Here is a 57,671-nt window from a genome sequence, read left to right as displayed (position 1 = left end):
ACTGTGATAATGTTTCTTTTTCTATCGCTTTGAAAATCCTATGAAAATGAAACTTTGAAAAACCTGCTATATTAGAGAGCTCTTCAAGAGAAAGAGAATCATACAAATGCTCTTCTATATAGTCCTGTACTTTGCAAATACTACGTAAGTATTCTTTTTTACTTTGGGAATCAGTCATAAGTATACCTCCTTATTACAAAAATATATATTTTAAATATCCTTATTTATAGTAAATAAAGCGTTGAGTATGTGAGATTTAAAGTAAACAAAATGTTAAATAGATTTTTTATTAGGAATTTTTCTTATATATAATAACAATTTATATTATAAGAGAATTAGTATCTTACTTTGTAACACTTAGTATAACATAATGATATATTTTTCGATTGTATATTTGGTTATATATTTATATAAAGTTAGAGACTATAACATGGACAAAAACTTAATATCTAGTATGGCTGTAAATTTTGATACTGAGAACTATATATCAATTTTAAGAAAATATTTATAAACCAAGAAAATATTTATATTAAAAAAATTATTAAATTTATTGTTTAAATAAAAAAGTTAAATCTCATCTATTAACATAATGCCTTTAAAACTTTAAAATGAAAAATATAGAAGAATGATTTTTAATAAAATATAATCATCTAATAAATTATTAAGAAATACAAAAATATTTACAAACAACTATTTATTTGAATTGGGGGAATAAGAATATGAACAATGGTTTTTATCAATTAAATTCAGCAGTATTATATTTTAACGAGCGAAGTGATGTAAATAAAATAAGGTTTAATCACTATATAATGAGAAAAGAAAATATACAAAGATTAAAGGGAACTTTACCAAGGGGACAGTTTCAGATGACCGTAAGAAAGGCTGCATCTGACCTTGATTTATCAATATCTACAATAAGTAGGCTTGTAAATGAGTTTATAGATTTAGGAATATTGAGACTAATAAGTCGAGGAGTGAAGGGAAATTGTTGCTCTGTATATAGTTATATATGTTCTGAAAGTAGTGATACAGGTGTAATAAAGAAACGTAGAAGTTTTTTTGAAGATATCTTGGAAAATATTAATGAAACAAATAATAGTAGCCAAAAGGTATCAAAATATGAATATAAGTATAAGAAAGATAAAGTCAGTGATATCAATATGTACAGTTATATGGATAAAGAGTATAGAACATGGGGTTATGACCCAGAACTTCATACTGTAGATGAAACAGAAGATGTAACAAAGAAAAAAGAATTATTAAAAAAAATTTAAAAAAAGAGTTATTAAAAAAGAATTCCAAGAAAAATACTGATGTGGAAGAGGATGACTATTATATAGAAAGTATTTATGAAAATATTATAAAAAAATTAAATAAAGAATCAGGGGAAAGTTTTAGGTTTGATTCAGAAACAGCCAACAAACTTATAGCTGAAAGAAGAAAAGAAGGTCACAGATTAGAAGATTTTTATAAAGTTATAGAATCAAGAGTTAAGAACTGGAAGGATACTCCTATGCTAGTGGATATAAAACCAGAGACTCTGTTTGGTCAAGAATTCAAGACTTATTTAAATGAAAAGTGATTATAATGGTGAAGAGATATACTAGAATAGATATTACAAAAAATCTAAAATTCAGATATAGTTTATGTTCAGATATGTTATATGTATAGAAAATAGGATTGTTAGTATTAAATAGAATTGTTAGTATTAAATAGAATTGTTAATATTAAATAGGATTCTTAGTGTTATTGATAATAAAAAATATTACTGGAATTTTTAAAATTCCAGTAATATAAAATAAGAAACTTTTTATAAACTGTATAATTAGAACCATATACTATATTGTATCAACTTCATATTCTAATATTTTTCCAGTGATTGCACTGATTGTTATATCATATTCGTTGCTTCCTTTTATTATTTCGCCTTCATATTCTTTATCATCTTCATCGTATTCAAATTTTACTATTTTACCACCAGGTACTTTATTTAGCATTATTGACTTAGCTTTTTCAATGCTAATTATAGATTTATTGTTATTAGCATTAGAATCACTATTATTTTGATTATTATCAGAATCATCATAATCATTATCATCAGAATCGTCATCCATATCAATATCTATAATTCTTCCATCAAATGCATTTATTTCTATTTCATATGTTTTATTATCTTTTACAACTTTAGCCTCATATTCATTATCGTCAGCATCATATTTACAGTACATTAAATTACCATTAGGAATAGCATCTAGGATTATAGATTTAGCTTTATCTAAAGATATATTTTTTACATTTAAGTTATCGTTATTTATATCATCATCTTTTTCAATTTCTATTATTTTACCAGAGTATGCATCTATTTCTACTTCATATACAATATTATCCTTTATAACCTTACTGTCGTATTTGTTATCATCTTGGTCGTAGTAACAAACTAAAACATTACTTCCTGGAACAGCTTGCTTTAATATTTCTTTAGCTTCAATTAAAGATATTTTTTTAGTTTTATTTCTTATATCGACATCTTTTAGTTTTAAGATATCCTCAAAGGCTTTTTGGTTATCACCTCCGCCAACTTGTGTTACTTCTTTTATGTCTTTATTTTTAATAAAATCTTTTTGGCTGTTTGCAAGAGTACCATTAGATATTATTACAGGAGAATTTTCTTTGGCTGCCAATACTCCTATTGATAATGCGTCTACTAGTGCATTTTCTTTGTTCATACCATCTTTAGTAACAAATACATTTTTTATGCTTTTGTTTTTATAAAATTGCTCAATAATTTTGGCATTAGTATTGTTTCTATCTGAACCACTGATTCTCTCTTTATTTGGATATTTTTTTACTGTATTGTCTGATAAAATCTTATTTCCTCCAACTATATAAGATTTTTTTATAGACCTATTATTTAAGAAATTTATACTGCTATTATTGCTGTTTTCCTCAGATACTAGTATTATAGGCATATTATGTATTGCTGATGGAGAAGCTATGCTAACTGCATCAGATAACCCCTTTAATCCATTTACAACTGCTACATTTTCTACTTTTTTTATCTTATCTATTTCTTTAAGTACATTTGTAGACATTTCATAGATATTATTTCCTACTATTTTATTTACTTTTATGTTAAGTGATTTTATTTCATTTTCTACTTTATTGGATATACTATTTCCACTGTCCACTATATATACATTATCTACTCCAAGTCTTTTAAGTTCAGTTTTAGTTGAACTTTCTATGCTATTATTATTTACTAAAAGTATAGGAGCATTTTTTAATTTAGCAAAAGGATTTGCACAAAGTGCGCTTTGAATAGAGTTACCATTGACTATAATTGCTGTTTTTGATTGAACCCACCCTACTTTACTCACTTCTACAGCCGTTTCATATCTTGTTTTACCTATTAATCTTTCTTGTTTTGTTAAGTTGTTTGCAAATATTACTGAAGAGCTAGAAAAAAACAGCATACCTGCCACTAATATAGCTAAGTTTTTCTTATTCATATTTTTTACCTCACAATCCTTATATTTTCTTATTTAGTATGAACTAGTAAAATATAATCTTAAAATCAAGTTACTATTAAATGTAACATTTTAAAAATAACAGATAAGATTATTCAATATAAAGTTTTTATTTTCTTATTTAACATTGTATCATAATTCACTGAGAAAATGTTTTTTGAAGAAGTTTATATTAGAATAATGTATGTGTTATAAAATAAATTATGTCTTGGAAATTTAGATTTTATGTATTTTCATTAGTTATTTTAGAGTGAATAGCCTTTCAAAATATTCATTGAAAAATAAAAAAGCTATTGAATTACAGTTAACTCTTGATACAGTAAAAACTGAGGTAATAGTTAGAGTTTATCCTCATATGTTATGTAATGAGGGTAACTATAAATTCAAAAACTATTTATGTTGATTGTAAATGATAATTATGGAGATAAGAGAGGAGGAATTTATAGACAGGTTAGCGACAAATATACCATGAAATGATTAACTCTGTTAAATAAAATGATAGGAGATATAGAAGATTATAGCACTTATTAGCTAAAAGAGTTATTAAATGAATATAATGTAAATATATGGTAGAATGGAATATATATAGAATTTAAATTAAAAAAATAGAAGTATTATAAGTTTGGCAACTTGTTTCTGGCTTTTTAATCAATACTCAATATAACACAAAATTCAAATTGGACATTTTTCACTATCAAAATAAATAATAGCATAACTATAATCGTATATTATTCTTTATTAAATATAGGGAATTTTTTTAGATTAGTAGGAATAAATAAAATTTATATTATTGTGATGGAGGTATTTATGCTTAATATAGTTATTTGTGAAGATGATTTTATATTTAGAGATAAGCTAAAGGTATATGTAGAAGTTATATTAAAAGATATCGATAAGCAATTTGAAATTATAACATTTAATTGTGGGGAAGATTTAATTGAAAATTATCCAGAAGATACACATATATTTTTTTTAGATATAGAAATGGATAAGCTTTCAGGTATGGATATAGCAAGAAAGATTAGAGAAGTTGATTGTAATTCAGAGATAATATTTACAACAGCAGTAGTAGATTATATACAAGATGGTTATGAGGTTAGAGCTTATAGGTACTTAATAAAACCAATTGAATTTAATGAATTAAAGAAGCATGTTCTTTCATGTGTAGAAGATCTCACTAAAAGAAACGAAAATAATTTAATTATTCAAAATAAAGGTACAGTGTATAAAATTTCAATAGATAGTATTACTTATATTGAAGTTAGAGATAAAGATATAACTATTCATACAATAGATCAAAGCTATGATATAAAAAAGAGTTTATCTAAAATTGAAAAAGAATTGAATGAACGTAATTGTAAATTTTATAGATGTCATAAAAGCTATTTAGTTAATATGAATCATATACAATACATAAAACAAAATGTAGTTTTAGTTAATAATGCAGAAATTCCAGTTAGTAGGAGTAAAATTAAGGATTTTAAAATTAAATTAGCCAATGTATTAGGAGATATTATATGTTAGATAAAGCTTTGTTTTGGAATATAGTTACAGTAATATCTACAATAATAGAATGGACGGTTTATAAGATCGTATTAGATGAATTTAGTGAACATAGAAAAAATAATACAATTATAAAGAGCTTAATTGCTACTCTTATTGTAATGACAACAGTATTAACTATTGCAGGTGTAAATTCAAATGTTAAATTGTTTATTGGAATGATTGGTGGATATGTATTTTATTTATATAACTATAAATCGACAGTATTAAAAAGTTTAGTGATAAGTTTAGTATACTGGATGATATTAATAGGTGTAGATTCTGTTAGTTCAAGTATAATATTAATGATAAATTCTATAGACAATCTAAATATATTGCTAAACAATAATGTGCTTAGATTAGAGTTTATTATCTTATCTAAAATACTATTAATATCAATTATACCTTTTATAAAGGGGTTAAAACTACAAATAGAATTTAAACAAAAAGAATTTATTTATATAATTATTCTAGTTGTAGATAATATTTTGAGTATAGTTATAATATTTGGATTAACAATGAACACTACTAAAAATAGCTTAACAATACTTATTGCATCAGGAATCTTATTTATGTCAAATATGTCATTAATACATATTATTGGCAATATAATAAAAAATAATAATATAATGATGGAAAATCAAATTGTAAAAGAAAAAATAAAGATGCAATATAAAAATTATCTAAATTTACAAGAAGCTCAAATAAAAGTTAGAAAGTTATATCATGATATGAAAAATCATATTACATGTATACAAAATATATACGGATACAATGAAGTTGCTGAAATATACATAGACCATATTAAAAGCGAACTTAATGAGTGGAAATCTATATTTACAACTGGAAATATGATTTTAGATATTATATTAAATGATAAAAAAAGTTTTTGTGACAACAATAATATAGAATTAATTGTAGATATAAAGTTTTCTAGATGCGATTTTATAGATATGATGGATATATGTAGTATATTTTCTAATATGCTAGACAATGCAATAGAAGCATGTATGAAGATAGATTCTATGGAAATAGAGCGATTTATTAAAATTAAAGGGACAATAGTTAATGGATTTTTTGTAGTTAAATGTGAAAATAGTAAAATAAATGAAATAAAAACTAAAAATAACAATATAAAAACAGATAAAGAAGATTCAGATTTACATGGAATAGGTATTAAAAGTATAAAAAGTTCAGTACAAAAATACAATGGAGAAGTATATATTGATTATCAAGATTGTAAGTTTGTAGTCAAAATATATATACCAATAATATAAAATCATGCAAGTTACACCTATAGAAGATCTAATTACGCCAATACTATTGAAAAAAAACAAACCTAATGTTATTTTAAGATAAAAAATGGAGCAAAAGAATGGTTAAGTTATGTGCTAAAAAGATAACATCATTTTTAATCTATAATGAGGCAATAGATTCTAAAGAGTCTGAAAATTATGAATATGGATTTGAGACATTAATAGCTTTTTTATTAAATATATTTGTTATTCTTACAATAAGTTGTATGTTAAATAAGTTTAAGTATACATTATTGTTTTTATGTTGTTATTGTCCAATAAGACAATATACAGGAGGATATCATGCAGATAATTATAAAAAATGCTTAGGTGTATTTATAACTATATACCTAATAAATTTAGTTTTATTAACTATTATAAACTTTTTTGATTTAAAAGAGATGTTAATAATACTAACGTTTATAAGTTATGTTGGAATTTGGATTTTATCACCTATAGAACATAGGGAAAAACCATTGAGTGATGAGGAAATAAATCATTATAAAAAAGTATCAAGAACTTTGATAAGTATCGTGCTAATATTTATATTTGTGGGTATTAACTCTGAAGTAATTTATGAATATTCGGCATATGCTGCATCAAGTATAATATGGATTTTTATAATGATTAATTTAGCAATTATAAAGAATAGAGGGGGAATACATATATGAAAAAAATTACAAGTAAATTATTACAGTATACTGGAAAATTATCTATTTGTATATTAACAATATCAGCTAATACAACATCAAACTGGTTGTCTCATCAGCCCAAAATTCCAGATGGAGTTAATAAATTTAAAAAGAGATAAATAAAAAGTATCATTTACATTTATAAAAAATCAGTTATAAAATATTATTAAGTATACAAAAAGGGTGTCATCTTTTAAGGTGATATCCTTTTTGCTTGATTAGACTTAAGTTTTTATCAAGTAACTTTAGTTGATTATAAGTTTTATCAGTGATATTAATATTTATTTTTATATCTATTGTAATACTATTTAAAATTTTATATGGATGTAAGAAATTATAGTTTGTATATTTAAAATCTATAAATTTTAATAAAGAAAAACTTTTAATAATTATATAATTGAACAAATAATATGCAAGATACGTCATTTAAAGTGCTACTTACGATAAAATATTGCAAAGAAAATCATGGAATGCTATATTTTTTTTAGAAGTTATCTAAATTAATATAAAAATCCTAAATAAATTTCTTTGATATATGCATGATCTGTATGTTTGATTACTTGATTAAAAGTATATGTTATATATTTTTTCGAGAAAAGCATAGATTAGTCTAGTAAAGTTATTCTAATGAATTTCTGTCAAATATTAAAAAAGTAGGAGGATGTTGTATGTTACAAGATATAGCTTTAAGTAAAGAAAAAATAAAATTTATAGATGAAGACTTAATTATATATGAAAAAAATAAATTAGTTCTAATGTATAGTAAAAAAAATAAAAAGCATATATTTCAAAGTAAAGAAGTTTATGATTATTTCATTGAAGCTTTCAAAGAAAATTTAACATATAAAGATTTTATAGAATTGTTTTCAGATAATGACAAAACGTATATAAAACAACTGATAAATAACATGATAAAAGCAGGTATTCTTTATATAAATAAAGATACTAGTAATCTTAAAAAAAATAGCACAGAAATGGAAGCTGTTTATTTAGCTACAACACATAGATGTAATTTAGAGTGTAGACATTGTTGTACAAGTTGTAATTATGATGAACAGGATATATTAACAATAAAAGAAATTTTATCAATAATTGATTTTGTAATTACTCTTAATCCGAGGGAAATAATTTTAACTGGTGGAGAGCCATTAATTAGGAAAGATTTTAAAGAAATGGTGGAATATATAAAAAGTTATTCTAACAACAATATTAATTTAGTTTTATCAACAAATGGAACTTTAATAAATGATAATAATATTGATTTTATAGTTGATAATTTTCATAGGATTGAGATAAGCATTGATGGTGTAGATGAAGAAACATGCAGTAAAGTAAGAGGAAAAGGTGTATTTGGAAAAATTATTTCTAATATACATAAGTTGCAAAAAAAGAATTTTCATAATATTAGGACATCTATGATATTTGGCGATAAAAATGAACATCTTATAGAAAGTTTTGAAAAATTAAATTCTAATTTAGGGACTCAAACTGTGACAAGATGTTTTGTACCATTGGGTAGAGGAAAGGATAATGTACTTGAATTTTTATCTGAAGATACTATTTTACCAATAATATTAACAAAACTTGATAAGGTTAAATATAGAGACAATGCTAATTCCTGTTCATGTGATTTATATAAAGATAAAGTTTTTATTGATTCTGATGGGAAAATATATCCTTGCCCATCACTTATGAAAGATAAATATTCTTTAGGAAATATTTTACTTGAAGAATCGAAAGAAAAATTATTAAATTTTAAATTTGAAAATTCTGAAGTAAAACAAAATGTACAAAAAATATATCCATATAATTATAAAAAATGTAAAGATTGTGATGTAAACATATTCTGTATGTATTGTCCAGCATTAATTGATAAAGTCTTAGATAATAATAAAGAATTTAATAAATGGTGTGGACTTATGAAGCCACAATTGAATAGAATAATTTGGAGTGAGGAGTGTTAATTTTGAACTTTACAATATTAGTTACTGAGGATTGCAATTTAAATTGTAATTATTGTTATGAAGGTAGTAATAAACAAAAAAATTATATGAATTTAGATACAGCAGATAGAGTAATAGAGTTTATATTGAATCAAATAAAAAAAGTTCCCAAAGATAAACGTCCATTATATATTGTCTTTCATGGAGGAGAACCACTTTTAAATTTTGATATAATAAAATATTTAAATAAATCATTAAATGAATTGGTCAAAGATAGAAAAATAATTTACGATATGACTTCAAATGGAACTATATTAAATGATGAAATTGAAGATTTTATAAAAGATAATATTGGCACATTTTCTATCAGTATAGATGGAACTAAGGAATCTCATGATAAAAATAGAGTGTTTAGTAATGGTTCAGGATCATATGATTTAGTGATTAAAAATACAAAAAAGCTTTTAGAGGAAGGAATAGAACTAAGAGCTAGGATGACTTTTAATGAATATAATGTAAATAATTTATTTGAAAGTGTTGTAAGTGTGAATAATCTTGGATTTAAATATATCGTTCCGGCTATTGATTTTTATGCAAATTGGGATGATGATAGTTTAGAAATATTAAGTAATGAAATTGATAAGTTGATAGAGTTTAAAAAAGAAAATAGACAAGCTGAAGTATCGCTGATTAATATAAACATGTTAAATAAGAAAAAAGGTGATTGTTTTGGAGGAATTTGTAGCTTCAATATCGATGCTGAAGGACTTATATATCCTTGTACCTTTGTTGTTAGTAAAGAAGATTATGTAATAGGTGACATAAAAAGAGGAAAAAATTGTTTAGATGAAAATAAAATAGATGAGTTTAAAAAGATAAATTTTTCCGAGAATAAAAATTGTTTAAAATGTACTAGGTATAATTACTGCACTGGAGTAAGATGTAAAATTTTAAATAAATTAGTTACAGGTAATTATAATTTACCACCTTATATAACATGTTTTGAAGAACATTTAAATGTCAGAACCACTAAAAAATTATTAGATTATTGCTATTCTTAATTTACATTTACACAAAGTCATGACTAATTGGGAATAGTTAATATATAAAATAATTCTAGAAACTAAAGGAGGAAATATTATGAAAAAAATAACTGAAATTAAAGAAAAGGTAGAATTAAAAGATTTAGAGGTTCAAGGTAATCCATGTCAAGGTGTTAGTAGTTCAAGTTGTGAATATGATTGTTGCGAAGATTGTTCAGGTGGTACTTCATGGCAAAGTAGTAAGTACTAGAATATAGGATGTGCTAAGTAAATGACTTAAAAGTTATTTACTTAGTACATTTCTTTTATTTAAAAATAATCTATATTATTGTTAGAAATGGGAGGTTTTAATGAACAAGTTCTTTTTGAATAAGATTGCAAATATATTAAAGCACAAAGGCTTAGTCATAATAGGTAATAAGTTTAATGGAAAATGGATTAAGATTCCTGAAGAATGTTATGAAGCAATAAATTACTCAATAACTCAAAAAATACCTATTTGTGATACCATAGATATGTTTTTAGATGATGATGATAAAATTTATTATAAAAAAATTATAGAAAAATTGGATATAATAGGACTTTTGGGAGATTTAGTAATTACAGAAGTAAGCTATGGTTTTGTTCCAAGAATATCATTTGCAATAACAAATAAATGCAACTTGAATTGTGAGTATTGCTGCAAAGATTCAAGTATTGAAAAAGAGGAAAAATTGGGAATAGAAGATCTTAAGAGGATAATAGACAAGGTAGTAAAACTTAAACCTATTAATTTAACAATTTCTGGAGGAGAACCTTTAACTAGAAATGATTTTAAAGAATTTATTGATTATACAAAAGATATTTATAATGAAAAATTGATTTTATGTACTAATGCAGTCTTAATTAACAGTAAGAATGCAGAATATATTGCGAAAAATTTTTATGCAGTAGAGATAAGTTTAGATGGTTATGATGAATATACATGTTCAAAAATTAGAGGAAAAGGTGTATTTAGTAAAGTCATGGGAAGTATCAAAATGTTGAGAGATAATGGCTGTCATAGAATTAGTTTATCTATGGTTGTTGGAAAACATAACTATCATTATAAATCTAAATTTGATGAATTAAATAAGAAATTGGGAACTACATCTAAAATTAGATATTTTTGCAGCTTTGGTAGAGGTCTAGAAAATAATAATAAATATCTAGAAGATGGTACACTGTTTTTTACTCCAAGTGATGAGTATAAAAACTATGAATATGAACAGATAGATACTGGTCATTGTAATGCTGGTATAAATCAATTACATATAAGTGATGAGGGCAATTTGTATTTATGTCCAAATTTAACTGATGATGAATATAAAATATGTAATATGAAAGATTTTAATTCTTCATCTATCGAAAAATTATATAAAAGAGATTACATAGCTTTTAAAAATTTTGATAATTTGAAAGAAAATAATAATGAAAACTGTAAAAGTTGTGGCATAAATATATTTTGCAATACATGTCCAGCACAAACCAATTTAATAAAAAATGATAAAGTAGCTTTTGATATTAATTGTAAACTTATCAGAGAAAATTTATATCACAAAATTTGGTAGATATTTTTAAAATCAAACAAAAATATAGTCTTTAGCAAAAGGTGATAACTATGAAAAAAATAAAAATAGCAATAATAGATACAGGTATAGATATATATGATAGTAATTTGAAAATTTTTTTAAAATATAATAATGATTTTCAAATTATGAATAAAAATTTAATCTCAGATATATATGACTTACATGGTCATGGAACCTTATGTGCAAAAACTATAATTGAAATATGCCAAAATGTTGAAATTTATCCTATTAAAATATTTGATAAAGAAGGAGGAACTAATTCACTTAATTTAGTAAAAGCCTTGGAAAATCTCATAAATGCAGATATAGACTTAATTAATATATCTGCATCTACATTAAACAGTGTATACAAAGAAGAATTGAAATATATATGTGATAAGTTACATAAAAATGAGAAAATAATCATATGTTCTCACCATAATAAAGCAAAAGGTAGTGAAAGTTATCCAACTTTTTTTAAATCGGTAATAGGTGTTAAAGGTAAGAGAGAAATATGTAGAGATGAAGATTATATTTATAAAGAAAATGAGGATATACAAATGTATACGAATTCTAAAGAACGATTTTTTGAATTTAATAATAAAGTAACTCATTTTGGTAAAAATAGTAGAGCAGCTTCTATTGCAACGGGGATAATAGCTGATATTTATACAAGATTTGGAAAATTAAAATTTGAAGATTTAGAAAATGTGTTAATTGAAGAAAGTAAAATAAGAACTTACTACAAAAAATATAGATTTTTACATAAAAGTGGCTATAAATCAGATATTAACAAACAAAACATAGCCGAAAAAGTAATTAATTTAATTAATCAAAAATTTTCTAATAACAATGTAAACTTAAATTTTGTAGAAAAGCATTCCCTCCTTAATAATTTTACTCAAATTGGAAATCACAATGCATATGAATTTTTAAGAGCTATTAATGATGAATTTAATATAAGTGTAGATTACAGAAATATATTTCTATATGAATTAGATAACTTATATCTATTGATAAATCTTATTGATTCATGTATAAGCAAAAAATATGATATTTACATTTGATTGGTGGTGTGCAATGATGAATAAGAATTTGATTAGATTTTCAAAGTGTGTATTTGAAAAAAATAAATTTAGAATATTTATTTCATTTTTTCTTGTTATTTTAGTTGCAGCCCTAGAATTGGTTATTCCTCAATTAACAAAGCGTATATTAGATGATGGAATCACTAAAGGTAATATGAACTTGTTAACAAAATTAATAATAATATATTTTATAATTAGTACTTTAAATCCATTAATCCAGTTGGTTTTGGAATACCTATATACAGTTATGAAAAATAAAGTTACTATTTCATTGAAGGTTAAGTTGTTGAATCACCTTTCATGTTTATCTGGAAGATATTTTTCAGAAATAAAATCAGGAAATCTTTTATCTATAATAAATCAAGATATGTTTATTATAGAAAATTTTAATGTAGAGTTGCTATTTAATATGATTACAAATGTGTTCACAGCTATTTTTTCAATGATATTTTTGATAAACATGAGTAAAGACCTTCTTTTAATAGTTATTTTAATAGAATTAATTTTAGTTTTTATTCAAAGTAAAATGAGAAGGCATATTTCAAATAAAACTACTAATATAAGAAAAGCTAATGGAAATCTATTTAATATTATTCAAGAGTATGTATCTAATATAAAAAATATAGTTATATCAAAGTCCAAATTAAAGTTTTTCAAAAGCTATATAAAAAAAGAAAGAGACTTAATGAATAATATGCTTAAGTTAAATCTTATTATAGTTGGGAATATGTCTATAACTAAAATATTAAATAGTGCTATAATAGTTACTATATATGGATATGGAGGATATAAAATAATAAAGGGACAGTTTTCAATTGGTGAGCTTATTGCATTTCAGCAATATACAAATATGCTAATAGGTCCTTGTATGAACATTATAAAATCTGCAAATCAAATAGCCCAAGCTAAGGTATCCATTGATAGAGTATACTCTGTAATAGACGAGCCAATAGATATAAAAGTTGAAAATAGTGCTTTTAAAATAAGCCAAATTGACGTTGATAGAGTTGAACTAAAAAATGTATATTTTGATTATGTGGAATCAAATAAAGAAAATAATGTTTTGAAAAATTTAAATATGATATTTAAAAAAGGTGAAACAACAGCTATAGTAGGTGAAAGTGGATGTGGAAAGTCGACTATAATAAGTTTATTGTATAGACTCTGGGATGTAACAGATGGAGAAATTTTAATAGATGATTTAAATATAAAGAATATAAATCTTAAATCTTTAAGGAGTAATGTTCACATTGTGAATCAAGATGTTTTTTTATTTGATGATACAATTAAAAATAATATAGATTTTAGGGAGAAATTTTCATATGAAGAAATCTTGAAAATATGTAATATTGTAGGTCTTGATAACTTATTGAAATCTTTAGAAAATGGAATAGATACAGTAATAGGTGAAAAAGGTGTTAAGATATCAGGAGGCCAAAAACAACGAATACAAATAGCTAGAGCAATTATAAGTAGTAGTAAAATTATTATTTTAGATGAAGCTACATCTGCACTTGATAATATATCTCAAAATAATATTTTAAATAATATAAATAAATACATAAAGGATAAAATTGTAATTGTAATAGCTCATAGGCTTTCAACTATAAAAGATGCCAATAATATATATGTGTTAGAAAAAGGACAAGTAATTGAATCTGGAAGTGATAAGGATTTATCAGCTGAAGGTGGATTATATAAGGTGTTAATTACAGCTAGCGATTAAACTTTAATTTAAATTTGTGAAAATTGGGTATAAAATAATCAATTTTAACTAAATCTTCAATATATACATAAAATGTATGCCCATACTTTACAAATATTTTGTTTTCTATATATTTACATCTGAGTATTAATAAAAAATAATTTAAATGTATTATCCTAAGGTATGAGATATATAAAATCACATTTAAATATATATAAATTTTAATATTAAATTGGGAGGGACTTATGATTAGAATCGCAATCTGTGAAGATGAAAAAGAAGTACAATTCTTAATAGAAGGTTACCTTGATAATATATTAAAAAATAGAAATAAAAAATATGAAATACAAAAATATAGTTCTGGAGAAGAGTTACTTGAAAGAAATTCAAAATACATAGATATATTACTTCTTGATGTACAAATGGGTCAAATAAATGGAATGGATACTGCAAGAAAGATTAGAGAAGTAGATAATAAAATGGAGATAATATTTATAACTTCTTTAATCGATTATGTACAAGAAGGATATGAGGTAAGAGCTTATAGATATTTATTAAAGCCTATAGAATTAGAGGAATTAAAAAAACATGTACTAACTTGCATTAAGGAGATTGAAATAAATAAAAACAATTATATTGTAATAAAGAATAAGTCTAATACATATAAGATTAACTCAAATGAAATAGTGTATATAGAAGTTCAAAAAAAGGAAATGTTAATACACACAATAAACAAAAGTTTTAATGTGTGTTATAGTCTAGAAAAAATAGAAAAAGACTTAAATCAGGATAAATTTATAAGATGCCATAAAAGTTTTCTAGTTAATTTAAATTATGTAGAAAATATAAAGCCAAATATTGCAGTATTAGAAAATGGAGAAGAAGTACCTGTTAGTAGATATAGATATAAAGATGTTAAGGAGAAATTTTTAAAATTTCTTGGTGATATAATATGTTAAAACTTATGTCTGAGTTATTGCTAATTTTATCAATATTTATACGTTTTATTATACTGAAAGGGATATTAACTTATAACAAAGAAGGTAAAGAAAATAAGAAAATTGTATTTTATATTTTATTATTATTAATTTATATTATAGCTCAATTGAATAATATAGATCAAATTAATGGTAATAATATTAACAATTTGATTTATGTTATAGTATTTAGTGTGTGGGGGATATACTATATCTATTTTTATAAAATTGGGTATATTAAATATATAATTTTATTTTATTTGTTTAATGTATATTACGACTTGCTCAATTATGTTGTATATAGAATTTTATTTCTTTTAATTACAGGATACTCTATTTCATCCAAAGAATCGCTTTTAGTATCTTATTTTGACAACGTAAATATATATATATATACTAATCTTTTTATTATATTTACATATATATTTATCTATTTTATATTTAAGTTTTTTACCAATCATTTACAATTACTTAATAGTGATAAAAAAAATTATATATACTTGTTATTTGCTTTAATGGCAAATGCAATTAATATAATTATAATTTATATATCAAAGAAATTAGAGAGATTTGGATTATATTCAGATCGGTATGTATTTGATTATGTTGTAACTCCAAAGTTAATAATGGCTAGTAGTATAATTATTATATTATTATTTAGACAGATAATAAAAGAGAATAAAATAAAAGCTCAGAATGGACTAATAAAAAATAAACTAGATATGCAGTATGCTTATTATTTAAGTATTCAAGAGTCTCATATGAAGGTAAAAAAGCTTTATCATGATATAAATAATCATATTTACTGTATAGATAGTCTTAAAAATAATAGTATGGATATTAATGAGTATAGTAATAACTTAAAAGATGAAATTAAAGAATTTAAATCTATTCATAATACATGTAATATGATATTGGATATAATAATAAATGAAAAAAGTAAATTATGTATAAAAAAAGGAATTAACTTTACTTGTGATATTAACTTTTCAAAAGTTAATTTTATAAGACAAATAGATGTATCTAGTATATTTGATAATATTTTAGATAATGCAATAGAAGCATGTGATAAAATAATGGATGAAAATATTGGTAAGTATATTAGGGTTAAAGGAACCATAATAAAATCATTTTTTGTAATTAAATGTGAGAATAGTAAAGTTAACAGTATTAAAGTTCATAAAAATGTGTTATTAACTGATAAAGTAGATAAATTCATGCATGGAATTGGGCTTAAAAGTGTTAAATCATCTTTAGAAAAATACAATGGAGAATTATTATTTGAAGAGCAGAAAGAAAAATTTATACTAAGCATATATATACCATTAAAACAAAATAATGACAGTTGGGTCGATTAAGCTACTAGTTGGAGCATATATATTGATACTAAAGAATAGGGGTGTTATCTTTATTAATAATAAAAGATAGTGTCCTTATTTTTTTATGATATAAAAAATTATGGAGTTTCTGATATTTATTAGAAGGATTAGTTGCATACGAAGGTACTATTGTAAATAATTAATAAATGCTTGACAAATAGAAATATAATGGAGGAAGAAAGTATATGAAAGTAAAAAAATCTATATTAGCTATGATATTAGTTTCAAGTATAAGTGTAGGTTTGAGGGTAGGATATATACCTTTTGGGAATTCATCAAAAAACTCAATTGAAACTGAAATTCAAGCAATTGAAGAAGATGAAGCCATTAAACTATTTGAGAAGTACTCAAAAAAAATTAACTCTTTAGAAGGAGTGTATAAGGTTAAACAAGATGCATCTAAAAAATTCTCCTATAGTAGATAGTGGTCTTAGGATTGCCAATTCATCTCCAGATGGCAGTTTTATAGTGTCTATAGGAGGTTTCGAAAATCCTCCTGCACAATCTATCCAAAGTTTAAATTACTCTATATCTGAAGACTATAAAAAAGGAAAGGCTATACTACATATTCTGTGTGTTAAGGAATATCCTGAGAATATGGGATTATCTGAAAAAGATAAATATGTTAAAGCTATATACAACATATTTGAATCATTAACTAATACTAAGTTAACATAGAAAGAATTCTTTGATGAAATTGCAAAAAGGTTTGATGAAGAAGAAGGCCTTGTAAAATTTCTTTACTAAGAATGATATACTAATTCAAGCTGTTCAAGTTAATAAATCTGGAAAACACATTAAAACTTTACAATTAAACTGCAATTATGATTTCGATATTCCAAAGTCTTAGTGTATCAGAAAATTTATAACATAGTTAAAGCTCCTTGTAATGATTTTAAATATGGCAATTTTTATTAAAATAAGCAGGTTTATATGAAAAAATATCTAGATATTTTATTAGTATTAACTATAGTTTTTTTGTATATGATAATTAATTTAGACCTTGTAATGAAACTGAGAAACGCATTAATAAATACATGGTAGAACAGGGTGTCTCAAAAGATGATATAAGTAAAATTACAAAAGAAAAAGCAAAAAAAGCAAGTTATGAGGAAGTACTTTATAAGGTGTATTATAAAAATGATTCTCAATATGAATATCAATATTTTTGTAGTGATGATTAATATGCTTTATGTATAAATAAAGTTTTATTACAAATATATGATTTAAGTGATGGTCATGAACTGACAAATATTAAGGAACTTAACAATTTAAAACATCTACCAATTCACTTGGAGAAATAAATTATAAAAGATGAGGGGAATTTATGGGAATATACTTAAAGATGTCACTAGCATATTTAAAGAAAGATAAACTTAGAACTTCACTTTTGATACTAGGTGTTGTATTAGGTGTAATCTTGATATTTGGATTGAATGTTATAAAAGATTCTCAAAATAAAAATGATTTAAATGCAGTACAAAAACTTTATGGTGGACATCATGTAGAATGTACTGATTTAAACCTAGAGAGTATTGAAAAATTAAAAAGTGATGAGAATGTATCAAAAATTACTACAGTACAAAATTTAGGTAATGTTGTAGATAAAAAAGGAAATTCTGTCTTACTAAAATCAATGAACAAAGATTACTTAACAGGAAAGTCTAGTAAATTGATAAAAGGTAGACTTCCGAAAAGTAGTAATGAAATAGTAATAGAAAAAAAGGCTTTAGAAGCAATGAATATACCTGATACATTAAATTCTACTATAAATCTTACAGTAAAAAAGGAATATAAAGACTCAAAGGGAAGTAATCAAATTTATACTATAGATAAAGAATTTAAACTTGTAGGAGTTATAGAAAAACCAAAGGGATATTATGACTATGTTTATGAACTTGAAGCATTTACTTATGAAAGTGATGAAAATAATAACATAATACCACAAGATACAATTAGTTATAATAGTATATTAAGTTTAAAGACTGGTTGGAAAGATATTAGGGGACAAGCTGAAAATATTATGAGAAGAAATAATATAGGAAGGTATAGTTGCATACCAAATTCTCCACTTATGATAAAAACCATGGATATAGAAGAAAATATTAATCCAGATGTTTTTAAAAGAGAAGTTTTAATTATAATTACAGCATCAATTTTCATATTTAATATTTTTAATATAACATTAAATGAAACAATAAGAGAAATGGGTTTACTTAGACTAATAGGTTCAAGTAAGAAAAATGTTAGATGTATAATAATATACCAAGCATTAATCATAATGGTTGCAGGTATAATTGGTGGATTAATATTAGGTGTAATATTTTCATATATAGGAATTAATAGTCACAATATACAACTATATAAACAGGCATCAATAAATCCAAAATTATATGTAAGTAATGCAAATATTATGAAAGCTATAATAATAGGAGTATTTTCTGTGATTATTTCTTGTGTTATACCTATTTGGAATATAGGTAAAATATCACCTATTGAAGCTACAAAGAAAGTTGATAGGGTTAAAAAATATAGAGAAAGTTATAAGTTAAATAAACTTTTAAGTGGAATATTTGGTTTTTATGGGTTTATGGGACTTAAAAATATAGGAAGAAATAAAGGTAGAGCGTTTATATCTATGATATCAATTGCACTAGGAGGATATGTATTTATAACTACATTTTCAAGTATGCAAGACGAGGTAAGTAATAAAATTGAGGATATATATAATAAATATGATATAACAATGGAATTTGTTGGAGCAATTTCAGATGTAGATAATTTAAAATATACAGATAATGATGTAAATAAAATACGAAATATAGATGGTGTAAAGAGTATAAATAAGATTCAAGTAGAAAGCGGAATCTTCGAGTTTAAAAAGAATGAGATAAATAAAGAATTTACAAAGCACAATGGAATCCAAGAAAATGATACAATGGAATATGAAATGAATTTAAAATTCTATGAAAATGATTATATAAATGAGACATTAAAAAACTTTGTACAAAAGGGGATTTTAGATGATATCAGCAAAATTACAAGTGGATATCCAAATATAGCAGTATATAATTATTACTATGATGAAGTTGATGACCATACATATGAAAATGTTTTTAAAGATGTAAAGGTAGGGGATATAATAACAATAAAAGTTCCGATTACAGAGAATAATAAAACTTTATATAAAGAAAGTAAAGTAAGAGTATGTGCAACCTTAAATCCTGAATGGGCATTTAAAGGAGATGGTGGGCCTGGTCGTAAATTTGAGGTTATCACATCTAACAATCATGCTAAATACCTTACTGATGCACAGAAATACACTAAATTAGGCATAAACTTAGAAGACTCATATGATGAAATTGTAAATAAAGAAGTAGAAGAAATTTCTAACAGTATACATTTATCTAAATTTGATAGTAGATTGAGTTTTAAAGAGATGGGAAAGACAGCGCATGTAAATTATATTAAATCACAGATATCAATAATATTGTTAGTTTTAATAATAGCAGGTGTTAATATTTTCTGTACAATAAGAACGAGCCTTCTTATGAGAAGAAAAGAAATTTCAACACTTAGAGCAATAGGGTTAAGTGTAAGAAATATGAAGAAAATGGTTATTTATGAAGCATTAGCATATACAGTATTAAGTTTTATAATTGCTTTAATTCCATCTATAATAAATTTAATTAAATTTGTAAACTGGAATAATAATGCTTATAAAAACTTTGGAATAGAGCATTTTATGTCTTTTACATTTCCAATTAAGGAATCAATTATATTTTTCCTTATATCTATTATTGTATGCTTAATCGGAGTAATAACAAGTAATAGAGATTTTAAAAAGATGAATATTATTGAAGGAATAAAAGATAACGATTAATTTTGGGGGGCGAATTTATGAAAACTTTAAAAACTATAGATTTAAGAAAAATATATGGTAAGGGTGATAGCGAAGTTAGAGCTATTGACGGGATTACTTTAGAAATACAACCTCATAAATTTACAGCTATAATTGGTCAAAGTGGTTCTGGAAAGAGTACGTTGCTTCATTGTATGGCAGGTCTTGATAAACCTACTTCAGGTAAAGTATTTATGGATAATTTAGATTTATATACTTTAAATGATGATAAATTGTCTAAGATAAGAAGTAAAGAATTTGGGTTCATATTTCAAAGTTTTAATTTAATACCAGTTATAAGTGTTTATGAAAATATAATATTGCCTGTTTCACTTAGTGGTGGAAAGGTAGATAAATTATATATAGAAGATTTAATAATTAAATTAGGTCTTAAGTCGCAAATTAAGAAGTTCCCAAATGAACTATCAGGGGGACAACAGCAGAGGGTTGCAATTGCTAGAGCACTTGCAAATAAGCCCTCAGTAATATTAGCGGATGAACCAACTGGAAATCTAGATAGTAAAACGACTAAAGAAGTAATGGACGTATTAAAGTTTTGTGTTAATGAATATAAACAGACATTAGTTATGATAACTCATAATAATGAAATAGCTGAGAGCGCTGATAATATTATAACTATTAACGATGGTAAAATTATATCTAATTAGTGATATGTATCTAAATGTAAATTTATATCATGAAAAATGAATATTTTTTCACTTAAGAATAGTTGCTATACTCATGCCTAAAAATAAAAGTAATGCCTTTAAAATCTAAATAAATGGATTTTAAGGGCATTTTTACTATATATATTTAGTTTAGAATGATAGTTATAAGAAATAAAAGCGTATATCAATTGAAATTAGTAATTTTCAATTGATACACTACTCTTACAAGGTTGAAGTGTTACAAATAGCTTATTCTTTAAACTCTGATTTGAATACATTTCATTTTATCTTATCATAACTGAATTTGTAACCAACACCACAAATGGTCAGAACATATTTAAAATTGCCTGATCCTACTTTCTTTTTTTACAAACTCACTGCCTGTTGTTCTCTAGAACATTTGTTTTTGGATGACTTTATATACATCCTTATCACAGACTATATTTATAAAAATTATCCATAAACTCTAAAAAAGATATTAGGGATTAAAAACTATCTAATTAATAAAGAATAGATAAATTTTCATAGTATTTAATTAAAAAATAAAAAAACTATTGACTTGAAGTTAACTCTAAGTAGTAAAGTATAATTATAGAAAGTTTATAAGTATTTAAAAGAATAAGTTAAAGTAGAGAATACTTAAAGGGGGAAGCAGGACAATGGAACAAAAAAAATTAGGATTTGGATTAATGCGTTTACCAATAAAAGATGAAAATGATGCTACAAGTATTGATATGGATTACTTAAATAAGATGGTTGATACTTTTTTAGAGAGAGGATTTACATATTTTGATACAGCATATGTATACCATATGGGTAAAAGTGAAATAGCACTTAGAGAATCTCTAGTAAAGAGACATAAAAGAGAAAGTTTTACTGTAGCTACAAAACTACCACTAATGGCTTTGAAAGCAAAAGAAGAGCAGGAGTCTATTTTTAATGAACAGTTAGAAAAATGTGGTGTAGATTATTTTGATTATTATCTTTTACATAATATAGGTGTATCACATTATGAGGTAGCCAAGAAATTTGACAGCTTTAAGTTTATTGAAGAAAAGAAAAAAGAAGGAAAAATAAAAAATATTGGTTTTTCTTTTCATGATAGTGCAGAACTATTAGACAAAGTATTGAATGAACATCCAGAAGTAGATTTTGTTCAGTTACAGATTAACTATTTGGATTGGGATAATGAAAGCATACAATCTAGAAAATGTTATGAAGTAGCAACAAAACACAATAAACCTGTTATCGTTATGGAACCAGTAAAAGGTGGTACACTAGCAAAAATACCAGAAAGAGCCGAAAAATTATTTAATGATTACAATCCAGATATGTCAGTGCCATCATGGGCAATTCGTTTTGCAGCAAGTAAAGATAATGTCATGATGGTTTTAAGTGGAATGTCAAATATGGAACAACTATTAGATAACACAGGATATATGCAAAATTTTGAACCATTTGTACAGAAAGAATATGATGTTATAGATGAAGCAGTAGAAATTATAAATGAAGCAATTGCAGTTCCATGTACTGCTTGCCAATATTGTGTAGAAGGATGTCCAAAAAATATTGCTATTCCAAACTATTTTGCTTTATACAATGCAGAAAAGCAAGCTCTTAATACTGGATTTTCAACACAAATGGTTTACTATAATAACTACACTAAAACTTATGGAAAAGCGTCAGATTGTATTGGATGTAAACAGTGTGAAAAAAATTGTCCACAACACATTAAAATTGTAGACTCTTTAAAGAATGTAGCAGAAATTTTTGAAAAATAATTGTTACCATAAAATAATTAATGTTATACGGAAAAATTGAAGTTAATGAAATATAAGTAAAATAATTAATGATATATAGAAAAGTTGAAATTGATGAAATGTCAGTCAAACTGTTTAATCGAATTTTAAATTATACACTATCAAGAAAGGAGGAGGATTTGTGTGACAATTTCAGAAGTGAGTAAAAAATACGAACTTTCAGCAGATACTTTACGATATTATGAACGAATTGGCTTAATACCACCTGTAAGTAGAAACAAAAGTGGAATTAGGTCTTTTACAGAAAAAGATTGTGAGTGGGTTAATTTCATCAAATGTATGAGAAGTGCAGGGCTTTCCATTGAGACATTGATTGAGTATGTAACTATGTTTCAAAAAGGGAATGAAACTATAAAAGCGAGAAAAGACCTTTTAATAGAACAACGAAATCAGCTTTCTAGAAGAATAGAAGATATGCAGAAAACTTTAGAACGATTAAATAGTAAGATTGATGGATATGAAGATAAAGTTATTGAAAAAGAAAAAACATTAAAGAATAATAGTGAGAGTCAAAGAACGGAGGTATTGTCTTATGAATAAAAGTGTACTTGTACTGTCTGCAAGCCCTAGAAAAGGTGGGAATTCTGATTTACTATGTGACCAATTTATGCAAGGGGCATTGGAATCTAAAAATCAAGTAGAAAAAATATTTTTGAAAGATAAGGAAGTTAATTATTGTGTAGGATGCGGAGTCTGTTATGAGAAAGGTGGAAGTTGCCCACAAAAAGATGACATGGAAGAAATTCTTGAAAAAATGATTAAAGCAGATGTTATTGTTTTGGCAACTCCAGTTTATTTTTATACTATGAATGCACAAATGAAAACTATGATTGATAGAACCTGTTCGAGATACACTGAAATTTCTGGAAAAGAGTTTTATTTCATTGTTGCCGCAGCAGACAATAGTGAGCAAGCTATGGAAAGAACATTAGAAGGATTCAGAGGATTTACATCATGTCTAAACGGTGCTAAGGAAAAAGGTATAGTTTATGGCGTAGGAGCTTGGCATGTAGGTGATATTAAAGAAAGTGTAGCAATGAAACAGGCATATGAAATGGGTAAGTCAGTGTAGGTAAGAGGTATTTTTAAGAGCGTTAGATTCTCTAAATTTTATTGATGGAGTGACTCCAGAATAATCTAGATAAAATAAATAGTAGACTAAGAGTATTCTACCATTTAGAGGCTGTAAGTAGATTTGTGTAAAACAAATTTACTTACAGTTTTTTGTTGTATATAATTGCTAGATTTGAAAATTAGTTTTTTCATCTAATTTAATTTATATAATATCATTTTGAGTTGTATCAAGTCTGTAATCAGTCATATCAAGCTTATTGTCAATTATATCAAGTCTGTTGCTAATTTTAATACTATTATCTAATTTTAATAATATTTCTAAAGATTTTTCATCTATAACATCAGTCCTCATATTTTATTATCATATCATAAATATAAGTACTAACTTTTAATAAACTAACTAATAATTTTATAAAATAAGTAAATTATAAATGATTTATAAATTAAATGTAAATAAAAATATGGACAAAATATAAACAGTTTATAAACAAATCAACTACTGATAAGATGAATTTTAATGCTAGTATAGGAGTTACAGGAAATGTGTGACTATGAGAAGATAAAATCTATCAGCTTATTTGGCATACAATATTGAATCTATTTAGTATATTTTATATGATTTCACAGATTAATTTTTTAGTAGTAATAAGACTAAAAAGAACAGATCTATTAATTAGCAAAAAATAAAGTATTCTAATGATAAAGATTATCTCAAATGTCATAAACAAATATAGATTTATTATGATTATAGTAAAAATACACTTCTTCCTGTATATACAAATAATTTAAATTTTAAAAGGAGGAATTAATCATGGCAATTGAAACTAAAACTCCAGACTGGGTTAATGTGCTGGAACTAAATAGCAAAATAGACATTACTGGAAAATCTGATGTAAGTGATATGATACAAGATATTGTTTCTGATGAATCACTAAAAGATTCTGTTATATATTTTCCAAACGGTGACTATTTATTTGAAAAAGGTATTAAGATTAGCCAACAAATAACACTTCAAGGAAATTCTTATTATGGAGGAGATGTTCTAGAATTAAGTGAAAGTGAAGACAATAAAAAACCATTTATAGGAGCAACAAATTTTATAACTAGAGGCGTTTCTAATATGAGTATTGTTACATTGACAGAGACAAATCAAACTATAAAAAATATTAACTTTTACTATGATAATCGTGAAATAAAAAATGAATTACCTAAAGATGTATCTGCTATAACAGAAGGTGAAGGAGTACAAGGTCTATCACATTTTGAACATCTATATATTTCTGGATTTTCGGGAACAGGAATTGAAATTCCACTTTATGCAACTGGTAATGATATTACTGTTACCTCATGTGGTCTTGGTATAAAACTTGGAGAAAAATCTATGCTTTCTAGTAGTAAGATTCATAAATGTAAAAATGGAATGGAAATTACAACTGGTGTCAGCTTAAACAATGTAAAAATAGAAGATATTCAAGAAGTAGGTATTAATAATAAAGGACTTGGTTTCAATCTTATGATTAATCTTGCAGTTGATAAATGTGGATACTGTGGGTTTATGTTTGAAAAAATGTCTCATAGCCAGATAACTGCAAGATTTACTAACTGTAGCCAATATTATAAAAACGTTGACTATGATACTTATAAAAATCTTCCAGATAAAAAAGAAGGAGCTTATTCTATACTTTATGGAGACACTTTAGACAACTGCAATATTGTATTGATGAATAATAATGTTGATACTCTAGAAAATGGTCTAGAGCGCAAGATACATGTAATCAAAGCGAATGAAACAACTAATGTAACTCTAGAATGTGATGCTGAAGCTGATAGCTTTATACAATGTGCAAAAGGTAACTTACTATTAGAAAATGGTAGAAATACTTATAAGTTCTATGATGGTGAGATTTGTTCTGTAGGCGGAGTTCAAGTTTCTGATGTAAATCAAGGTGATTTACTTAAGATAATTGATAATACACTTTATGTAGATGATGGGGGAAAAGATTTAGTGGTTCCTAAATTACAGAAGAATTCTGTTATATCTTCAATATTAGATTCAGAAGTAGAGATAAGTAAATTGCATAGTGGAACATGGGAACAAATTGGTGTAAAAACACTTAATGGAGAACCTATGTACTATTATAAAAAAATAAACGATTAGTTTTAAACTTAGGAGGTAGCGAATTATGGGAGAACCTATAATAATTAAAGAAACAGGTGGCTGGATTAATGTTTTAGATTATGGAGTTTGTAGAGATGAAACAGAAGATGTAAGTTCTAGGGTGCAAGAAATTATAAATGCTGCACCAGAAGACTCTATTATATATTTTCCAAAAGGGAAGTACTTATTTACAAGTGGTATAGAGATTAACAAACGATTAACACTATGTGGAGACACATATTTTAGGTCAAATAATCCAAATAGTCCAGATTATTATTCAGGAACAACACAATTTTCTGGTAAATTCGATCAAAAAAAGGTAGAAGATGGTACAATTGAAAGTTTTACAATGATAACCATAAAGGGAGTAAAGCATTGTATTAAAAGTATTTCTTTCCAATCAAACAATTGCAATAGCAAGAAGACACCTGAGGAACCTCCTGCAAATGGTGAATCAGGATTTCATCATGAAATAATATTCACAAGTGAACACAAAGGGAAATGTATATCAGCAATTGTATGTGAAAATGTATCAGAAGGGCCTGGACATTATGAAAATGTAGACTTTGGTGGCTTCGGTGAAATTGCACTTAAGATGCCTAATAATTCTACAGTAAACGATATTACTGTTTTTTCATGTAATCGTGGTATTAGTACAGGAGAAGATTCAATAATTACTAATGGAAAGACTTGGGGATGTGATTATGGAATGGAAATTTCTACTGGAACTTTTATTAATGGTATGAGAGTAGAAGAAGTTGGTAGGATTGCTATTGACAATATTGGTAAGGGCTTAAACTTTGTTACAAATGTTACAATTGACCAATGTGGATATTGCGGATTCAAGTTTGACTCAATGTCTAATACCTACGTATCAGGAAATATCTCAAGATGTGGTCAATTTTATTTTAATTTTAACTATGATGACTATTTGAAGTTAGACGAGAGAGTTAAGGAAGCTTATTCCTTATTTTATGGGAATTCAATAGAGTCAAGTAATATAACAATCGCAAATGACAATGGAGACTATTGGGATGATAAAGGGAAAGATAAATTTAAGGAAGGGGATTTAAGATTTAGGGAACATAAGATATATCTTATAGAAGCTTTTGAAGCCAAGAATGTATTATTAAGATGCAATATAGATGCTACTGATATGGTTGTTAATTCAGAAAAAGGAAACCTAATATACAATAATAAAGAACAAATAGTTATATTTTATGATGGTGAACTTAGTAGTATTAATGGAGTTGGTATATCTGAAAAAGGTCATAATGACAAAATAAAGATAAAAAATGATGAGATGTATATAAATGGCAATATTAAGATGCATAGCCCACAGGTAAATGATATTATATCAACATCAACTAGTAATATCAATACAGTTTCTGGTCAATATAAAGTAAAATTGGAGAAAATAAGTCAAAAAGTAGAAGTTGGAAGAACTATACACTATTATAAAGTGATAGATAAGTAAGTAAATATATTAGACTTAAGCAAGTATTTTGCCAATGGTCTAGTTATTAGTTTCAATAAATTTTATATAGTACAATTGGTAACTATAAAAATTCATTTAATACCAAAAGCACATAACCTTTTGGTATTGAGTAAATTAAGAAAGGAATAGATAATATTATGGAAGAAATTAAGAATAAAAAATGGATTAACGTATTAGAAAGAGAGCCTGATATTAAAAATGATGGGACAGAAGATGTAGGACCTTTTATACAGAAAATTATTAGTGAAACAGATTTTTGTATTTTGTATTTCCCAAAAGGTAAATACCTATTTAAAACTGGTATTGCGATTGATAAAGAAATAACCTTACATGGAGATTCTGATTCATCAACATCTGCTACAGAATTTATAACACGTGGAGTTCCTAATATGAGTATTATTACATTGACAGGAAGAAAACAATGTATTAAAAATATAAGTTTTTATTCTGATAGCTGTGAGATGATTGTTCATGATGAACCCCCAACAAAAGGAAATCCACATTATCATTATGAAATGTTCATTAAGAGAAATGAGAATAATGAAGAAATGAAGGGGGTATCAGCAATTACATGTACTGCTGAAACTACAGGCCTAGGTCATTATGAAAATCTTTATATAACTGGCTTCTCAGGTACAGGAATTCAAATTCCTTACTATTCAATTGTAAATGATATTACAGTTTCCTCTTGCGGGCTAGGTATTGATACAGGAAATGACATAATTATTTCAAACAGTAGAATATATGAATGCCAAAAGGGTATGGAAATTAAGGTAGGAGCTAGTCTGAATAATATTAAAATCGAGAAAATACAAGAAGTAGGCCTTAGAAGTAAGGGTGGCGGTAGTTATAAGATTAATAATATTACTATTGATCAATGTGGACATTGTGGTTTTGCATTTGGTACAATGATTAATACTTCTATATCTGGGATTATAAGAAGATGTGGTCAGTATTATTATAATACAGATTATGATACTTATTCAAATATGGAAAATAGGAAAGAAGATGCATATTCATTATTCTATGGAGAGAATTTTAAGAATTGCCATGTTAATTTGCTTAGTGATAATAAAGATAATTGGGATGATGGATTAGAATATAAGCATAAAGTTTATGTATTTGAAACTCTTCAAATACCAAATTCTACACTGAAATGTAGCATAGATGCTTATGATTATATAGTAAAATCAGTACACGGAGGTGGAAATTTAAGGTTAAAAAATAACTTTAATGATTATATATTTATTGACTCATCTGTTCCAGAGATTGTTAATGGTATTAACTTGAAGGGATATCACAAAAATAGAAATTTGTTAATGTTAGATAATGGGAAATTGAGTTTTAAAACTGGCACTGGCACTGGCGATGAGAAAAAAAATATATTTAGAGCTCAACAGGGTCTTATTGTTACATCATTAGATTCAGATATTTCTCAGATAAAATCTACCTATGGAGGAGAATGGGTAAAACTTGGTTCTGAACTTATTGGAAAAGAAACTGTATATTATTATGAAGTCCCTGCACCCCCAAAATCCCCTGAAACTCAAAAAAATAAGTAATAAATAATATAAAAAAATGAATCCTTACAACAGGGTTCATTTTTTATAAATATAGCTGAATATAATAATACAAAAACTAATAAAGAAGTTTAAAATACTAGTCTTATATTATTGCAGAATTAACAGAATATTTAATATAGTTTTCTAATATCATAGAATAGTTATCTTTACTACAGATATATTTTAATACATGTTCTTATGTTGCTGATAGAGTTATGTCATTTTCAGATAACTCCTTAAGTTTATGTATTTAAAGCTTATTATCTGATAAAGTCGATATTGAAATGTAACATAAATGATTGTGATTATATAATAGAAACAGTACATGGAGATGGGAATTTAAGATTACAAAATAACTTTAATGGTTATATAGTAAAAGCAATACATAAAGGCTATAATTAGATTTACAGAAAAGTAAATTTATCTACAGCCTTTTTGGTATACTCAGTTTTTTAATATACACAGATTTTTGATATACATACAAATCTATGCACATTTTTATCATTTATTTGATATCTAAATTTATATGTGTTTTAGTAGTTGTTTTGCTTTTAGTAGTTAGTAGCGTATTAAATAGATTCTTTCATAATATCATTTTCTTTAATAATTAACTTTTTTAGATTTTTCCAATCGATTTCTTCCATATTAGCAAAATAATGTCCACTTCCTACACAAGTTAAATAGGATTTACCATCTAATTCAAATGAAGAACCACCAATACACTTTGGATTACATTTTTTACAAGTACGAGTTTTTGTAATACTATCTTTAATAACTTTAGAGCATTCTTCTACAGTGTCTCTATATGTATCTAGATTATAAAGGTTTGCTTTAACTCTCCATTTTTTCTCATTACATTCAATAGTAAATAGACTACGTTTTGGTTTTTTAGTTGAATATAGTATACGATAAGAACGAGCTCCTGTTCGTGGTTCAATCTTGCAATCTAGTGATTGACCAAGTTCATGCAAATCATAAGCAATACTATAATCTTTCCCACTTAGTACTTTTAGCATTTCTTCTGTTGTTTCTGCTGTTAATGGACTTTTGTTCATAATTAAACACCCCCTATATAAATAGAAATTTTGCATATAAATAGTAGCTTTATATACAAATAAAAACTAATAATAGTATAGTCAATCAAGTTATCAAAATCAATAAAATAGCTGTAATCTTACATTATTAGGCATGAAATGAGAGGTAGTGTTTTGTAGAGGGAAAGACTTAATAGTATGAAAATTCACTCAAACATGATACAATTCTATAAAAGATTTAAAAAATATGAAGGGAGAAAGTTGCTGAAAGAATTAATTTTATACTTTACTTATATTTTATAAAATAAATGTATAGCTTATAAGATAAATGGGCTCATTAAAAAATAGTTTTGTAAGTTTTCAGCAGCAGTAGTGGAATATTGATAATTTTTTGGTTACTATTATACTTGGCTATTATATTTTCAATAGGTTCTATGATAACAAAAGTAAATAAGGTCTGGATTAAAGTGTTGCTATTTGTAGCAGTAGGATTGTCAACCATAGTTCTTTCATACATGATAGCCTAATAAATTAAAACTTTAGAACTATTTAAATAAAATTTGCGAATTCTCAAAACAAGAATTCTCAGGTTGGTAAAATTCTAGATATGAGAAAAAAATTAACGTTATAAAAAAACGAATTTCTGATTATTTTTTATGGGAAGGTTGCAATTTAGGTGTTTTAAGTGCTTACATAAAGTTTTATGAATAAAAAGAAATTGGCATGCTAATTGCTTTAATAAATATTAACATGAACACAAATAAATATAATAATCTGAGTATTGATTATTTGAAACTTTGGATTTGATTTCTTGTCTAAAGGTTCATATTAATATTGGTGTTTAGGAAATTTTATTTTCCTGTAAATATAACTTAATAATAGGAGGTGAAATCATGTCAAAAGTAGTAATAGCTACAGAGAAAGCTCCAGGAGCAATTGGACCATATTCTCAAGCGATACAAGTTGGAAATATAGTTTCTACATCAGGTCAACTTCCAATAGACATGAAGACAGGTGAGTTAGTATCTGACCCAAAAGAAGCAACAAAAGCTTCTTTAGACAATGTAAAAGCAATACTAGAACAAGCTGGTACAACTATGGATAAAGTATTTAAAACTACAGTTTTCGTAAAAGATTTAAAGGATTTTAATGATATTAACGAAGTGTACGCTACATATTTTAAAGAAAATCCACCAGCAAGATCATGTGTACAAGTTGCTCAATTACCAAAAGATGCAGTTTTAGAAATTGAAGCAATGGCAGTATTATAATAAAATCAATGACAAAACTAATAAAAATTAAAAACTAATAAAAAAAGTCTACAATTAAAAAGTTTATATTAAAAAAGTCTATATAAAAATCTATCTAAATATTTAACTATTGAGCTTTTCTTATATAACATATATTTTTGTGCCAAAAATATATTTGTTATAGGAGGAAAGCTTTTTTGTATTTTATTATTTGTGTATTATAATTAAAGTAATCCTAATATAAAACAATCTTTTTATAATTATTATTATGTATTTCAATGTAAATATATAAATAAGTAATGTTTTATATATATTTTAAAAATTAACTATATGTTAAAATATAGTTAAACTGATAATTTGGTAAATTAAATTCTAATGGGGGAAACTATGGTAAGTAAATTAAAGGAATTTCAACAGGAAATGATAAAATACACTGAAACAGTAGCTAGTGTGCTAGATGTAGATATTGAAATAGTTGATGATAGATTAATAAGAATTAGTGGCACAGGTCTGTATAAATCAAAAATAAATGAAAGCGTTGTTACTGAAGGTTTTCTTTATGATAAAGTTATACAGACAGGTCAGGAATTAGTCGTATTAGATATATGTGATAATCAGCTTTGTATAGAATGTTCCCATTACATGAAATGCCTAAATAAAGTAATAATAGCAGTCCCAATAAAATATAATAATCGTACTATAGGAGTAATTGGTGCTATTAGTACAGATAAAACTAAAAAAGTAGAAATAAGTGCAAAAATAGATAATTATTTGAAGTTTGTCAATCATATATGCGATTTAATTTCTATGAAGATAGAAGAACATGAAGTGTCAAAAAGTAGCAGTAGAAAAATGAATATGATGATAGAAATAATAGAAAATGTTGAAAAAGGTGTCATTATATTAGATATAAATAGCAAAATATCTTATATAAACAATATTGCTTTGAAAAAATTAGATATTGGAAAAGATATAATAGAAAATACAGTAAAAATAATATCTGTTGAATCTTCTTCAAATGGGCATGAATTACTAGAAATTGATATTGATAACAAAATTTATAATATAAATGCCAAAATAATTCCTGTATATCCATATATAAATCAATATGACAAGATAATCATATTTGATAAGACATATATAAACCATAAAGGACATGGAAAAGTCAACAGTGGATGGGGAAATAGTGATATAGAGTCTATAATTGGTAACTCAGAATCAATGGTGAAAGTTAAAGAGAGAACTAAGAAATTAGCAAAGTCAAATTCAACAGTTCTTATAACTGGTGAAAGTGGTACAGGTAAAGAGTTAATTGCTAGAGCTATACATGCTGAAGGAAGTAGATGGAATAAGCCATTTATTGCTATAAACTGTGCTGCTATTCCAGAAAACCTTCTTGAAAGTGAGTTATTTGGCTATATAAAAGGTGCATTTAGTGGAGCTAGTAGTGGAGGTAAGGTTGGTAAGTTTGAACTTGCAAATGAAGGGGTCATATTCCTTGATGAAATGGGGGACTTATCTATGCCTTTACAAGCGAAGTTACTTAGAGTTTTGCAGGAAAGAAAATTTGCAAGGATTGGCTCAAATAAACTTATAGATTTAGATATAAGAGTAATTGCTGCAACAAATAAAAATTTACTTAAGTTAGTGAATGAAGGCAAGTTTAGAGATGATTTGTACTATAGGTTAAATGTAATTCCTATAAATTTACCACCCCTTAGGGAAAGAAAAGATGATATTGAAGCTATAATGATGAAATTTGTTTCCAAGTATTCTTTAGAATTAGATATAAAATTGAATCAAATAGAAAAAAATGTGATGAATATGTTGATTAATTATAATTGGCCGGGAAATATAAGAGAATTAGAAAACGCAGTTGAATATATGATGAATTTAGTTGGAGAAGATGGAATAATCTATAAAGATATGCTTCCATTAGATATTTTGAACTATTATAATATTAAAGGAAATAGTTTTAAGAGTAATAATGAGGTAATAAAGTTTGAAGATGATATAGTTGATGGAATAGTAGAAAACCAAGAAAAAATACTTTCAATTAAAGAATTGGAGTTAACTTACATACATAAGTTGTTAAATAAATATGGAAGAGATACAAAGACAAAAAAGAAAATAGCAAAAGATTTAGGGATAGGTTTAGCTACATTATATAGAAAGCTAGAAGAGGAACAACAATAAACTAGATATAGAAAATAGTTTTAAATGTATTGTAATGTGATTGGTAGGTCAATAAAAATAACAGTACTAATAGAAAGCTAAAATAAAAACATAAAATATAGAAGGTTATAACCATATAAATATAGAAGGTAAAAATAGTAATATACAAGACAAAATAATAGACATATAGAAAATTAAAGGCATAATAGAAGGAAAATAAAAATAAAGAAACGGTTTCTCGAAATGATAATTCTCGTATTGATAAAAATTTCCCAATATGAGAATTTTTTCTTTTATAAATCTTATTTTTCACACTCAGATTTTACAGAATTTAAATAAATTTGAAAAAAGTATGTAATTCCAACATAAAAAAATTGTTTTTAGAATAAATAATATTGGCACAGTAATTGCTTTGTATAAAGACACAAAGATAAAAAATTAATAATGACATCGAAAAATTTGAAAGGGGAATATAAAATAAATGAGAGAAATAAAATGGAAATTAAATAACTTACCTAAAGCAGAGAAAAAAGAAAAAGGAATTGAATTTTTAAAGGATGAAGAAATTGCAAAAGCGAAAGCATTTCATGAGAGTTTTCCACAATACGAAAAAACTCCTTTAGTTAAATTAGATAACTTAGCAAAATTATTAGGGGTTAGCGGAATATATGTAAAAGATGAATCTTACAGATTTGGATTAAATGCATTTAAAGTTTTGGGTGGTTCTTACTCTATGGGTAGATACTTAGCTCAAAGATTAAATAAAGATATATCAGAGTTAGGATATGAAAAATTAATTTCAAAAGAAATAAAAGACCAATTAGGAGAAATAACTTTCTTTACAGCTACAGATGGAAATCATGGTAGAGGAGTTGCTTGGACAGCTAATAAATTAGGTCAAAAATCTGTTGTGTTAATGCCAAAAGGTTCTTCTGAATTTAGATTAAATAAAATCAAGGGAGAAGGTGCAGATGCTAGTATAACAGACTTAAACTATGATGATGCTGTAAGATTAGCTAATGAATATGCAGAAGCTGATGACCATGGAGTAATGGTTCAAGATACAGCATGGGAAGGATATGAAGAGATACCAGCATGGATAATGCAAGGATATGGAACTATGGCTAAAGAAGCTATAGAACAATTAAAAGAATATGGAGTAGATAGACCAACACATGTATTTGTGCAAGCAGGAGTTGGTTCGCTTGCTGGTGCAGTTCAAGGATATGTTGCTTCAATATATGATGAATGCCCAATAACAGTAGTAGTAGAAGCTGATGAGGCAGATTGTTACTATAAATCAGCAGAAGCAGGAGATGGAAAACCAAGATTTGTAGGTGGAGATATGCCAACTATAATGGCAGGTCTTGCTTGTGGAGAACCAAATACTATAGGATTTGAAGTATTAAAAAATTATTCATCAGCATTTGTTTCAGCACCAGACTGGGTTTCTGCTAAAGGTATGAGAGTTTTAGGAAATCCTCTAAGAGGAGATGAAAAAGTAATCTCTGGAGAATCTGGAGCAGTTACAACTGGAGCATTAGTTTCAATACTTGAAAGTGAAGATTTAAAAGATTTAAGAGAAGCTTTAAAACTAGATGAAAACTCTAAAGTATTATTAATAAGTACAGAAGGAGATACTGACCCAGACAAATATAAAGATATAGTTTGGAATGGAGAATGCCAAAGTAAATAGAGGGTTCAAGATAAATAAAAGTAAAGTGCTAACAAATCAAATAAGTTAAACATTATAAATGAAAAATCAAAATGCCAATAAATAAAAATTAAGAATTATATGGGGGAATATCAAAATGTTAAATGAAATAAGAAAAAAACAATTAACTGAAGTTTGCCAAGATTTAATAAGAAATGCTAGTTATTCAGGTCAAGAAGAAAATGTAGTAAAGGCAATTGAAGAAAATTTTGCTATATTAGGTTTTGACAGCTGGTCAAGAGATAGATATGGAAATATAGTAGGATGTATAAAAGGAAATAAACCAGGTAAAAAAATATTATTTGATGGTCATATAGATACAGTTCCAGTTCCAGATGCAAGTAAATGGAGTGTTCCTCCTTTTGAAGCAAGAATAGTAGATGGTAAAATATACGGTAGAGGAACTTCTGATATGAAGGGTCAAGTAAGTGCTATGATGGCGGCTGTTTCATACTTTGCAGAAGATACTAATAAAGACTTCGAAGGTGAACTATATGTAGCAGGAGTTGTTCATGAAGAAATATTTGAAGGAGTTTCAGCTAGAGAAATAAGTAAAGCTGTTAAACCTGATTATGTTGTAATAGGAGAGTCTTCAGAATTAAACTTAAAGATTGGTCAAAGAGGTAGAGGAGAAATAGTTGTAGAAACTTTTGGTAAACCAGCTCACTCTGCTAATCCAGAAAAAGGTGTAAATGCAGTTTATAAAATGGCTAATGTAATTCAAAGAATACAACAATTAGTACCTCCAACTCATCCAGTGTTAGGTGATGGAATACTAGTTTTAACAGATATAAAATCTTCTCCATACCCAGGAGCATCAGTAGTGCCAGATTATTGTAAAGCAACTTTTGATAGAAGATTATTGGTTGGAGAAACAAAAGAAGGAGTATTAGCTCCAATACAAGCATTATTAGATGAAATGATGAAAGAAGACTCAGAATTAAATGCAAAAGTTTCTTATGCATCTGAAAAAGCTGACTGTTATACAGGAAATACTATAGAAAGTGAAAGATTCTTCCCAGGTTGGTTATATGATGAAAATGATGAATTTGTTCAAGCAGCATACAAAGGATTAAAAGAAGCTGGAATAGATTCAGAAATAACTCAATACTCATTCTGTACAAATGGAAGCCATTATGCAGGTGAGGCTGGAATAAGAACTATAGGATTTGGTCCTTCTAGAGAAAATCTTGCTCATACAATAGATGAACATATAGAATTAGACCAATTATTCAAAGGTGCAGAAGGATATTATGGTATATTAAAATCAGTTTATAAAAAATAATTAGGAGATGGTTTTGTGAGAACTTTAATAAAACATGGGCTTATAGTAGATGGCAATAAAACACCAGCATATGAAGGGGATATTTTAATAGAAAACGAAAAAATATTAAAAATATCACAGGATTTAAACGAAGAAGCTGACAAAGTTATAGATGCAAAAGGTAGAGTTATATGTCCAGGTTTCATAGATACTCATAGCCATTCAGACCTAGTGATTTTAGTTAATCCATATAATGAGGTAAAGATTAGACAGGGAATTACAACAGAAGTGTTGGGCCAAGATGGAATATCTATGGCCCCTCTACCTCAAGAGCATATATCTTCTTGGAGAAAAAATTTAGCAGGCCTAGATGGTGAAAGTGATGAAATTGATTGGAAATATGAAACAACAGAAAATTATTTGAAAATGATGGACGAAAATGGGGTGGGATTAAATGAAACTTATTTAGTACCTCATGGAAACGTAAGAATGGAAGCAATGGGACTTGAAGATAGACCTGCCACTAAAGAGGAAATTCAAAAGATGTGTGAAATCACAGAAAGAGAATTAAAGGCAGGAGCTATAGGATTGTCAACTGGACTTATATATATACCTTGTGCGTATTCATTGACAGAAGAAATTATAGAGATGTGTAAAGTAGTAGCAAAATACGATGGAGTATTTGTAGTTCATCAAAGAAGTGAAGCAGATACGATTTTAACATCAATGGAAGAAATTATAGAAATTGGAAAACAATCAGGAGTAAAAGTTCACTTCTCACACTTCAAGGTTTGTGGTAAATCAAATTGGAAGTATATACCTCAAGTTATAGAACTTTTAGAAAAAGCAGAAAAAGAAGGTATAAGAGTATCATTTGACCAATATCCTTATGCAGCTGGAAGTACAATGCTTGGAGTAGTTTTACCTCCATGGGCACATTCAGGAGGAACTGATAAATTAATAGAAAGATTAAGTGATGAAAACGAAAGAGCAAAAATGAAAAAAGATATAGCAAATGGAATCGAAGGTTGGGATAACTTTATAGAATTTGCTGGAATAGACCAAATCTTTGTAACAAGTGTAAAGACAGAAAAAAATCAAGATACAATTGGTAAAAGCCTACTAGAAATTGGAAAGATGAGAGGCAAAGACCCATTAGATGCAACGTTTGATTTATTGAAAGAAGAAGAAAATGCAGTTGGAATGGTAGATTTCTATGGATTAGAAGAACATATAATAGGTTTTATGAAAAGAGACGAACAAAATGTATGTACAGATGGTCTTTTAGCAGGTAAGCCACATCCAAGAGCATATGGTTCTTTCCCTAAAATACTAGGAAGATATGTTAGAGAATTAAATGTACTAACAGTTGAAGAAGCTGTTTACAAAATGACTAAAAAAGCAGCAGTAAGCTTTAGTATAAAAGATAGAGGGGAACTAAAAGAAGGATATTTTGCAGACATAGTTATATTTGACAAGGATACAGTTAGTGGATGTGATGATTTTATCAATTCTATGCAATATCCTACAGGTATAGATTATGTAATTATAAATGGAAATTGTGTTGTTGAAGAAGGAAAATACAATAAAATTAAAGCAGGAAAAGTACTTAAAAATTAAATCTTAGCTTTAAGGAGGAATAAATTTATGATTTTAGTGGGGAATGGGAGGCTAATAAGCCAAGATTCTTTAAATCCCTATATGGAAGATGGATGTGTTGTAATAAATGACAATCTGATTGAAGATATAGGTACTACTGAGGAAATGAAAGCGAAATATCCAGTACATGAATTTATAGATGCAGGCAAGAAGATAATCATGCCTGGTCTAATAAATTCACATATGCATATATACAGTTCATTTGCTAGAGGTATGGCAGTTCCAGGAAAACCATCTGAAAACTTTTTAGAAATATTAAACAATTTATGGTGGAGACTTGATAAACAACTTACACTAGAAGATACAAAATACAGTGCATATGCAACTTATATAGAATGTATAAAAAATGGTGTCACAACAGTTTATGACCATCATGCAAGTCCAAATGCAATTGAAGGTAGTTTATTTACAATATCAGATGTTGCAAAAGATTTGGGGATAAGAACATGCCTTTGTTATGAGGTATCTGATAGAGATGGTGGAGATACAATACAACAAGGCATCAATGAAAATGTAAATTTCATAAAATATGCTCAAAAAGATGATACAGACATGATAAAGGGAATGTTTGGTCTTCATGCTGCATTTACATTGTCTGATGATACATTAAATAAGTGTGCTTCAGAAATGGCTGGTCTTGATACAGGTTATCATGTACATGTTGCTGAAGGATTAGCAGACTTACAATACAATGTAGATAAATATGGAAAAAGAGTTTTAGAAAGATTTAATGATTTTGGTGTGCTAAAAGAAAAGACTATAGCAGTTCATTGTATATATATAAGTACAGATGAAATCAATCTTTTAAATAAAACAAATACCTTTGTAGTTCATAATCCAGAATCTAATATGGGAAATGCAGTTGGATGTTCTCCTGCAATAGAATTACTAAAAAGAGATGTTACAGTAGGTCTAGGAACTGATGGATACACTAGTGATATGTTTGAATCGTTAAAAGTTGCTAATATAATTCATAAACACCACTTGAGTGACCCAAGAGTTGGATTTGGAGAATCACAAACAATGTTATTTGATAACAATAAAAAAATAGCAAAAGCTTATTATAAAAATGACCTAGGCATACTTAAAAAAGGAGCTTATGCAGATGTTATAGTAGTTGATTATATACCACACACTCCATTGACAGAAAACACAATAGGGGGACACATCATATTTGGAATGAGTGGAAGAAGTGTGGACACAACTATTATAAATGGAAAAGTACTTATGAAAGACAGAAAATTAGTAAACATTGATGAAGAAAGTATTCTAGCTAAGAGTAGAGAACTAAGTCAAAACCTATGGAGTAGAATCTAAATAATTGATATTAACATACAAGTAAGAAACAAGAACTTAACTGTTAAGAATAGAATTTAGACAAAAGTAGAATTTAAATGAAGTATATAGATAAAAAATATATGGAATAGAATATTAAACTAAATATAGAAGGGAGACCCAACATGTCTCAAAATGAAAGCCCTAAAATAGCTCCAGTAGATGAAAGGTTACCTGTATCCAAATCTTGGGTATTTTCACTACAGCACGTTTTAGCAATGTGTGCAGGAGCGGTAGCAGTTCCTATGATGATAGGAAGTGCTGCACGACTAGATCATGCTAGTATTGTTTTTTTAATAAATGCTTGCTTGTTTATGGCAGGTATAGGAACACTCATACAAAGTGTTGGTATAGGAAATATTGTAGGCGCTAAAATACCAGTAATTGAAGGAACTAGTTTTGCCGCTGTGGCAGGTATGACAGCAATAGCCTCATCATATAGTGATTCTCAAGTTGCAATACAGACAGTATTTGGCTCTGTAATAGTAGCTGGACTGTTTTGTATATTACTTGCTCCAGTATTTGAAAAACTGATAAGATTTTTCCCTAGTGTAGTTACTGGAACAGTTGTTATGGTAATAGGTATTTCACTATTCCCAGTTGGGATAAAGTGGATAACTGACAACAAATTGGAAGCGGTTGAACCAAACTCATTAGCATTAGCTTTAGCAGTATTGGCGATAACTTTACTTTCATTTAAATTCTTAAAAGGAATTTGGAATAGTACAGCGATATTGGTAGGTATAGTACTTGGTACATTACTTTCTATGGCAGTTGGAATGGCTGATTTTAGTGCAGTAAATGGTGTTGGATGGCTTAATCTAAATGTGCCTTTAAAATTTGGAATGCCTAGATTTGAACCATCTGCAATATTATCATTATGCTTAATTATGTTAGTACTTATGACAGAATCAGTTGGTAATATGATAGCTATTCACGAAATGGTAGACAAAGAGGTAACTGGTAAAAATATTAAAAGAGGTCTATTTGGAGATGGAATATCTACAGCTTTATCTGGGATATTTAATTCATTCCCAATAACTCCATTTGGTCAAAATACAGGAATTGTTGGGCTTACAGGTATAAAATCAAGATTTATTGCAGTTTATGCAGGGGTAATATTGCTAGTGCTTGGTTTCTTACCAAAGTTTGCAGCCATAATAGGAGCAATACCTAAGCCTGTTCTTGGAGGAGTAGGATTTGCAATGTTTGGAATGGTAATGGTTGGAGGAGTAAAAACTCTAAGTAAAGTAAAATTTGATGGAACTAAAAATGGAGTGATAGTAGCAGTTAGTGTTGGGTTATCTATGATACCACTGACAAATCCTGATTTCTATCATAATTTTCCAACTTGGGTGCAAACGATATTTCACAGTGGAATAACAACAGGAAGTTTATCAGCAGTACTTTTAAATATATTCTTCAATGAATTAGGTTCAAAAAAGGAAAAAACTCCTAAGACTGAAGAAGCAAAATAAGATGAAATAAACGAAAAGCAACATAGACAAAAGAGTATCTAAGCTAAATATTAAAAAATATATTTAATTAAGGGAGAGATAATAATATGGCTAATTTAAAAGTTAATTTATATGGAATGGAATTCTTAAATCCAGTTATGACAGCGGCAGGTCCTGGAGCAAAAGATGGTGATCTCTGTCAAGAGGCAGCAAAAGGTGGAGCAGGAGCTATATGTACAAAAACTATATCTGTATTACCAGCAGATGTACCAAGACCATGTATGGCAAAAACTAACAGTGGTTTCTTAAACACAGAATTATGGTCAGAGCTTCCAAAAGAACAATGGATAGAAGAAGAATACAAAAAAGTAAAAGCAGCAGGTCTTCCAGTAATAGTAAGTATGGGATATTCAGCAGAACAAATAGCTGAGGTTGCACCTTTAGTAAAACCTTATGCAGATGCAGTTGAATTATCTACTCATTATGTAGGTACAGACGTTGCTCCAATAGTAAATGCTTTAAAAGCTGCAAAAGCTGTTTTAGATGTACCAGTATTTATGAAAATGAGTCCTCATACTGATATTCAAACTATTGCAAAAGCTGTTGAAGAAGCAGGAGCAGATGGACTTGTAATGATAAACTCATTTGGACCATGTATGGCAATAGATGTAAACACAGGATACCCTATAATGGGAAGTAAAGCTGGATATGGATGGCTATCAGGAGCTCCAATAAGACCACTTGCAATAAGATGTATATATGAAGCTTCTCAAGTTGTAAATATACCAATTATAGGTGTTGGTGGAATAACTTGTGGAAAAGATGTAGCTGAAATGATGATGGCAGGAGCAAGTGCTGTTCAAGTATGTACAGAAGCAATTCTTAAAGGGCCTTCTATATATGGAAAAATTGCTAAAGAATTAAATGATTTCTTAGATGAAAATGGATATGCTGATGTTAATGAAATCAAAGGATTAACTCATAAGAAAATGGCAGCTAGAGGATTTAGAACTCATGCAGTAGCTCCAGTTGTAGATGATAATAAGTGTATCAAATGTAAACAATGTGTAACAAGCTGTGTATATGAAGCTCTAGAAGTTACAGATAAATTAAATATAGATGTGGATAAGTGCTTTGGTTGTGGATTATGTGTAACTAGATGTCCAAAAGGAGCTTTAAGCATTTGCTACAATCAAGTAGAAGCTGTTAATGAATAATAAATATATAGAATTTTAGTAATTAACTTAGAGTAATAGATATATTAGGATAATAAAATATATTAGATAAGCAAGTATTATATTTTAATAATACAACATGAAGTTAATAATTTTATTGAGTTGATTTAACTAAACATTAGTTTAACTAAATATTAATTTAATTAGATATTGGTTTAATCTAAATATAGATTTATTGTGTATAAGTGCAATAGTCAAATTACTTTAAGTTAATTTCTTCAGATAAAATAAATTGATACGTTATAAGTAAGGTGGAGTCTATATGGGAATTGTTTTAAAAGGTGGGAAAGTAGTAACAAGTGAAAAAACTTACTGTGCAGATGTAAGAATAGAAAATGAGAAAATAGTTGATATAGGTGTTGATATATCAAAAGAAAATGATGAAATAGTTGATGTTAGTGATTCTTATGTTATACCAGGAGGTATAGATACACACACTCACTTTGACTTAGATACAGGAACTACTAAGACAGCAGATAACTTTGAAACAGGAACAAAAGCTGCAATAGCTGGAGGTACTACTACTATCTTAGATTTTGCTACACAATCGAGAGGTTGTTCTTTAAAAGAAGGATTAGATGAATGGCATGAAAAAGCTAGAGATAAATCTTATTCAGACTATGGTTTTCACATGGCTATAACAGATTGGAATGCTTCAATTTGTAATGAAATGGAAGATATGGTGAAAGAAGGAGTATCTTCATTTAAATTGTATATGGCATATAAAGGAAGCCTTCAAGTTGATGATGGTGTTATCTTTGAAGCTTTGAGAAAAGCAGAAGAAGTAGGAGGAATTATTGGATTCCATTGTGAAAATGGGGATATAATATGTGAACTTGTGGATAAAGCAAAAGAAGAAAATAACTTATCTCCAAAATATCATCAATTAACTAGACCAGCTATATTAGAAGCAGAAGCTACTTCAAGACTTATGAAGATAGCAGAAGTTGCAAATTCTAAGGTGTATGTTGTTCACCTAAGTTGTAAAGAATCTTTGGAAGAAGTTCTAAAAGCTAAGCAAAGAGGAGTAGATGTGATAGTTGAAACTTGTCCTCAATACCTTCTATTAAGTGATGAATTATACGATTTAGATGGATTTGAAAGTGCTAAATATGTAATGTCACCACCTTTAAGAGATAAAGAAAATAATGAAATTTTATGGAATGCTATTTTAAATAATCAAATAGATACTATAGGTACAGACCACTGTTCTTTTAATTATAAGGGGCAAAAGGAACTTGGAATAAACGATTTCAGTAAAATTCCTAATGGTTCTCCAGGTGTGGAACATAGGATGAGTCTTTTATACACATATGGAGTCTGTAAAAATAAAATATCTATCAACAAGATGGTAGAGGTAACATCAACTAATGCCGCTAAATTGTTTGGAATGTATCCTGAAAAAGGCACTATAGAAATAGGTAGTGATGCAGATATATTAGTTTTAAATCCAAATAAAAAATCTAAAATAGAAGCAAAAAAACAATTACAAAATGTAGATTATACGCCTTATGAAGGTTATGAAGTAGATTGTCAAATAGAACATGTTTATTTAAGAGGAAAAGAAGTTGTTAGAGAGGGAGAATTAATTTGTAATACTCCAAGTGGGAGATATATAAAAAGGCGTCTAACAGAGGAGGCTAGAGAATGGTAGAATTTATATTAAACGGAGAGAAAGTTGTTGCAAAAGAAGGTAAAAAACTTTTAGACTTCCTTAGAGAAGATATGAATATAACTTCAGTTAAAAATGGCTGTTCAGAAGGTGCTTGCGGAACTTGTATGGTTATAATAGATGGTAAAGCAACCAAAGCATGTGTATTTAAAACTGATAAATTAGCTGGAAAAAATATAACAACTATAGAAGGATTATCAGAAAGAGAAAGAGATGTTTTTGCATATTCTTTTGCCAGCCAAGGAGCTGTTCAATGTGGATTTTGCATCCCAGGTATGGTAATTAGTTCAAAAGCACTTATAGACGTTAATAATAATCCTACTGAAGATGACATAAAAAAAGCTTTAAAAGGTAATATATGTAGATGTACAGGTTATGTAAAAATAATTAAAGCTGTGAGTTTGGCAGCAAAGATATTTAGAGAAGATATAGATGTGCCAAAAGTAAACTGCAAAGGTCTAGTTGGTGAAAGTCTTCACAGAGTTGATGCAGTAGGTAAAACACTTGGATACTCTGAATATGTAGATGATATAAGATTAGAAGGTATGATTTATGGTTCAGCAGTTAGAGCTAAATATCCAAGAGCGTTAGTTAAAAAGATAGATATAGAAGAAGCAAAAGCTTATCCAGGAGTTGTTACAGTTCTTACAGCTAAAGATATTCCAGGAACTATAAAAGTAGGTCACTTAAAGAAAGATTGGGATACATTAATCCCAGAAGGTGAAATAACTAGATATTTAGGAGATGGAATAGTTTTAGTAGCAGCAGAAACTAGAGAAGCATTAGAAGAAGCGAAAAAACTAGTTAAGATAGATTATGAAGAATTGACACCTTTAAGTACTACAGCAGAGGCTCTTAAAGAAGATGCTCCAAAGATACATGAAACAGGTAATGTACTTGTTAAGGAACACTTAGTAAGAGGAAATGCTGAAGAAAAAATAAGGAATTCAAAATATGTTGTAACTAAAAAATACACTACACCTGCAACAGAACATGCATTTTTAGAACCTGAATGTGCAGTAGCAGGTCCTTATGAAGAAGATGGAGTAATAATTTACTCAACAGACCAAGGAGTATTTGCTACTCAACATGAATGTGCAGATATGTTAGGATTACCACATGAAAAAGTAAGAGTGATAAATAAGATGGTAGGAGGCGGATTTGGTGGAAAAGAAGATATGAGTGTTCAACACCATGCAGCCTTACTTGCATACCACACAAAGAGATTTGTAAAAGTACAGCTTACAAGAAAAGAAAGTATTATTGTTCATCCAAAAAGACACGCTACAGAAATGGAATTTACAACAGCATGTGATGAAAATGGATATCTAACAGGTATGAAAGCAACTATAATATCTGATACAGGTGCTTATGCATCTCTTGGAGGGCCAGTATTACAAAGATTATGTACTCATGCAGCAGGACCATACAATTATCAGGATATTGATATAACTGGAACAGCAGTATATACTAATAATCCTCCTGGGGGAGCATTTAGAGGTTTTGGAGTTACACAAAGTTGTTTTGCTACAGAATGTAATCTAAATTTACTTGCTGAAATGGCTGGAATATCACCTTGGGAAATAAGATATAAAAATGCAATAAGACCTGGTCAAGTTTTACCAAATGGTCAATTTGCAGATGAAGGAACAGCAATGGCAGAAACATTAGAAGCTGTAAAAGAAGAGTATGAAAAACACCCACGTGCAGGTATAGCTTGTGCAATGAAAAATAGTGGTGTAGGGGTAGGTATACCTGATGTGGGAAGATGTAGATTGGTAATAAAAGATGGCAAAGTCCATATAAGAACAAGTGCTTCTTGTATAGGTCAAGGTCTTGGTACTGTTATGACTCAAGTGGTTTGTGAAACTGCTAATTTACTACCTGAAAACATAGTACATGAAGTTCCAGATACTCACTTGACACCAGACTCTGGTAATACTACAGCTTCAAGACAGACCGTGTTTACAGGGGAAGCTACTAAGGTTGCATCAATTAAGTTAAAAGAAGCTTTAGCAACTGGTAAAGTATTGTCTGATTTAGAGGGAGAAGAATTTTACGGAGAATATGCAAGTGTTACAGACAAAATGGGTTCTGATAAAGAAAATCCAGTAAGCCATGTAGCTTATGGATATGCAACACAAGTTGTAATGCTAGATGAAAATGGAAAATTAGAAAAAGTAGTAGCAGCACATGACGTAGGAAGAGCTATAAACCCAATCAGTTTAGAAGGGCAAATAGAAGGTGGAGTTGTTATGGGTCTTGGATATGCCTTAACAGAGGATTACCCAGTAGTTAACTCTGTGCCTACAGCTAAATTTGGTACATTAGGTTTATTTAAATCTACAGATATACCAGAAATACAAGCTGTAATAGTTGAAAAAAACAAAGATTTATTGGCGTATGGAGCAAAAGGTGTAGGAGAGATTTGTACAGTTCCTACTGCACCAGCAGTGCAAAATGCTTATTATGTATTTGATAAAGAGTTTAGAACTGAACTACCACTTCAAAATACGCCATATAGTAAAAAAAAATAACAAAAAAATAAATATTAAATAAAAAAAATCAATTAAATTGTAAATAAAAAAAACCCTTTTGCATAAGGTATATTTTAAATGATAGAATATACATATACAGGAGGGTTTTTCTTTTATAAAATAAGTTTAATAAAATTGAGAGGTGAGCAAAATGAATTTTAATAATAGTCTAGAGTTAACTCAGTCTCAGAAGCTAATAATGACTACACAACTTAAGCAATCATTATCAATATTAAATATGAGTAAGTTAGAGTTAGAAGAAGAGATTAAAAGGGAAGCAGAGAATAACCCATTAGTCGAAGTTGAGAAAAGTGGGGAGATAAATTGGGAAGAATATATAAAAGATATGGAAAAATCAAGACGTTTAGATAGAACAGAAATAAGTTATAATCCCGACAATGAAGTTAATCTAGAAAATTTAGTTAAATATTCGTCAAATTTATATGAGGATTTGAAGTTTCAGATAAGCCTATATAAGCTAACAGATAAACAAATGGAAGTCTGTGAATATATAATTGATAGCTTAGATGAGGATGGATATTTGAGAACTGAGGAAAAAGTAATTGTTGATACTTTAAAGATAGATGAAGAATTTTTTGAAAAATGCTTAATTAGTGTTCAGCAATTGGAACCTAGTGGAGTAGGTGCAAGAAGTCTTTCTGAATGTCTGATGATTCAAATGGCAAGCTTAGGAATATATAATGAAATTTTAGAGGAAATCGTTACAAAAGACTTAAATTTAATTGCAAATAATAAATATAAAGAGATAAGCAAAAAATACAATATGTCACTACAAAAATGCGTTGAACTAATAAATATAATTAAGACATTAGACCCTAAGCCAGGAAGAACATGTTCAGTAGAAAAAAGTGTATATATCCAACCAGATGTAACAGTTGAAAAAATTGATGATGAATTTATTGTATATTTAAATGAAAAAGACTCCTATCAAATAAAAATAAACAGTTATTATAAAGACATACTAAAAAATTCACAGTCTGATGAAAGTGCAAAAGAATTTATAAAAGAAAGACTAAATTCAGCAACAGGGCTTATGAAAAATATAGAAAGTAGAAAGACTACAGTACTTAGAATTGCAGAAGAAATAGTAAAAGCACAAGATGAATTTTTGCGAAAAGGAACAAAATATATAAAGCCTTTAAAAATGAAAGACATAGCAGAAAAATTAGATTTTCATGAATCTACTATAAGTAGAGGTGTAAATGGGAAATATATGCTGACACCTTTTGGAGTATATGAATTTAGATACTTTTTCAGTAGTGCTATTGAAACAGAAAACCATGAAATGGCATCTAGTACAAGCATAAAAAAAATTATAAAGGAAACAATAAAAGACGAAAATAAAAAGAAACCTTTAAGTGATGACCATATATCTAAGCTATTAAAAGAAAAAGGAATCAATGTTGCAAGAAGAACAGTTGCCAAGTATCGTGAAGAATTAGGAATTTTGTCTTCAAGTAAGAGAAAAGAATTTTAGTAAAATAAGGGGAAAAGGCCAATTACAAGACAAATGAGCATTATATAAATGAATTTAAGTATTGGAAAGAAAATTAAATATTAGGAAAAAATCAGGAATTATAACGATAACTAGAGTTAAAAATACAGAGATAAATAAACTGTTATTGTTAATTTTGAGAATATAAAAATAAAAACATAAAGTATAAAAACAAAGACATATAGAATCTAGCAGAGTAGAACATATAAGATTGAGTCAAAATATTAGAATAAAAACCATAAAAATATATGGAAAAAATATTATATAAAAAAGAAAAAATACTGTACTTTGAAAATGGTGGAGAAATTGCTATAAAACAAAAAAATAAAAAAGTTTTTGAAAAACTATTGAAATCTATACGCAAATCCTATAAAATAAAATTATCTTGTGGGACTGAAATAAACACTAGGGACAAAAAAAGTCCCTAAAGGAAAGCAATAAGGAGTATGTTATGAAGAACTTATTAGAAATTCAAAAGAAACTAATTCCACAGGCAATTGAACTTATGGAAAGAAGATACTCTATTTTAAGACAAATATCTTTAAGTGAACCAATAGGTAGAAGAACTTTATCAAATGTATTAGAAATTAGTGAAAGAATAATTAGGTCAGAAACAGAGTTTTTAAAAGAACAAGGACTTATAGATGTTGCTGTATCTGGAATGACTATCACTAAAGAAGGTTCTGATTTGTTAGATAAACTTAAAGACATCATGAGTGACATCATGGGATTGTCTAAGTTACAAGATAGGGTCAGAGAAAAGCTTGGAATAAAAAAGGTAATACTAGTTCCTGGAAGCTGTGATGAAAATGGAAGCTTACTAAAAGATGTAACTAGATATGGATGTGAGCATTTCTTAAGTATTTTAAAAGATGGAGATATCGTTTCAATAACAGGGGGAAGCACTATGTTGGAGTTTTCAAACGTTATTAAAACTGATAAAAGGTATCCAAATTCTACAATAGTGCCAGCTAGAGGAAGCATGGGAACTGATGTAGAGATGCAGTCTAATAGTATAGTTGCTTCAGTAAGTAAGAAATTACACTCTAATTGCAAACTTTTACATATACCAGATGAGCTGGACGAGAGTGCAATGAAAACTCTTAGCCAAGTGCCAGAGATTAAGACAACTTTGGAGTATATTAAAAGAACAGACATTTTAGTTTTCAGCATAGGTAGAGCAGATGTCATGGCAAAGAGAAGAAAACTTCCAGAAGATAAAGTTAACGAGATATTATCTAAAAATGCAGTTGGAGAAGCATTTGGATATTATTTCAACAAAGATGGAGAAATAGTTTACAAATTAAATACTGTTGGAATTGATTTAGAGACAGTTAAAGAAGTAAAAGAAACTATTGCAATCTTTGCAGGAACAGAAAAGGTAGAAGCCTTATTAGCCATATCAAATATGCATAAAAACATGGTTCTTGTAACAGATGAAGAAAGTGCTTATAAGATATTGTCATTATTATAAAAGTCAAGAACTAGCATAGAGCTAGACAACATACATTTACTTTATAGGAGGTAGCGAAAATGGTTAAAGTAGCTATAAATGGATTTGGAAGAATAGGAAGATTAGCATTAAGAAAAATGATGGAGCAACAAGATAAGTTTGAAGTTGTTGCAATAAACGACTTAACAGATGCTAAAATGTTAGCTCATTTATTTAAATATGATACAGCTCAAGGAAGATTTAACGGTGAAATAGAAGTTAAAGAAGGTGCTTTTATAGTAAACGGAAAAGAAATAAAAGTAACAGCAGAAAGAAATCCTGCTGACCTACCATGGGCTGAATTAGGAGTAGATATAGTATTAGAATGTACAGGATTCTTTACTTCTAAAGATAAAGCAGAAGCTCATATACAAGCAGGAGCTAAAAAAGTTGTTATATCTGCACCAGCAACTGGAGATTTAAAAACAATAGTATTCAACACAAACAGTGACATATTAGATGGTTCTGAAACAGTTATATCAGGAGCTTCTTGTACAACTAACTGTTTAGCTCCAATGGCTAAAGTATTAAATGATAAATACGGTATAGAAAAAGGATTAATGACTACTATACATGCATACACTAATGACCAAAACACTTTAGATGGTCCTCATCCAAAAGGTGATTTAAGAAGAGCTAGAGCTGCTGCTGGAAACATAGTTCCAAACACTACAGGAGCTGCAAAAGCAATCGGTCTAGTAATACCTGCATTAAAAGGAAAATTAGATGGAGCAGCACAAAGAGTACCAGTTGTAACTGGTTCAATAACTGAATTAGTTTGTACATTAGGAAAAAATGTTACAGTTGAAGAAATAAATGCAGCTATGAAAGAAGCTTCAAACGAATCTTTCGGATACACTGAAGAAATGTTAGTATCTTCTGATATAATCGGAATAAGCTACGGTTCATTATTTGACGCTACTCAAACAAAAGTTATGGAAGTAGATGGAAAACAATTAGTTAAAGTTGTTTCTTGGTATGACAATGAAATGTCTTATACTTCTCAATTAATAAGAACTTTAGGATACTTTGCACAATTAGCAAAATAGTCAGCTTTTAGAAAATAGAAAAGTAGATTGACAAAGTCCGAGTTTGTAGTTTAACACTACGGACTCTGGACTTTTTTTAAGAAAAAATATATAAAATACACCTAAATAATGTTACATACTATATATAAAAATATGATAATATGATATATTTAATAGGGTAAAAGTATGTACTATATTATACTTGGCAATAAAAAATTACTTTATTAAAAGGAGAGATATTTATGTCAATGCTAAACAAAAAAACTATAGAAGATATTGATGTGTGCGGGAAAAAAGTATTAGTGAGATGTGACTTTAATGTACCATTACAAGATGGTGTAATTACTGATGAAAATAGATTAAACGGAGCTTTACCAACAATTCAATATTTAATTTCTAAAGGAGCAAAAGTTATATTATGTTCTCATTTAGGAAAACCAAAAGGAGAAGCTAAACCAGAATTATCTTTAGCACCAGTTGCAAAGAGATTATCTGAAATGTTAGGTAAAGAAGTTGTATTTGCAGCAGATAATAATGTTGTAGGAGAAAATGCAAAAAAAGCTACTGAAAAAATGGAAAACGGAGATGTAGTATTATTAGAAAATACTAGATATAGAAAAGAAGAAACTAAAAATGAAGAAAACTACTCTAAAGAATTAGCTTCACTTGCTGAAATATTTGTAAATGATGCATTTGGAACTGCTCATAGAGCACATTGTTCAACAGTTGGAGCAGGAGAATTTTTACAAGAGAGAGTTTGTGGATACTTAATTCAAAAAGAATTAAAATTCTTAGGAGAAGCTGTTGCAAATCCTGTAAGACCATTTACAGCTATACTTGGAGGAGCTAAAGTTTCTGATAAATTAGCTGTTATAAATGAACTATTAGAAAAAGTTGATAATCTAATAATAGGTGGAGGAATGGCTTATACATTCTTAAAAGCTCAAGGTTATGAAGTAGGTACATCTTTACTTGAAATAGATAAAGTAGAATATGCAAAAGAAATGATGGAAAAAGCTAAGGCAAAAGGCGTTAATTTATTATTACCAGTAGATGTTGTTATGGCAGACCACTTTGCACCAGATGCAACTCCAATAGTAACAGAAGATGCTAATGTAAAAGAAGATTATATGGGACTAGATATGGGACCTAAGACTATAGCAAACTTTGTAAAAACTATAAAAGAATCAAAAACTGTAGTATGGAACGGACCAATGGGAGTATTTGAATTTGAAAACTTTGCAAATGGAACACTATCAGTAGCTAAAGCTATGGCAGAATTAACTGATGCAACTACTGTAATTGGTGGTGGAGATAGTGCAGCAGCAGTTAATCAATTAGGGTTTGGTGATAAGATGACTCACGTATCAACAGGTGGAGGAGCATCACTAGAATTTTTAGAAGGTAAAGAATTACCAGGTATTGCAGCATTAGATAATAAATAAACTACTATATAGAGGAGATTGTAAAATGAGAAAACCTATAATTGCAGGAAACTGGAAAATGCATAAAACAATAAAAGAAGCTTTAGAGTTTGTAAATGAAGTTAAAGGGAAAGTTAATGCTGATAAAGCAGAAGCTGTTATATGTGCACCATTTACTTTATTGAAGGATTTAAAAGAAGCTACTAAGGGTACAAATATAAAGATAGGTGCTCAAAATATGCACTTTGAAGAAAAAGGAGCATTTACAGGAGAAGTTTCACCTCTTATGTTAAAAGAAATAGATATGGACTATGTTATAATAGGACATTCAGAAAGAAGACAATACTTCAATGAAACTGATGAAACTGTAAACAAAAAAGTTTTAAAAGCTTTAGAAGTAGAAATAGACCCAATACTATGTGTTGGTGAAACTTTAGAACAAAGAGAAGCTGGAAAAACTAAAGATGTTTGTAAAGTTCAAGTTGAAAAAGCTTTAGAGAATGTTCTTAAAGATGATTTAGCAAAAGTAGTTGTTGCATATGAACCAATCTGGGCTATTGGAACTGGTAAAACTGCAACTGCTGAAGATGCGAATGATGTTATATCTTATATAAGAGAAGTTATAAAAGGATTATATGGAGAATTAGCTAATGAAGTTAGAATACAATATGGTGGAAGTGTTAAACCTTCAAATGTAGCTGAAATAATGGGTCAAAGTGATATAGATGGAGCTTTAGTAGGTGGAGCTAGTTTAGCTGCTAATGACTATTTAGACCTTGTTAATTTCTAAGGAGTGAAATGATGAAAAAACCAGTTGCTTTAATTATTATGGACGGGTTTGGATATAATAAGGAAGTTAAGGGAAATGCAATTGCTGAATCCAAAATTCCTAATTTAGACAGAATAATGAAAAAATATCCAAATACATTAATAAATGCTAGTGGTCTTGATGTTGGTCTACCTGATGGTCAAATGGGAAATTCAGAAGTTGGTCATACTAATATAGGTGCAGGTAGAATTGTATATCAAGATTTAACTAGAATAACAAAATCTATAAAAGATGGTGACTTTTTTAATAATGAAGTTTTATGTGAAGCTATGGACAATGCAAAAGAACATTCTCTTCATGTAATGGGTCTTTTGTCTGATGGTGGAGTACATTCACATATAGACCATCTTAAAGCCATAATCAAAATGGCAAAAGATAAAGGTGTAGAAAAAGTGTATGTTCATGCATTTACTGATGGTAGAGATACTGACCCTCAAAGTGCATTGGAATATGCTAAGGAAGTACAATCTAGTATGAATGAAATTGGAGTAGGAGAATTTGCTACAGTTTCTGGTAGATACTATGCAATGGATAGAGATAAGAGATGGGAAAGAGTACAACTTGCATACAATGCTATGGTTAGAGGTATTGGTGAAAAAGCAACTTCTATTGAAGAAGCTATTCAAAACTCTTATGATAATGGAAAAAATGATGAATTTATAATGCCAACAGTTATTGTTAAAGATGATAAAGCAGTTGGAAGTATAAAAGAAAATGATTCAATTATATTCTTCAATTTCAGACCAGATAGAGCAAGACAAATAACAAGAGCTTTAGTAAGTGAAGAGTTTGATGGATTTAAAAGAGAAGAAATTAAAAACTTCTTTGTATGTTTAACAGAGTACGATATAACTATAAAAGAAGTGCATATAGCATTTGGTCCACAATCTTTAACTAACACTCTAGGTGAGTATTTAGCTAAGAATGGAAAAACTCAATTAAGAGCTGCTGAAACTGAAAAATATGCACATGTTACTTTCTTCTTCAATGGTGGAGTAGAAGAGCCAAACAAAGGTGAAGAGAGATTATTAATACCTTCTCCAAAAGTTGCAACTTACGACTTACAACCAGAGATGTCTGCATATGAATTAACAGACAAAGCTTTAGAAAAACTAGGAGAAGATAAGTTTGACTTTATAGTTTTAAACTTTGCAAACCCTGACATGGTAGGACATACAGGAAGTATTGAAGCAGCTATAAAGGCTGTTGAGACTGTAGATACTTGTGTAGGAAAATTAGTAGATAAAATAATAGAGCTAGGTGGAAGTGCAATAATAACTGCTGACCACGGAAATGCTGAATACATGTTAGACCCACAAACAGGAAAGACTGTAACAGCCCACTCTATTAATCCAGTGCCATTTGTGGTTGTTGGACAAGAATTTGAAGGTGCAAAATTATTAGATGCAGGAAGATTATCTGATATAGCGCCAACTGTTTTAGATATGATGAAGTTAGAAAAACCAGAAGAAATGACTGGTCATTCACTTATTTCAAAATAGTTAAATTTAAGTAAGTAGGATAGTAACTTACAATAAAATAAACTTAAAAAGTATTTTAGTTTGAGTGCATTTTATAAAGTTTAAATAAAATGATGTAAAAAATAATAATTAATATATATTATAAAATCAAAAATTATTAGAATCATTAGTTGTACATTTTGTGTTTTATGTTTTAAATCTATCTATATATTTATGTATTGAAGATTGATTTTGAATAACAGATAAGTTAAAAATTATAAAAAATAAAATAAAAATAGAAACTTTTACAAATTTACCCATCAAATAAATTTGTATCTAATTTTCAAAAATAACTTTCTGTACTATAATATAATAAGTAGATTAAAACTAGTAGACGGATGTTTACAGTAAATGAAAATTTAACTAATAGAAAAATCGAAGGGAGATATACAAATGTCAGTTATTGAATTAGTATATGCTAGAGAAGTATTAGACTCAAGAGGAAATCCAACTGTAGAAGTTGAAGTAGTATTAGAAGATGGAGCAATGGGAAGAGCAATAGTTCCATCAGGTGCATCTACAGGAGCTTTTGAAGCTGTTGAATTAAGAGATGGAGACAAAGGAAGATACTTAGGAAAAGGTGTAGAAACAGCTGTTGCTAACGTAAATGAAATAATAGCACCAGAAATCGAAGGAATGGATGCATTTGACCAACCAGCTATAGATGCAATGATGATAGAATTAGATGGAACTCCAAACAAAGGTAAATTAGGAGCTAATGCTATATTAGGTGTTTCAATGGCAGTAGCTAGAGCAGCTGCTGATGAAATAGGTTTACCATTATTCCAATACTTAGGTGGAGTAAATGCTAAGCAATTACCTGTTCCAATGATGAACATATTAAATGGTGGAGAACATGCTGATAATAACGTTGATGTTCAAGAGTTCATGATATTACCAGTAGGAGCTTGTTGCTTTAAAGAAGGTTTAAGAATGGGAGCAGAAGTATTCCATTCATTAAAGAAAGTTTTAGGAGAAAAAGGATTAGCTTGTGGTGTAGGTGACGAAGGTGGATTCGCTCCAAACTTAGGTTCAAACAGAGAAGCTTTAGAATTAATAGTTGAAGCTATAACAAAAGCTGGATATAAGCCAGGTGAAGATGTTATGTTAGGACTTGACGTTGCTGCTACAGAAATGTACAACAAAGAAACTAAAAAATACGTTTTAGCTGGAGAAGGAAAAGAATTAACTGCTGCTGAAATGGTTGCTTTATATGAAGACTGGTCAAACAACTTCCCAATAATAACTATAGAAGATGGTTTAGATGAAGAAGATTGGGATGGATGGAAATTATTAACTGAAAAATTAGGAAACAAATTACAATTAGTTGGAGATGACTTATTTGTTACTAATACAGAAAGATTAGAAAAAGGAATTGAAAATGGAGTAGCTAACTCTATATTAGTTAAAGTTAACCAAATAGGTACAATAACTGAAACTCTAGATGCAATAGAAATGGCTAAGAGAGCAGGATACACTGCTGTTATATCTCATAGATCAGGAGAAACTGAAGATTCTACTATAGCAGATTTAGCTGTTGCAGTAAATGCTGGACAAATAAAAACTGGTGCTCCATCAAGAACTGATAGAGTTGCTAAATACAACCAATTATTAAGAATAGAAGAAATGGTTGGAGAACAAGCTAGATACTGTGGATTAAAATCTTTCTATAACTTAAAAAAATAGTCTTTAAAGATTAAAAAGATAGTATAAAAGATTTTAAGTTTATCTTATAAGAAATAAAAGGGATGAGTGTTAATTGATTTTTCAAGGCACTTATCCCTTTTTGTATTTAAGTTATTATGAAGAAAATAAATAAAAGCTTTGAAATAATTGCTATAATTCAAAACTATAGATATATTTTGATTTAAATATTTTTCTTTCTAAAATTTATTAATTTTCCTATGTAAAAATACAGTAAAATCTTCTAGCAGTTTGATACCAGTTTTGTTTGTGATTTATAGCATAATAGTCTTGAAATGACTATATTATTGTGATACACTAAAGAGTAATGAAATTTAAGTAATAAAAAGATAGGAGGGGCAAGAATGAGCAACATTTTAATGGGTGTGCAAGTAGTACTAGGGATTTTACTAGTAATTAGCATAATGCCTCAAGATTCTAAGAATGCTTTACCTTCAGAGTTTGGTGGAGAAGGAAGTCAAGCTTACTTTAAACCAAAAGGAAAACAAGCATTTCTTGCTAGAGTTACAAAAATAACAGCAGTATTATTTTTTATAAATGCATTGGCACTACTTATAGTTAAGAAGTAGTGATATTGTTGAATAACTGGCCATTATTTAATTAGTGCATTTTGGTTACATTTAAAAATTAAATTTAGTTTTTAATAAAAGTACGTCAACATAAAAAAGTACGTAAAATAAAAGCTGGACTAATGATTTTATATTATTAGTCCAGCTTTTATTTTATGAATTGAGTTAGATATTTATAAAATAAATTTTTTAATATCTAGTTTTTAATATTCAGTTTCTAATATCTAGTTTCTAATATATAGCTTTTAATATCTAGTTTAGATATATATAGCTTTGATATATCTAATTTTTAATCATTCTAGTATACACAATCAACTTGATGATTTGCAAAATAGATACCATACTAAGCATCATTATTAAAAAAAAGTAGGAACTATTAGTATATTGTGTATTTGTTAATATAAACTTTAATAAAAGAGTGTTGATTATTATTGTCAAAAGCCCCATTAATTTACCAAATAAATTATAGTTCTTTTTTAAAATGGTGTTTTGAATTAGCAATATAATTGCAATTATAGTAAAAGCGATAAGAATACCTATTAGAGCTATTTTAAGTGATTCAATAGGATAATCTCTTTCAAAGTTTCTGTTAGTGTATGTGACCCACCTGTGCATTCCCATTCTTGTATTTGCATATTTTTCAAAGACCTTACATCCTATTAGAAAAGCAATTTGAAATAGTATTGTAATACTATAGAGTATTTTCTTCATTAATATTTCTGCTACTCAAAATATGGTCAAATATATCCATATCGAGATTTTTCCTTCTTCACTGAACCTCGCCTTGCCTAAGCTA

Annotated in this window: 50 protein-coding genes (1 of these 50 running past the window's edge); 45 read left to right on the top strand and 5 right to left on the bottom strand. The window is 27.8% G+C overall.

The features are described from left to right. Window positions 1-178 carry the 5' portion of a GyrI-like domain-containing protein gene (locus KGF41_RS14915; protein ID WP_227828368.1) on the bottom strand. It extends 743 nt beyond the left edge of the window, so only the first 178 of its 921 coding nucleotides appear in the window; it begins with the start codon at window positions 176-178; the stop codon falls past the left edge of the window. A 541-nt stretch (window positions 179-719) separates the two neighbouring features. Between KGF41_RS14915 and KGF41_RS14910 the strand changes: the two genes are divergently transcribed. Together KGF41_RS14910 and KGF41_RS14905 are read left to right on the top strand one after the other, a co-directional pair. Further along, on the top strand, window positions 720-1,274 hold the full coding sequence (locus KGF41_RS14910; RefSeq protein ID WP_227856922.1) for a hypothetical protein: 555 nt from the start codon (window positions 720-722) through the stop codon (window positions 1,272-1,274). Between the two features lie 41 nt (window positions 1,275-1,315). Beyond that, a complete protein-coding gene (locus tag KGF41_RS14905; protein ID WP_227856921.1) occupies window positions 1,316-1,582 on the top strand; it encodes a conserved phage C-terminal domain-containing protein in 267 nt (88 codons plus the stop codon). A 256-nt stretch (window positions 1,583-1,838) separates the two neighbouring features. On the opposite strand, the gene KGF41_RS14900 is transcribed toward KGF41_RS14905, so the two are convergent. Then, on the bottom strand, window positions 1,839-3,509 hold the full coding sequence (locus KGF41_RS14900) for a cell wall-binding repeat-containing protein (protein ID WP_227828370.1): 1,671 nt from the start codon (window positions 3,507-3,509) through the stop codon (window positions 1,839-1,841). A gap of 825 nt (window positions 3,510-4,334) precedes the next feature. Between KGF41_RS14900 and KGF41_RS14895 the strand changes: the two genes are divergently transcribed. From KGF41_RS14895 to KGF41_RS14800, 20 genes are all read left to right on the top strand, one after another. Beyond that, window positions 4,335-5,051: a LytR/AlgR family response regulator transcription factor gene (locus KGF41_RS14895; protein WP_227856920.1), complete on the top strand. Its 717-nt coding sequence runs from the start codon at window positions 4,335-4,337 to the stop codon at window positions 5,049-5,051. Further along, window positions 5,045-6,346: a sensor histidine kinase gene (locus tag KGF41_RS14890; RefSeq protein WP_227856919.1), complete on the top strand. Its 1,302-nt coding sequence runs from the start codon at window positions 5,045-5,047 to the stop codon at window positions 6,344-6,346. The genes KGF41_RS14895 and KGF41_RS14890 overlap by 7 nt, the downstream gene beginning before the upstream one ends. Before the next feature lie 98 nt (window positions 6,347-6,444). Beyond that, window positions 6,445-7,035 (top strand): accessory gene regulator B family protein, encoded by a 591-nt coding sequence (locus tag KGF41_RS14885; protein WP_227856918.1) that lies wholly within the window; start codon window positions 6,445-6,447, stop codon window positions 7,033-7,035. Beyond that, complete coding sequence (locus KGF41_RS14880) at window positions 7,032-7,175, top strand: cyclic lactone autoinducer peptide (protein ID WP_227856917.1); 144 nt, start codon at window positions 7,032-7,034, stop codon at window positions 7,173-7,175. The genes KGF41_RS14885 and KGF41_RS14880 overlap by 4 nt, the downstream gene beginning before the upstream one ends. Before the next feature lie 549 nt (window positions 7,176-7,724). After that, a complete protein-coding gene (locus KGF41_RS14875) occupies window positions 7,725-9,020 on the top strand; it encodes a radical SAM/SPASM domain-containing protein (RefSeq protein ID WP_227856916.1) in 1,296 nt (431 codons plus the stop codon). Window positions 9,021-9,022: 2 nt separating this feature from the next. After that, window positions 9,023-10,060 carry a radical SAM/SPASM domain-containing protein gene (locus tag KGF41_RS14870; RefSeq protein ID WP_227856915.1) on the top strand — a complete coding sequence of 346 codons (1,038 nt, stop codon included), beginning with the start codon at window positions 9,023-9,025 and terminating at the stop codon, window positions 10,058-10,060. Between the two features lie 79 nt (window positions 10,061-10,139). Next, a complete protein-coding gene (locus KGF41_RS14865; protein WP_227856914.1) occupies window positions 10,140-10,292 on the top strand; it encodes a hypothetical protein in 153 nt (50 codons plus the stop codon). Window positions 10,293-10,392: 100 nt separating this feature from the next. After that, window positions 10,393-11,631: a radical SAM/SPASM domain-containing protein gene (locus KGF41_RS14860; protein ID WP_227856913.1), complete on the top strand. Its 1,239-nt coding sequence runs from the start codon at window positions 10,393-10,395 to the stop codon at window positions 11,629-11,631. 50 nt (window positions 11,632-11,681) lie between these two features. Further along, window positions 11,682-12,698: a S8 family serine peptidase gene (locus tag KGF41_RS14855; protein WP_227856912.1), complete on the top strand. Its 1,017-nt coding sequence runs from the start codon at window positions 11,682-11,684 to the stop codon at window positions 12,696-12,698. Between the two features lie 13 nt (window positions 12,699-12,711). After that, window positions 12,712-14,445 (top strand): ABC transporter ATP-binding protein, encoded by a 1,734-nt coding sequence (locus KGF41_RS14850; protein WP_227856911.1) that lies wholly within the window; start codon window positions 12,712-12,714, stop codon window positions 14,443-14,445. Between the two features lie 224 nt (window positions 14,446-14,669). Next, complete coding sequence (locus KGF41_RS14845; RefSeq protein ID WP_227856910.1) at window positions 14,670-15,383, top strand: LytR/AlgR family response regulator transcription factor; 714 nt, start codon at window positions 14,670-14,672, stop codon at window positions 15,381-15,383. 533 nt (window positions 15,384-15,916) lie between these two features. Then, window positions 15,917-16,759 carry an ATP-binding protein gene (locus KGF41_RS14840; protein ID WP_227856909.1) on the top strand — a complete coding sequence of 281 codons (843 nt, stop codon included), beginning with the start codon at window positions 15,917-15,919 and terminating at the stop codon, window positions 16,757-16,759. Window positions 16,760-16,965: 206 nt separating this feature from the next. Continuing rightward, window positions 16,966-17,205 (top strand): hypothetical protein, encoded by a 240-nt coding sequence (locus tag KGF41_RS14835; RefSeq protein ID WP_227856908.1) that lies wholly within the window; start codon window positions 16,966-16,968, stop codon window positions 17,203-17,205. Next, window positions 17,174-17,458: a hypothetical protein gene (locus KGF41_RS14830; protein WP_227856907.1), complete on the top strand. Its 285-nt coding sequence runs from the start codon at window positions 17,174-17,176 to the stop codon at window positions 17,456-17,458. Before KGF41_RS14835 ends, KGF41_RS14830 begins: the two co-directional genes overlap by 32 nt. Window positions 17,459-17,817: 359 nt before the next feature. After that, window positions 17,818-17,964, top strand: coding sequence for a hypothetical protein (locus KGF41_RS14825; RefSeq protein ID WP_255611439.1), 147 nt, complete (start codon window positions 17,818-17,820; stop codon window positions 17,962-17,964). 143 nt (window positions 17,965-18,107) lie between these two features. Next, window positions 18,108-20,663, top strand: a complete 2,556-nt coding sequence (locus tag KGF41_RS14820) for an FtsX-like permease family protein (RefSeq protein ID WP_227856906.1) — start codon at window positions 18,108-18,110, stop codon at window positions 20,661-20,663. A 17-nt stretch (window positions 20,664-20,680) separates the two neighbouring features. After that, a complete protein-coding gene (locus KGF41_RS14815) occupies window positions 20,681-21,349 on the top strand; it encodes an ABC transporter ATP-binding protein (RefSeq protein WP_227856905.1) in 669 nt (222 codons plus the stop codon). 659 nt (window positions 21,350-22,008) lie between these two features. Further along, window positions 22,009-23,130 (top strand): aldo/keto reductase, encoded by a 1,122-nt coding sequence (locus tag KGF41_RS14810; protein ID WP_227856904.1) that lies wholly within the window; start codon window positions 22,009-22,011, stop codon window positions 23,128-23,130. 162 nt (window positions 23,131-23,292) lie between these two features. After that, entirely contained in the window at window positions 23,293-23,709 is a 417-nt protein-coding gene (locus tag KGF41_RS14805; RefSeq protein ID WP_227828373.1) for a MerR family transcriptional regulator, read from the top strand. Then, on the top strand, window positions 23,702-24,241 hold the full coding sequence (locus tag KGF41_RS14800; RefSeq protein ID WP_227828374.1) for a flavodoxin family protein: 540 nt from the start codon (window positions 23,702-23,704) through the stop codon (window positions 24,239-24,241). Before KGF41_RS14805 ends, KGF41_RS14800 begins: the two co-directional genes overlap by 8 nt. Window positions 24,242-24,445: 204 nt before the next feature. On the opposite strand, the gene KGF41_RS14795 is transcribed toward KGF41_RS14800, so the two are convergent. Next, window positions 24,446-24,595 carry a hypothetical protein gene (locus tag KGF41_RS14795; protein ID WP_227828375.1) on the bottom strand — a complete coding sequence of 50 codons (150 nt, stop codon included), beginning with the start codon at window positions 24,593-24,595 and terminating at the stop codon, window positions 24,446-24,448. A 459-nt stretch (window positions 24,596-25,054) separates the two neighbouring features. On the opposite strand from KGF41_RS14795, the gene KGF41_RS14790 reads away from it, so the two are divergent. From KGF41_RS14790 to KGF41_RS20935, 4 genes are all read left to right on the top strand, one after another. Continuing rightward, window positions 25,055-26,401, top strand: a complete 1,347-nt coding sequence (locus KGF41_RS14790; RefSeq protein WP_227856903.1) for a glycoside hydrolase family 55 protein — start codon at window positions 25,055-25,057, stop codon at window positions 26,399-26,401. Between the two features lie 25 nt (window positions 26,402-26,426). Further along, window positions 26,427-27,878 carry a glycoside hydrolase family 55 protein gene (locus KGF41_RS14785; protein WP_227828377.1) on the top strand — a complete coding sequence of 484 codons (1,452 nt, stop codon included), beginning with the start codon at window positions 26,427-26,429 and terminating at the stop codon, window positions 27,876-27,878. Window positions 27,879-28,036: 158 nt separating this feature from the next. Further along, the gene (locus KGF41_RS14780; protein ID WP_227850502.1) at window positions 28,037-29,461 is read left to right on the top strand and encodes a glycoside hydrolase family 55 protein; all 1,425 of its coding nucleotides are present in this window, start codon (window positions 28,037-28,039) and stop codon (window positions 29,459-29,461) included. A gap of 279 nt (window positions 29,462-29,740) precedes the next feature. Then, window positions 29,741-29,863 carry a hypothetical protein gene (locus tag KGF41_RS20935; protein ID WP_255287822.1) on the top strand — a complete coding sequence of 41 codons (123 nt, stop codon included), beginning with the start codon at window positions 29,741-29,743 and terminating at the stop codon, window positions 29,861-29,863. A gap of 167 nt (window positions 29,864-30,030) precedes the next feature. Here the strand turns inward: KGF41_RS20935 and KGF41_RS14775 are convergent, their stop codons facing one another. Beyond that, the gene (locus KGF41_RS14775; RefSeq protein ID WP_227828379.1) at window positions 30,031-30,516 is read right to left on the bottom strand and encodes a hypothetical protein; all 486 of its coding nucleotides are present in this window, start codon (window positions 30,514-30,516) and stop codon (window positions 30,031-30,033) included. 872 nt (window positions 30,517-31,388) lie between these two features. On the opposite strand from KGF41_RS14775, the gene KGF41_RS14770 reads away from it, so the two are divergent. The 19 genes from KGF41_RS14770 to secG all read left to right on the top strand — a co-directional run bounded on the left by KGF41_RS14770 (window position 31,389) and on the right by secG (window position 56,875). Continuing rightward, window positions 31,389-31,766, top strand: coding sequence for a RidA family protein (locus KGF41_RS14770; RefSeq protein WP_227433761.1), 378 nt, complete (start codon window positions 31,389-31,391; stop codon window positions 31,764-31,766). 366 nt (window positions 31,767-32,132) lie between these two features. Next, the gene (locus KGF41_RS14765) at window positions 32,133-33,941 is read left to right on the top strand and encodes a sigma 54-interacting transcriptional regulator (protein WP_227828380.1); all 1,809 of its coding nucleotides are present in this window, start codon (window positions 32,133-32,135) and stop codon (window positions 33,939-33,941) included. A gap of 460 nt (window positions 33,942-34,401) precedes the next feature. After that, window positions 34,402-35,616, top strand: a complete 1,215-nt coding sequence (dpaL, locus tag KGF41_RS14760; RefSeq protein WP_227828381.1) for a diaminopropionate ammonia-lyase — start codon at window positions 34,402-34,404, stop codon at window positions 35,614-35,616. A 115-nt stretch (window positions 35,617-35,731) separates the two neighbouring features. Next, window positions 35,732-36,919, top strand: a complete 1,188-nt coding sequence (locus tag KGF41_RS14755; RefSeq protein ID WP_227828382.1) for a YgeY family selenium metabolism-linked hydrolase — start codon at window positions 35,732-35,734, stop codon at window positions 36,917-36,919. A gap of 15 nt (window positions 36,920-36,934) precedes the next feature. Beyond that, window positions 36,935-38,518, top strand: a complete 1,584-nt coding sequence (locus KGF41_RS14750; RefSeq protein ID WP_227828383.1) for an N-acyl-D-amino-acid deacylase family protein — start codon at window positions 36,935-36,937, stop codon at window positions 38,516-38,518. 27 nt (window positions 38,519-38,545) lie between these two features. After that, a complete protein-coding gene (gene ssnA / locus KGF41_RS14745; protein WP_227842375.1) occupies window positions 38,546-39,874 on the top strand; it encodes a putative aminohydrolase SsnA in 1,329 nt (442 codons plus the stop codon). Between the two features lie 143 nt (window positions 39,875-40,017). Further along, window positions 40,018-41,370: a nucleobase:cation symporter-2 family protein gene (locus tag KGF41_RS14740; RefSeq protein WP_227828385.1), complete on the top strand. Its 1,353-nt coding sequence runs from the start codon at window positions 40,018-40,020 to the stop codon at window positions 41,368-41,370. Window positions 41,371-41,456: 86 nt separating this feature from the next. Next, window positions 41,457-42,566, top strand: coding sequence for a 4Fe-4S binding protein (locus KGF41_RS14735; RefSeq protein WP_227433768.1), 1,110 nt, complete (start codon window positions 41,457-41,459; stop codon window positions 42,564-42,566). A gap of 280 nt (window positions 42,567-42,846) precedes the next feature. Further along, complete coding sequence (gene hydA, locus KGF41_RS14730) at window positions 42,847-44,238, top strand: dihydropyrimidinase (protein WP_227842374.1); 1,392 nt, start codon at window positions 42,847-42,849, stop codon at window positions 44,236-44,238. Continuing rightward, entirely contained in the window at window positions 44,232-46,793 is a 2,562-nt protein-coding gene (gene xdh, locus KGF41_RS14725) for a selenium-dependent xanthine dehydrogenase (protein ID WP_227828387.1), read from the top strand. Before hydA ends, xdh begins: the two co-directional genes overlap by 7 nt. Window positions 46,794-46,944: 151 nt before the next feature. Next, on the top strand, window positions 46,945-48,291 hold the full coding sequence (gene rpoN / locus KGF41_RS14720) for an RNA polymerase factor sigma-54 (protein WP_227828388.1): 1,347 nt from the start codon (window positions 46,945-46,947) through the stop codon (window positions 48,289-48,291). A 266-nt stretch (window positions 48,292-48,557) separates the two neighbouring features. Beyond that, window positions 48,558-48,737, top strand: coding sequence for a hypothetical protein (locus KGF41_RS14715; protein ID WP_227828389.1), 180 nt, complete (start codon window positions 48,558-48,560; stop codon window positions 48,735-48,737). Window positions 48,738-48,760: 23 nt separating this feature from the next. Then, window positions 48,761-49,783, top strand: a complete 1,023-nt coding sequence (locus KGF41_RS14710; protein ID WP_227828390.1) for a sugar-binding transcriptional regulator — start codon at window positions 48,761-48,763, stop codon at window positions 49,781-49,783. Window positions 49,784-49,842: 59 nt separating this feature from the next. Continuing rightward, the gene (gap, locus tag KGF41_RS14705; protein ID WP_227433773.1) at window positions 49,843-50,850 is read left to right on the top strand and encodes a type I glyceraldehyde-3-phosphate dehydrogenase; all 1,008 of its coding nucleotides are present in this window, start codon (window positions 49,843-49,845) and stop codon (window positions 50,848-50,850) included. Window positions 50,851-51,071: 221 nt separating this feature from the next. Further along, window positions 51,072-52,274, top strand: coding sequence for a phosphoglycerate kinase (locus KGF41_RS14700; RefSeq protein WP_227828391.1), 1,203 nt, complete (start codon window positions 51,072-51,074; stop codon window positions 52,272-52,274). A 25-nt stretch (window positions 52,275-52,299) separates the two neighbouring features. Continuing rightward, window positions 52,300-53,043, top strand: a complete 744-nt coding sequence (tpiA, locus tag KGF41_RS14695; protein WP_227433775.1) for a triose-phosphate isomerase — start codon at window positions 52,300-52,302, stop codon at window positions 53,041-53,043. An 11-nt stretch (window positions 53,044-53,054) separates the two neighbouring features. Continuing rightward, complete coding sequence (gene gpmI / locus KGF41_RS14690; RefSeq protein ID WP_413840841.1) at window positions 53,055-54,584, top strand: 2,3-bisphosphoglycerate-independent phosphoglycerate mutase; 1,530 nt, start codon at window positions 53,055-53,057, stop codon at window positions 54,582-54,584. A gap of 411 nt (window positions 54,585-54,995) precedes the next feature. Continuing rightward, window positions 54,996-56,288, top strand: a complete 1,293-nt coding sequence (gene eno / locus KGF41_RS14685) for a phosphopyruvate hydratase (protein ID WP_227433777.1) — start codon at window positions 54,996-54,998, stop codon at window positions 56,286-56,288. A 362-nt stretch (window positions 56,289-56,650) separates the two neighbouring features. After that, on the top strand, window positions 56,651-56,875 hold the full coding sequence (secG, locus tag KGF41_RS14680) for a preprotein translocase subunit SecG (protein ID WP_003421948.1): 225 nt from the start codon (window positions 56,651-56,653) through the stop codon (window positions 56,873-56,875). Window positions 56,876-57,157: 282 nt separating this feature from the next. On the opposite strand, the gene KGF41_RS14675 is transcribed toward secG, so the two are convergent. After that, complete coding sequence (locus KGF41_RS14675) at window positions 57,158-57,586, bottom strand: hypothetical protein (RefSeq protein ID WP_227828393.1); 429 nt, start codon at window positions 57,584-57,586, stop codon at window positions 57,158-57,160. Window positions 57,587-57,671 lie beyond the last annotated feature (85 nt).

This window comes from Clostridioides sp. ZZV14-6150 (assembly GCF_020657875.1).
GTDB lineage: Bacteria > Bacillota > Clostridia > Peptostreptococcales > Peptostreptococcaceae > Clostridioides.
Note: the sequence above shows the minus strand (reverse complement) of the source record. Positions and strands in the feature narration are given on the sequence as shown.

Coding starts and splice junctions, on each gene's coding strand:
- KGF41_RS14735 (WP_227433768.1), top strand. CDS start 41,457: ATGGCTAATTTAAAAGTTAATTTATATGGAATGGAATTCTTAAATCCA.
- hydA (WP_227842374.1), top strand. CDS start 42,847: ATGGGAATTGTTTTAAAAGGTGGGAAAGTAGTAACAAGTGAAAAAACT.
- KGF41_RS14825 (WP_255611439.1), top strand. CDS start 17,818: ATGGTAGAACAGGGTGTCTCAAAAGATGATATAAGTAAAATTACAAAA.
- KGF41_RS14865 (WP_227856914.1), top strand. CDS start 10,140: ATGAAAAAAATAACTGAAATTAAAGAAAAGGTAGAATTAAAAGATTTA.
- KGF41_RS14895 (WP_227856920.1), top strand. CDS start 4,335: ATGCTTAATATAGTTATTTGTGAAGATGATTTTATATTTAGAGATAAG.
- KGF41_RS14850 (WP_227856911.1), top strand. CDS start 12,712: ATGATGAATAAGAATTTGATTAGATTTTCAAAGTGTGTATTTGAAAAA.
- KGF41_RS14885 (WP_227856918.1), top strand. CDS start 6,445: ATGGTTAAGTTATGTGCTAAAAAGATAACATCATTTTTAATCTATAAT.
- gpmI (WP_413840841.1), top strand. CDS start 53,055: ATGAAAAAACCAGTTGCTTTAATTATTATGGACGGGTTTGGATATAAT.
- KGF41_RS14820 (WP_227856906.1), top strand. CDS start 18,108: ATGGGAATATACTTAAAGATGTCACTAGCATATTTAAAGAAAGATAAA.
- KGF41_RS14795 (WP_227828375.1), bottom strand. CDS start 24,595: ATGAGGACTGATGTTATAGATGAAAAATCTTTAGAAATATTATTAAAA.
- tpiA (WP_227433775.1), top strand. CDS start 52,300: ATGAGAAAACCTATAATTGCAGGAAACTGGAAAATGCATAAAACAATA.
- KGF41_RS14830 (WP_227856907.1), top strand. CDS start 17,174: ATGCATCTAAAAAATTCTCCTATAGTAGATAGTGGTCTTAGGATTGCC.
- KGF41_RS14715 (WP_227828389.1), top strand. CDS start 48,558: ATGGAAAAAATATTATATAAAAAAGAAAAAATACTGTACTTTGAAAAT.
- KGF41_RS14770 (WP_227433761.1), top strand. CDS start 31,389: ATGTCAAAAGTAGTAATAGCTACAGAGAAAGCTCCAGGAGCAATTGGA.
- KGF41_RS14880 (WP_227856917.1), top strand. CDS start 7,032: ATGAAAAAAATTACAAGTAAATTATTACAGTATACTGGAAAATTATCT.
- KGF41_RS14890 (WP_227856919.1), top strand. CDS start 5,045: ATGTTAGATAAAGCTTTGTTTTGGAATATAGTTACAGTAATATCTACA.
- KGF41_RS14800 (WP_227828374.1), top strand. CDS start 23,702: ATGAATAAAAGTGTACTTGTACTGTCTGCAAGCCCTAGAAAAGGTGGG.
- KGF41_RS14785 (WP_227828377.1), top strand. CDS start 26,427: ATGGGAGAACCTATAATAATTAAAGAAACAGGTGGCTGGATTAATGTT.
- KGF41_RS14790 (WP_227856903.1), top strand. CDS start 25,055: ATGGCAATTGAAACTAAAACTCCAGACTGGGTTAATGTGCTGGAACTA.
- KGF41_RS14710 (WP_227828390.1), top strand. CDS start 48,761: ATGAAGAACTTATTAGAAATTCAAAAGAAACTAATTCCACAGGCAATT.
- KGF41_RS14775 (WP_227828379.1), bottom strand. CDS start 30,516: ATGAACAAAAGTCCATTAACAGCAGAAACAACAGAAGAAATGCTAAAA.
- KGF41_RS14860 (WP_227856913.1), top strand. CDS start 10,393: ATGAACAAGTTCTTTTTGAATAAGATTGCAAATATATTAAAGCACAAA.
- KGF41_RS14700 (WP_227828391.1), top strand. CDS start 51,072: ATGTCAATGCTAAACAAAAAAACTATAGAAGATATTGATGTGTGCGGG.
- KGF41_RS14675 (WP_227828393.1), bottom strand. CDS start 57,586: ATGAAGAAAATACTCTATAGTATTACAATACTATTTCAAATTGCTTTT.
- KGF41_RS14910 (WP_227856922.1), top strand. CDS start 720: ATGAACAATGGTTTTTATCAATTAAATTCAGCAGTATTATATTTTAAC.
- ssnA (WP_227842375.1), top strand. CDS start 38,546: ATGATTTTAGTGGGGAATGGGAGGCTAATAAGCCAAGATTCTTTAAAT.
- KGF41_RS14755 (WP_227828382.1), top strand. CDS start 35,732: ATGTTAAATGAAATAAGAAAAAAACAATTAACTGAAGTTTGCCAAGAT.
- KGF41_RS14810 (WP_227856904.1), top strand. CDS start 22,009: ATGGAACAAAAAAAATTAGGATTTGGATTAATGCGTTTACCAATAAAA.
- KGF41_RS14900 (WP_227828370.1), bottom strand. CDS start 3,509: ATGAATAAGAAAAACTTAGCTATATTAGTGGCAGGTATGCTGTTTTTT.
- eno (WP_227433777.1), top strand. CDS start 54,996: ATGTCAGTTATTGAATTAGTATATGCTAGAGAAGTATTAGACTCAAGA.
- KGF41_RS14765 (WP_227828380.1), top strand. CDS start 32,133: ATGGTAAGTAAATTAAAGGAATTTCAACAGGAAATGATAAAATACACT.
- rpoN (WP_227828388.1), top strand. CDS start 46,945: ATGAATTTTAATAATAGTCTAGAGTTAACTCAGTCTCAGAAGCTAATA.
- KGF41_RS14815 (WP_227856905.1), top strand. CDS start 20,681: ATGAAAACTTTAAAAACTATAGATTTAAGAAAAATATATGGTAAGGGT.
- KGF41_RS14780 (WP_227850502.1), top strand. CDS start 28,037: ATGGAAGAAATTAAGAATAAAAAATGGATTAACGTATTAGAAAGAGAG.
- KGF41_RS14855 (WP_227856912.1), top strand. CDS start 11,682: ATGAAAAAAATAAAAATAGCAATAATAGATACAGGTATAGATATATAT.
- dpaL (WP_227828381.1), top strand. CDS start 34,402: ATGAGAGAAATAAAATGGAAATTAAATAACTTACCTAAAGCAGAGAAA.
- secG (WP_003421948.1), top strand. CDS start 56,651: ATGAGCAACATTTTAATGGGTGTGCAAGTAGTACTAGGGATTTTACTA.
- gap (WP_227433773.1), top strand. CDS start 49,843: ATGGTTAAAGTAGCTATAAATGGATTTGGAAGAATAGGAAGATTAGCA.
- KGF41_RS14740 (WP_227828385.1), top strand. CDS start 40,018: ATGTCTCAAAATGAAAGCCCTAAAATAGCTCCAGTAGATGAAAGGTTA.
- KGF41_RS14845 (WP_227856910.1), top strand. CDS start 14,670: ATGATTAGAATCGCAATCTGTGAAGATGAAAAAGAAGTACAATTCTTA.
- xdh (WP_227828387.1), top strand. CDS start 44,232: ATGGTAGAATTTATATTAAACGGAGAGAAAGTTGTTGCAAAAGAAGGT.
- KGF41_RS14835 (WP_227856908.1), top strand. CDS start 16,966: ATGAAAGTAAAAAAATCTATATTAGCTATGATATTAGTTTCAAGTATA.
- KGF41_RS14875 (WP_227856916.1), top strand. CDS start 7,725: ATGTTACAAGATATAGCTTTAAGTAAAGAAAAAATAAAATTTATAGAT.
- KGF41_RS14840 (WP_227856909.1), top strand. CDS start 15,917: ATGGCAAATGCAATTAATATAATTATAATTTATATATCAAAGAAATTA.